Below are 57,671 nucleotides of genomic sequence, written 5' to 3'. Positions count from 1 at the left end.
GAGGAGAAAGGATCTGGTAATCGTCCAGCGTTGCGCACATTTCATTACCGATTGATCCCTGGTCTGATTGACCTTCGACCGTCGTTGTCATGAATTCAGTATCAGTTGGGTTCTTGTAATTCCAGCTGAAGCGCGACACGCGGCCCGGCTGCAATGTGCGGACCGAGCACCAGGACGTGATGCTGTCCCGCTCCTCAGTAGCCGCATCGCGGTGGTATCGAACAACGCCGGCAGCATTCAGTGGCAGGGTGTCGGCGTTATCGAACAAGACCATCGCATGCGACGGCCAGTTTGATTCATCCGCGCGGAAATGCCATGCAATGCCACGTCGTTTTAGAAGACGGCGAATAAAGGCAGCATCCGATTCGTTGTACTGCATGGTGAACTCGCGCCGAGGGTACGCATCGCCCCTGAATGACTCGTCCATCTCGTAGCGGAAGCAGGTGCCGATGACGGGATTGGTCTGCCTCCATTCACCCAGGATAACCTGCACGATCTCCACTTCATTCTTGTTGCGGAATACACGGGTGTTGTTGCGCTTTTCCATGATGGACAAAGCATCGCGCAGCACCAGCTGGTAGCTTGCCAGGCCACCATCGCTGTCTCCGGAACGCGCCTCGGTGACAATGCCGCACACACTTCGCAAATCGCCACGGTCGGTCACGATATCCACTGCGACCGGCAATGCAATCAGTTCTTTGAGTGGGATGAATGCATCCAGCGAAACGCATAGGATGCGGTATTCAATGCCGCCGCAGATAGACTCGCGTCCTTGCACCCGCTGCGGCAGAAGCACATCCTCCAGCATTTGCGTGGGGTGAGCCAATCGGAGGCGCAACGGACGATTCTCGGTGACCAGATCCTTGTGTTGCTGGAAGAAGCTGAGCAAGGCGCTATCCACGGCGGGCTCCGTTCATCTGGTTGACGCGAAGGCCCATGGTGGCACGCGAGAATATTGCCGGCCTTGATCTTTGGCAAAGATGCAGTTCGCGCTAGTGTCCACCCGGTTTCGGTAGGCACAGAATCAGGCGCGCGATCCTACCCGCGCAATACCACTGCCAGTGTTGATTCAATGTATGCGCTGTTGCGTGGATTTTCTGGCAGCGCGGCGGTCAGCCGGAATTTGACTTCCTCGCTCGACATGCCCGTCGCCTTGCAGGCGTTGGCAGCCGCCAGCCAGGCGGAAAAGACTTCTGCGCCTGTTATCTCATAACCATAGCCTTGGGCAATGTAGGAAATCGCTGCGAGGCTGGCAGCCAAGGCGAATTCCGGCTGTCGCTGCGCAAAATCTTCGCCGGCACGAATCAGCGTGCGCGGATCGGTCGGGCTTTGCTGTACCAGTTCGATTGCCAGGTCGTACAAGCCGGCATACTTGGCCGCAGCGAACCACTTGCCTTCTTGTCCCGGCTTGCTGGCTGCCAGGTCGCGCAGGATGCGCTCACTGTCCATTGCCGGGTACTTCTTGCGGATGGAGCGGAAAATGGCAAGATTGGTCGTGCCGCTTGCAGCCGCCATGGCGTAGCGCGCGTAGGCTTCCTCAACGTGGCCGCTGTCCAGCAAGATGGTTTCGCAAAACGCCGGAATGGCGGATGCATCCAGGCTGTCGGTCTTGGTTGCTTCTGCATATTCAATTGCTTTGGCCGGCTCGCCTTTGGCCAGCCAGGCCTTCGCTCCCCAGCGTCTGTCGTACCACCACTTCAGGCTCGACATTTCCAGAAGTTCCAGCAGTTCATCGTATCGCTTGGCGGCGTAGAGACAGCTCAGGCACGGAGTGCATCCTTTATAGTAGCTGTATGTCTCTTTGGGGGCAGTCCAGTTTTCTTTCAGCCCGGGCAAGAACTTGTCTGCCCATTGCGATGCCATGTCTGGCGAAGCGCATAGTTCACCCCAGTGGTCGGCCAGGCGGTCGAGGTAACCCATACCTGCTTCATCCAGCGTCTTCCACAAGCATTCCAGCCAGCGCTGGCGGGTTTGCTTGCTTACCTTCGGCTTGGCGATAAGCGGGACCAGGACGTCGATGGCACGGCTCACGGCACTGCCCATGCCACCGGACGAACTATCTACCTGGCTCAGGGCCGGTTCGAGCTTTTCGAATAGCAGGATTCCCCCCTCCGCGGCGAGTTCCGGCTCTGCACGGGCCATCTGCTTGATTTCTGCGAGCGCCTCTTTCAGCCGGGTGATCGGCTTGTCGGAGTTCCAGCCGAAGGCATTGCGTCGAAAGCTTTTGGCGAATTGCCATGTGTGAGGTGGGGTCGGCATAAGCTGTTCCGATAACAAATGGGGGCAAACATACCCGACAGCCACTCCAGTCCAGTGGCCCTCGGACTAGGTATAATCTCCGGCCGCACTCGCACTACCTCATAAAAACATACAAAGCCGCCTCGCTTAACCTCTCAATCCACCAATCATGCTCTTCACAGCCCGCACTTTAACGGCGGCATGGCTGCTTGCCGCCACGTCCGCATTTGCTGCAACGACCTACCCTCCTTCCGCCTTCAAGGACGGAGCGATCAAGTGCCAGCAGGTGCGCGATTTCGCTTGCGCCGAAAAGAACTGGAGCCAATACCTCAAGATGCGTCCTACCGATACGCATGCCATGGCCAGTCTGGCCATCATCTATAACTGGACCGACAAGCCGGAGGCGTCCATCGTGCAGGCGGAAAAGGCTATCGAGATGGGCCAGGGCACTTACGACCTGTTCGCGGCCTATGCGGAAAGCCTGGGAAAGGTGGGTCGCATCGACGAGGCGATCGACTGGTCCTATAAAACGCTGGCGATCATGCCAAGCCTGGTCAATGTGCGCGGCGACCTGGCCAGATGGCTGGTGATGAAGAAACGGGAATATGAGGCGCTGGGCCTGCTGGCGGCGTTTGACGCCACGCTCGAAGAGAAGGGGCACGGCCACTACTTTGACGGCCAGCGCATCGCCATCGAGTCGACGATTGAAAGACGGGGCCAGACCTTGGTCGACGCCCAGAAGACCTTGCGCCTGTCCAAGACCGGCGACCATTTCTATGCGCCGATAAAACTCGGGGATACGCGCGCAATGGCATTCGTGGTGGATACCGGCGCCTCCAAGACCACCCTCAGCGATGCGCTGCTTGCGGCTTCCAAGGCGAGTTACAAAGTCATCCAGCCAAAGTACATCATCGAGCTCGCCGACGGCCGTCGTGTCGCCGCGCGTCTGATCGCGCTCGAGACGGTGATGGTTGGGCCGTTTGAACTGCATAAGGTCTCGGCCATTGTCTGTCCGACCTGTGCTCCGCTACTGGGCCAGGCAACGCTCTCGCAATTCAATATGGCCTCGGCTAAAAAGCAGGGTGTGGAATTCTTGACGCTGGAGCCAAGATCTGTGCGGTAAGCTTTGTCAAGAGCAGCGTCTGAGTTATTGTCATGCCATGAAACTCCGTGCGGCTCCGACGCTGAGAAGGAAGTCTAGAACGATCCCGTATTAACAGCCGCGATTTTGTCGGTCTATGTTGCTGGTCAAAGAACCCATCACCAAGACTCAACCAGTCCCGCAGAATTTCCTCGCATGATTACGAAGCCCCTTACTAATCCGTTTAAATCCTCTCTCGTCCTGATTGGAGCGCTGTTCATCTTGGTCCCGCTGTATGCCAGTGGCCAGCAAGACCTCGCCTTCACCTCCGACGAAATTCGCTTCCTGAACGCCTTACGCGAATATCAGCAAGAATCAAAAGACATGCCATTGAGTGATGCGCAATTTGTGCTGGCCAGCGAGCATGAGTATCGCGGCAATCTGAACGAAGACAGGGATCGCGCCGAAAAGCTTTACCGCCTTGCAGCCAATGCCGGCCATTCCGGAGCGCAGCAACATCTGATCGAAGCCCCCGGCAGCAAGTTAGATAGCAAACGGGCGGCGCTGTGGAAAGCACAGGCAGCGAAAAGTGAGAAAGCGTTTCGTGCAGATTTTCTAGAACGGGCGAAAGGTAACGATCCAGCTGCCCAATTTGCCGCATCGCTGATCTTGTCGGATGTCTCGCAACAGCAGCAATCATTCGCACTCCTTCGCCAGTCTGCGGAGTCCGGCCATTTGGAGGCCCAACTCAGGCTGGCACACAAATATGCACGCGGCATGGACGGCATCGAGAGGAGTGCGGCCAAGAGCAAGCATTGGTTCCTGAAAGCGGCGGAGCAGCTCAGGCCAATGGCGGAAGGCGGCAATCCTTTGGCCGCGCGCATGCTCGGTGATATGTCCAGCCGCGGTGAAGGCGTTCCATACGATCGCGAATTGGCTGCAGTGCTCTTCATGGTCGCGGGAAAACAGTCGCCCTGGTTTACGGAAGAATCTGAAGAACTGCATAAGGTCAAACTGGAACTCTCTCCGGACCGCCTTGCCCGCGCCGAAGGCGTTGCGGCGAAATGGCAACCGGGCCAGGTGCTGCCGCGCGACATGCGGCAGGCTACCTGCACCTCGACCGACTTCGTGCAGCCAAACTTTGACCGCCAGCGCGCGCAGGCGGAATTCGCGAATTTCCAGACCCGCATGCGACAGGCAGTCGACAGCATAACCGGCCTCGATATCTCTGCGGCCAATGAAACGGTTGCGCTCGAGGCCATCCACCAGGCTTTCGCGCCGGTGATCGCTTCCGGCGAGAAGGGCGAGTCATTGTTGATGGCCATCGTTCAACCGGCACCGCGTGGGATCGTTTCGCCAACGGGTGTGATGATCGAAGACATCATGGGTAAAGCCTGCCCGGTTGGATTCGGCGGCACGTTCACGGATGATGGCTATGCCGTTGAAGTTTGGTATGTTGATTTTGATCCGGAGGATCGTGGTGCGTTGAAGGCATTCAAGTCGCCAGAGCTGCCGGCGCATGGAAGTCTGGTGCGAGGAAAATTCCCTGCGCTTGTCTTCACGAGGACCAAGGAAGGACAGCTGCAGCTATACGGTATGTCGCAGGAAATGTCTCGGATCTTGAGTTATTGGTGGGGCGCGCAGCTGATGTAATTGCGGGAAAGTCGAAATGATGACCACTCGCAGCTCTTGGATGCCCAACGCGAGCGCGCTCAATCCGACACCGAGTGAAATTGGCATTGCACTCTTGACTGAGCCATGGTGGATGCCGTTAGTGGACTGCCGGCGTTAGTGCGCCCTTTCCGCGCCAACGTATAATGCCCGCAGCTAGAGTTATCAACGACCCACGAACCATGAGCGCATCGTCAACTACAAATTCAGATCAGCAGCCGGGCAACCTGGCACAGACGCTGGCAGCGGCAAGGGCATCGGGCATCAAGGCGCCATCATTCAAACATCAGCCGTCCTGGCAGGAGCTCGAACTGGACGGCCACTTGAAGCGCCTTGGATGGGGTTTGTTGATCTATATTCTCGCGCTGGCGGCGTTCTGGCTGTTCTTCCTCGGTCGCACTCCAGCGTCGCCCCAGGTTTGGCTAGCCAGTCTCGCCATGCTCGTCCTGAGTTATGTCTTCATGTCGCTGAATGCATACCTCATACAGTCCAAGCTCAATGCATATGAGCTGAGCCAAAGCGGCGCCTGGCAGACGTGGGCCGCTTCATTATTCCTGAACCCGGCCGTTCTCGGCGGGCTTGTTGCGCTTATCATGTTCTTCCGGGCACGCGATATAAAGCGTAAACTGGAAACCAGGCGCTAAGACAACGGACGGATCGGCTTACCGATAATGAAGCAGCTTTCTTGCCTTTTTCTCGCCATTACGCTGGGTCTTGGGACTGCAGTTGCGCAGCCGCTGGATAGCGACATCCCGAAGCTCCTGGAAGAGAAGAACTACGCGGCTGCGGAACGGAAGCTCGCCACCGCTGCAGATTCCGGGAACCTCTACGCCAAGTACCTTCTGGGCGTGGCGCTCATGCAGGGAAAGTACTTTCCGCATGACGGCGCACGGGCGATAGCCTACCTGCGCGACGCTTCCGCGAAAGGCGACGGGCAGGCGACTTACTTCCTCGCACAACTCGCCGCCCAGTCGGACTTGCAATCGCCGGAAGTTCACAGGCTGGTTGAACTCGCGGCTGCACAGCGCCATCCGCTGGCAATGCATATTCATGCCCACTTGAATGACAAGAAGCTGCTCCTTACTTTCCCGTACGCTGATTTCGAGATGATCATTCCGATGAAGGCGCCGCCAATGCCAAGCGACTGGTCGGCCTCCATCCAGAATGGGGAAATCAACTACAAAGGCAGCTGCGTAGCCTGCCATGAGCTGGGCGTTGCGAACGCCCCCAAACTGACCGATCGCAAGCGCTGGGTAAAGATCCGCAAAAAGGGCGTGGAGAAGCTGGTCCAGAATGCCATCGAGGGCTTCAATATCCACCCGCCAAGGGGCGGCGATTATTCGCTATCCGCGGAAGACCTGCGTGATGCGGTCATCTACATGCTGGATACGGCTTCCCGCAAATAGCGCGCAAAGCCTGGCTCACATCCTCGGTGTTGACGGCTTTGAGGCTGCGGCTACTTAACTCGCCAGTATGGCGGCCAAGGCGAAGAGCCTGCGAGGTGATCATCTTTTCGAACAGGTTGCGCGCGTACCGCCCATTGGAGAATTGGGCGCCCTGCCTCCTCAGTTCCTCGCTGAAGTGCGCCTGCAGCAAGGGCATGGCCTTGTCTTCCAGCTCATAGTCGGAATCGGCAGCCAGCTTTTTCAGGATGCTGCAAAGTTCTGACGCCGTGTAGTTGTCGAAGTGAAGAAAGCTGTTGAAGCGCGATTCCAGGCCAGGGTTCGACCGGATGAAGCGGGTCATTTCGTCCGGGTAGCCGGCAACGATCACGCACAGGTCGCCACGGTGGTCTTCCATGGCCTTTAGCAGCGTATCGATCGCCTCCTTCCCGAAGCCGTTGCCCTGTTCATGCAGGCTGTAGGCCTCGTCGATAAACAGGATTCCGCCCATAGCCTCCGTAATGCGCTCCGTGGTCTTGAGCGCCGTCTGGCCGACATAAGCGGCAACCATTCCCGCCCGGTCTGTTTCAACGACCTTGGGCAGCCGGGTCAGGCCGATGCGGTGATAAATCTCTCCAATGATGCGGGCCACCGTTGTCTTGCCGGTACCAGGGGCGCCCGTAAACACCAGATGCTTCGAAACATTTGCGTTGCCCAGCCCCGCCTTCGTGCGTGCCTGCTGGATGAGGCAAAGCTGGGTAAGTTCCATTACCTGCGTCTTTACATTGCGCAGGCCGATTTGCGCGTCGAGCTGCGCCAGGATGGGGGCGAGATTGACGGGGAGCTTGGGCGGTTCAGCCTTCGGAGCGCTGGCAGCCTTGCTTGGTAGGCGGAAGCCTTCGCGTACTTCGCCGGTATCCAATACGCGATTGCTGCCCAACTGGCGATACAGACGGCCGCAAGCACCGCAGGGAAAGCTCGCGTGCTTCCCTAGCGGCCAGACATTAAAGTGATGGCAATGCGCGCAGACATGCTCGACAGTGGTTTTCGATGTCATTGCCGGCTTCCATCGTGGGATCTTCCAATACTAGAGCAAATTCGATGCTGAAATTTCACCCATTGTCACGCGGGTTTCGGGCACATGTTGCATATTCCCCTCTCCTGTTGACAGTTGATTAATGATGTTCGGCCTTTGTGATAGGCTGTGTTGATGTCCTCAACAATGACTATCGGCCGATCCTATAGTTTCCAGCGCGAGCCTTGGCGGTTGAGCACCGCCGTGGTGATCTCAGGCATCATCCATGCATTGCTGTTGAGTATTACCTTGGGGGGACACACATTCGGTCTTCCCTCCCTTAAATTCCCCTGGCAGGAGCGGCGCCTGGGCGCCGATGATTTACAGGTTCTGCTGTTACCGGCCCGGCCTGCGGCGCCCGTCGACATCCCGCCGCCAATCAAGGCACGCGCCGCGCTGCCATCGATCGACAAACCCGCAAGCGCAGGCAGCGTCGCACCAGCGGCTATGCCGGTACCGGTCGCTCCCACACACCCAACGCCGATGCCATCCCCGGCCCCTGTGCCCGCTTCAGAACCTGCTATGCCGGCGGCGAAGAAGCCCGACATTCCCTTGCCAACCGCACCTGCCGCGCCGCCCATCGTCCTGCCTACCATGGTGGAGGTCAAGAAGAAGCAGCCCGAAGAGGAAGCCCTTGAACGGGCACGCGAGCAAGCCAGGCTTGAGCAGGAAAAGCTGGCCGCAGAAAAACTGCGCCAGTCCGAACTGATCGCGGAGGCCCAGCGGGAAGCCACGCGCCAGGAGCAAGTCAAGCAGAAAGCCGCCCGCACGGAGCAAGCAGCCCGAATCGAAACCGCGCGAATCGAAGCGGAACGTCAGGAGCTGGCGCGCCAAGAAACCCTGCGCAAGGAGCAAGCAAAACAGGAAGAGATGACACGGCAGGAACAACTCCGGCAAGAAGCCGCCCGCGCGGAGCAAGCCGCCAGGGCCGACGCGGCGCGCAAGGAGGCAGAACGCAACGAGCTAGCGCGCCAGGAAAACCTGCGACGCGAAGCAATTCGGCAGGAGCAGGCAAGGCAAGAGGAAAAGTCGCGCCAGGAAGCCGCTCACCAGGAAGCCGAACGCAAGGAAGCGGCACGCCAGGAACAAGTGCGGCAGGCGCAGCAGGATGCCGCGCGTCAGGATGCGGCCAAACAAGAGGCGGCACGATTGGAGCAGGCGCGAAAGGAGCAAGCACAGCTCGAGAAGGCCAAGCAAGAAGCGGAACGCGAAGAGCGCCTACGTGCGATCGGGCGCCAGCTCAATGAAGAAGCGGCTCAACGCGATGCGGCATTGAAGAATCCATCACGCTCGCTGCTCCCCACTGTCAGCGGTCTGCGTCGGGGCTGGCTATTTGGCCGCGCCGATCCGAATGCCGACCTGGTTCAATATGCGGAAGCCATGAGCAAGAAGTTCGAGTTGAACATGGCGTTCGATATGCTGCGCGAGCTGGTGAAGCAGCGCCACGTTCCGCCAATGGTGACAGTCGCAATTCGCGCCGATGGCTCGGTCGAGAAGGTGACGTTCGTGGTTTCGAGCGGCGTACCGGCTATTGACGAGGCGATTCGAAAAGTCATCGCCACATATGCTCCATTCGGCGCGTTCCCGCCAGCCCTGTCGCGTCAGTACGATGTGATAGAGGTCCGCCGCACCTGGGTATTCGATACTGCCATCCGACTTCAATAGAAGTTCCCATTGATGGAAGCAAAGGCCGCGTGCTAGTCTCGGTCTCGCGTCAGTCGAACCTGAAATGAATCGAATGAATAAATCCTCCAGCGTAGAACTTCGCAAACTGCGCGAATCCGAACAGCGCCGCAAGGACATCATCAAGGCCGTCCGCGCCTTGATAAAAGCTGGCGGCGCGCGCGAAATCACCCTCCGCAAGGTTGCGGAGAAGGCCGGCTTTTCAACCACGGTGGTCTATAACCTATTCCACAACAAGGCCACGCTGATCACCCAGGCAATGGATAGCGATCTGCTCGACCTGGTCAAGGCAATGCGCAACGCCATGGATGCGAACCTACCGCTGCTCGAGAACATTCGCCGGGTAGGCCGCGCCTATGTCACCTTCGGCATGCGTCACCCGGACCAGTACGCGCTGGTGTTTATGGAGCGCCGGCCGCATGCGCCAGTCGAAAGTTCGCTGGTTGAACATGGCAACCAGACGCAAGACCCCTATGCCTTTGCATGCCAACTTTTTATCGACCTTGCCGCCAGCGGGCAGATCGCGACAGACCAGGCAGAAGCCGTTGCCCAGATATTCTGGGAGGGCATACACGGCATGGTCTCGTTACGCCTGGTGTTTGGCGAGAAAGAAGAGTGGTTCGAACATGATGAGTTCAACCGCCATCTGGATGCGCTGATCGATGTTTTGCTCGCCGGGATACTGCACCGCTTCCGCCCAAACGCCTGAAACGCGCTGATTCTCTGCTGGACACTGTGGCTTTTTCATCAATGCTTTCGCTTCGCCCGGAGAAAAACGTTGTTTTTCCCTAAGCTCGCCGTTATTCTCATTCGACGTTGTTCCACTTGAAGAAGGGGAGTCGATGCGAGCATTGTTGGGCGTGGCGATGGTGCTGGCAGGCCTGTGTGCCTGTTCTGCAGCCAAGCAGGAGCCGGAAGCGGCAGACCTGAGGTGGGCCGAAACATCCCGGCCTGTAGACGCGCGGCTGGCGGAGCGCTATGAGCGTGCGTGCATGGCGTGTCATGCGCAAGGCGGCAGCGGAGCTCCCCTGGCTGGCTTTACGCCGCATTGGAAGCCCCGCCTGCGCCATGGCATCGACCAACTGGTGCGCCACGCGAGCGACGGCTTCAACGCCATGCCGGCCATGGGCCAATGCAACGACTGCAGCGCGGACGATCTGCGCGCCCTTACCCTCTTCATGGCAAGGAGCGGAACATGAAGCAACGGCGCCTTTTCCTCAAAGCCGGCGCCATGGCCGCAGCAGCGGGCCTGCTTGCTGGCCGCGTCCAGGCGGTACCGGCACAACCGCTTCCCTTCCGCTGGAAGAACTGGTCCGAAGTACAGCAGTGCCAGGCAAGATCGCTGGCCACGCCTGCCGACGAGGAAGCGCTGGCCGACCTTCTGCGCAATGCCGCCGGCACGGTGCGCTGCGTCGGCGCTGGCCATTCTTTCACGCCTCTGGTGCCGACCAACGATACGATCGTTTGCCTTGAGCGCCTGAACGGCGTGCTCTCGCACGACAAAGCCGCCATGACAGCCACGCTGCGCGGGGGGACGCGCCTTTCGATGGTGTCGCGTCAGCTCGATTCCCTGGGCGTGGCCCTGCGCAATCTGCCGGACATCGATATGCAGTCTCTGGCCGGCGCCATCAGCACAGGCACGCACGGCACCGGCGCCAACATCCAGGCCATGCACGCGGAGGTAACGGCGCTGCGCCTGCTCACGCCACAGGGAGAGGTCGTGGACTGGGACCAGGAACGCCACCCGGAGCAGATGGCGGCGGCGCGGGTATCCCTCGGCAGCCTTGGCGTGATCACGCAGGCGACCATGCGGGTTGTGCCCTCCTTCAGCCTGCATCGCAAGGTGTGGCTGCGGCCAGTGGGCGAAATACTGGAGCAGGCGGGCGAGCTATCGGCCAAGCACCGGCACTTCGAGTTCTACTACCTGCCCTTTACCGGCTATGCCGCAGCAATTGCGCACGACGAATACAAGGGCAGCGAAGTGCTGGTACCGCATTCGCAGGATGAAGAGATGCTGAGCGACTTGCGCAAGCTGCGCGATTGGCTGGGCAGGTTCCCCGATTTGCGGCGCTGGACAGCGGGAAAGCTGATCGACCCAAATCTGACCGAAGAGGCGAAGAATCGCTCGTGGAAACTCCTTTCCACAGTGCGCCCGACGCGCTTCAACGAAACGGAATATCACGTGCCGCGCGAGGCGGGCATCGCATGCGTGCGGGAGGTAATCGCGGCGCTGGAGAAGCGCAACGAAGTCTTCTTCCCAATGGAGTTCCGCTTTGTGAAGGGAGACGACGCCTGGCTCAGCCCCTTCTACAAGCGTGACAGCTGTTCCATCGCCGTGCATGCGGCCCATGGTGAGGATTACGATTACCTGCTGTCCGACCTGGGTCCAATCTTCCGAAAGCACGGTGGACGGCCACACTGGGGCAAGCTGCATAACCTCGGCGCGAAAGAGCTGGCAGCCCTTTACCCGCGCTGGAACGATTTCCTGGCATTGCGGCAGCAAATGGACCCGAAGGGCCGAATGCTCAACAGGCATTTGCGTTCACTGTTCGGGGTGGCATGATGGTGGCGCTGAAACGACGCGCGGTGATCACGGCAATTGGCGCGGGTCTCGTTGGTGCGGCCGCGCTGGCGGTGCGGCCGCGCAATAAGGGCGCTCCGCATTCGGAATATTTTGCACGGGCTTCGAAGGCGCTGCGTGCGGCAGGCATTGCGACGCCAGCCCTGATCATCGACCGCGAGCGATTGCTGGCAAATGCCAACAAGGTGGTGAGCAATGTTGCAGGCCGCTTGCCTGTACGGTTGGTCGCCAAATCCTTGCCCTGCCTGCCGTTGATCGACCAGCTGATGCAAGCGATGCAGACGCGCCGGCTCATGGTGTTCAATCTGCCCTACCTGCAGGAGCTGGCAGCGCAGCGCGGAGATGTCGACCTGTTGCTTGGCAAGCCGTTGCCGGTGGCAGTGGCGGCAGAGTTCTATCGCAGCCTCAAAGGCGGGCAATTCCAGCCGGGACGCCAATTGCAATGGCTGGTGGATACGCCTCAGCGGCTGGCCCAATACCGCGACCTGGCACGCGGCCAACAGCTGGATATGCGCGTCAGCCTGGAAATTGACGTTGGCCTGCATCGCGGCGGCATCGACAGCCCGCAGGTGATGCAGCAGATGCTGGACATCCTCAAGTCGGAACCGCGCCTGCAGTGGGCCGGCATGATGGGATACGACGCGCACGTCTCCAAGCTGCCGCTGGCGAGCCTGCGTGAGAAGGCGCTGGTCGACGCGAAGGCAATCTACCACGACTATGCGGCGCAGGCCACGCAGGCCCTGCGGCCAGGCGGCGGCGCGGAGGGGCTGGTATTCAATGCAGGCGGCTCGCCCACTTATCTACTACACGACGGCAGCGGCACGGCCAATGAAGTCGCGCTGGGGTCGGCGCTGGTCAAGCCCAGCGACTTTGATACGGAGGGGCTGAAGGACCTGGCGCCTGCTGCCTACATCGCCACGCCGGTGCTGAAGGCCGGGCGGCACTTCCAGATGCCGCGCGGTGTCGAAGCGCTGGGAGATGCTGTGCGGGCATGGGACGTGAACCAGGAGCAGGTCTACTTCATCTACGGCGGCAATTGGATGGCGGATGCCGTGTCGCCGGTGGGGCTGGCGCCCAGCGGCTTGTACGGGAACTCATCCAACCAACAAGCCTTGCTGGGCTCGGGAGCGCAGCAGCTACTGGTGGATGACTTTGTATTCTTCCGGCCGCGGCAGAGTGAGTCGGTGCTGCAGCAATTTGGCGATATCGTTGTGATGGAAGGCGGCAATGTCACCGAGCGTTGGCCGGTCATGCCGCCTATGCCATAGTCATTTTTCAGTATCTGGGATGGCTTGGGGGCGATCACGGATGGATGAAGAAATTTTGTTCCAAAGTGCCAAGGCTTCAGTCTTCGACAATGATGAATTGACTGGCTTCCCTGGCCGCCCCTTTCCCGTATCGAACTCCAGCAATATACGCGGCCGCCTGACACTATTGTTCTCCATGGCGGACTCCCACTGGAAGCTAAATCCAGTGGTGCCGTTGAACTCCGAGACTTCGTCCGCAGTTTGCCCTCCGCTTATGCCATTAATCATTCGATGACCGGTGCCGAGGTCTTTAAAGCGACTCGCGTACGCTTGCTTAACGGTGTTATTCCTGTCACGTTCAAGTAAAGGAGCCTCAAGTTGAATATTGGCCCACGTGCTAATAGCAATAGCAAGGTCTGGATGCGACTCGATGCCAATGAACATCATGACATATTCGTTGCCATCAATTGGTAGTGGCTCCGTCACAAAGGCATCGCCGAAACAGAAGCCTGGCTTTGTTGGCAATTGATTGAATGACCAGCGTTCAAACTGACTCGCCACCTTCACGTGGGGCGGCAAATCTTCTTCAGTTCGATAGTCTGCCGATAGTTCAAAGCTTCGTCCTGATGAATGAATCATTGACTCAAAAGATACAGACTGCGAGTCGACACGCCGCCCATCTTGAAAATAATGGTCCTGCGTCCGCCCAAACATAAAAGCCTTGCCAAGAACCTGTTCCGTCGCTATGGTTTTAGTGGTCTCCAAGCTAGTTTGATCTTGCTGATTCTTTTGATTCCGAAGTTCATGTTCTCGATCGACAAGGCGTTTTTCAAACTCGTCACCAGATTCGCTGATTGGCCTGGATACCTCCCATCCACCGATTCGCCCGCTACCGAATGAAATCTCGGCCGCTACCGGAATATCCATCAAGAATCTTCCGACGCAAACCGTCTTCATTGGCATTTTCACGATATCGTTCTTCATGGCTTTTCCTCTGCTCGTCCATCCAACGAAAAGAATAATAACCACGGCCGATGCCAAAAGCCGCCAAAGCGGAAAGCGAATATTCATATTTTCCTCAGGCTGTCACCAGACGAACAATTAAATGCAATGTCAGCTTTAACATTGATTCTGCGTTGTAACTCCCTTGGTGATCAAAACCGCGTACTCGAAACAAATATTTCACTTTTGCTTCCGGTCCAGACCCGGACGCTGCAGGCACTGTCCCGTCTCCTGCGGCATCCTGCAATCCAATCTTTAAAGCTGCGGTTCTCCCATCAGCGAACTCAATCGTACGTACTCCGGTCAGTCCTTGCTCAAGGAACCTCGCTTTACGAAAATCGGAGTTCCTCAAATTTGAGCTACTCGATATCGACAGCCATCTGCAGCTACCGTATGAAAGAAATGCTGGATCGTCACAATAGAAGGCGAACGTGTTGGGGTGGTAATAATCGCCTAGAATCTCAGTGTGAAATTTCTCAGCTATACGAATAGTAGTGGCCACACGTTGTCCTATCGCACCTCCATAACGATTAATTGGATCAGCTAGCGAAAGATCGAAAAGTCGATACCAAGAATTTACGTCTCGGTAAAGCTCGTATGGATTCCCTTCTGGCAAACCCAATAAATCCGTCCAGGAACCTTCCCCATTCCGAACTGATGCAAACAGCCAAGGCTTGGGAAAAAGATGATTTGGCAGCAATTCCAGTGGTCCAGCCGCGACCGCCATTACAGGGGTGGTTTCGGCAGCAGATGCACCCGCTATTTCAGAAATCGCCTCCGCCTTTTTATTTTCTATCGTTCCGTTGCTCGGACTAAAGCTTTCCGTTCCACATGCAATTCGTCGGTAGCATGCCGGGGCGCCCAAGGCCGGCAGAACTCCATGAATGATTCCTTTTATCATTGAGGGAGTTCTTTTGGCACATGCGCGTGCAACCAAACCTCCCATCGAATGAGTAACGAGGATAACTTGATCGCATTTGCATCCTGCTTTCCCCCAGAATCCAATAATATTTTCAATCCTCTCCTCAAGACGCTTCGCTGAAATTTCATTGGACTCAAGCCAGTTATAGCCACACGCGTAGACCGGGTAATGATACTCAGCAAATCTCGCGAGCTCTTCATCTGTTAACGGCGCCGCAACGCCGTTGCGTGTAGTACCCCACTTTGCCCGGTCAAACAAATTGACATGCGTCCAATGATCCGCCACATCACAGCGGTTATAAACGGCTCGAAAGGTGGAATTCAGGTAGATATGCAATGTGGAGAGCAGCTCTCCATAGCTGTCTGAGTGGATCTCGCCCCACCCTCGCTCCCTTGCCAAATCGACTGTAATTGCGCGCCCATCACCATCGGCCTTAATTGCAATCTCGCCAGTGTTATCGACTTCAAGCGTAGGTCCGTTAAGGATTTGCTGCCTTGCCGCACCATCCCTCGCCTTCCAAACCTTTGCCTCGCTTAGACCCGCAGATATGCCATTCGGTGGACGCCACGCTCTTTCGCCAGGTTTAAGCTTTTCGTTCCTCGGCTTTCCGTCCATTCTGGCTCGCAAATTACTTCCCATGATGCCTGGCACGACTATCACTGGGATTACCTTGGTTGGAGGCACAGCTACTCTCGCCCGCGTCGTACAAGTTTTGGGAGTGAGATAGGTGATTGCGCGGACCGTTCCTCCCTCTTCGGATCGAGATGGAATCGGCCGCGAAGGTTCATTAGATGCATTCGTTGCCATAATCGTCGCCGCCTCCTACCGATCTTCGGGATAAATTCTGACCTGTAGTTCGCCTATCACATCGGCCGTCGCCAATTCTGTTCGACCATGTTCGTCGGTTACGCCCGTGATAGACCTGCCATCCGGAAGATCAAGCTTGTACTTTCGTCCAACGACCGGGCGGCCGTTCTGGGCTTGATAGAGGATCACGCGTTCATCCGTCTCAATCTTCGTCGATGGAAGCTTCATCTCTTCCAAGGTGCCGCCTCCGCCAGTTGTGTGCACAAACTTTGATGACTTGATTACGTGGTCGCCCTTCGATTGCGCAACAATAGAGCCAGATCCAAAATTCGCTTGAGCACCATCAGCGCCAATCCTCACCATTGGCGCCAGCAATTCAATGCTCTTACCAGCTGAAATCTTCACTGCGCCTGGCGAGGCCAACTCAATGTCACCGTTATGGCTCTGGATAACAATGTTTCCGTTTGCGGCAATGAGCTTCAGACCAAGCTTATGAGCCAGAACGCTGAGTCCACTCACAGCCCGTATAAGGATTGACGATCCCGACGCGATCTTTGTATCGCCCATGCTCATGAAATCAACTTCGGCCTGGGCGCCAATTGCAACCGATTTCCCGCTGCTTAGCGCAATTCCATCTTCGCCGCTTAACGCGACCAGACTCTTTTCCGTGTCGCTGCTATCCCATTGTTGAAGGTCTTTTATCAGCTCGCGCAATTCCGAGTCATCGTCATTGTCAAGGTTGTGGGATTTGGCCAACGATGTAAGTTGTTCGCAGAGACCGCTTAACGTCTCAAGAAGTCCTGTCATTTCTTTGCGGTCCAAAGTCCTGCGGTCGCTATCCTCCCCTGTCGTTATCAAGACTCCTTTTCGTCCTCTCAGTGCGATGCTCTCTGTGCTTCTCAGCTCCGCGCCTTCGCCGCGCGGATTCGCTTTCCCATCTGCTCGCTCCCCTGTCAAGTAGCCAAGGTTCAGCTGCGCCCCCGCGTGATCCGACGCAAGTTGAACACTGATTTCGCCGGGCGTATCGTCAAGCCGGAGCCGATTGGATCGGCCTCCACCAATTTCTTTGCTTTTGATACCTGAGACCCACCGATTTCCCGGCAGGCCTGCGCCAACACTAAGCGAAGGTGGCCGGCCACACTCGTTATAGACTTGTCCGACGACTACAGGCTTGTCAGGATCACCATTTAAGAACGCCACCAAAACTTCGCTGCCGCGACGCGGAAGGCTCAGACTTCCAAATTGGCTGGCGCTTCCATGCTCACCGCCAGCCCAACTGCTGGCTACTCGCACCCATGCCGAATCCATATCACTGTTAGCGGAACCGGCACCCTGGGCATGAACATGGTCTATCGAACGCGTAAAGCGAAATCGAACCTTTACGCGGCCAAGCTCATCGCAGTAGACCTCCTCGCCCTCAGGTCCGACTACGACTGCGCTTTGCATGGGAATATTGGGGAGGTCGCCCCTTGCATCGTAAGCCGGGACGATTGGAATGCCTCGACGAACTGTAGTGAACCCGATCTTGACGTTCGTCGCTAGAGATTCGTGGCCTTGCTCATCAACCCATCGGCTGCGTGAAAGCAGGCGCCAAAATCGCTCCGTTAGCTCCTTTGGCAGATTATTCGAAGCTGAAATCTGCAAGGCCGTGATGACGAATTCTCGCTCGCCATCTGCATGTCCATCGATCTCCGGATGCCCCTCAAGCTCAAAGTACTCACCGACACAGAAATCGCGCACACTGCCTTCACCATGGAAGCATTTGGAGTCCAGGTCGTGGCGCTTCATGGCGAGCTGGCCTAACTGGCAAAGGTCATCGTGGTTGTCGCCTGCATGCGGCGAAAGGATCATGTAGTCGTCAATAGTCGCCGACATCTGATCGCCACTTTCCCCCTGATCCGCACGGCCAGCCGCCTTGGCGGTCATGAATTCCGTGTCGACGGGATTCTTGTAGTTCCAGCTGAAGCGCGATACGCTTCCCGGTTGCAGCGTGCGGACGGCGCACCAGGAAGTGATGGCGTCGCGCTCTTCGGTGGCCGCATCGCGGTGATAGCGCACCACACCTGCGGCATTGGGCGCAAGCGTGTCCGAGTTATCGAACAAGACCATCGTATGCGAGGGCCAGTTGGACTGGTCGGCGCGGAAGTACCAGGCAATACCCCGGCGCTTCAACAGTCGCCGGACAAAGGCGGCATCCGATTCGTTGTATTGCATGGTGAATTCGCGCTGTGGATAGCTGCTGATCCTGAACGATTCATCCGTCTCATAACGAAAGCAGGTTCCAATAATGGGGTTAGTCTGCCGCCATTCATCCAGGATTACCTGCACAATTTCCACTTCGTTCTTATTGCGGAACACGCGGGTGTTATTGCGCTTTTCCATGATCGAAAGCGCATCGCGCAAAACCAGCTGGTAGCTGGCCAGCCCGCCGTCGCTGTCACCGGCATGGGCTTCGGTGACAATGCCGCATACGCTGCGCAAGTCGCCGCGGTCGGTGACGAGATCAACGGCCACAGGCAACGCAATCAGCTCTTTGAGCGGGATGAATGCATCGATGGATACGCACAGGATGCGGTACTCAATGCTACCGCAGATTGATTCGCTTCCCTGAACGCGTTGCGGCAGCAGCACGTCTTCCAGCATTTTGGTCGGATGGGCAAGGCGCAGGCGCAAGGGACGGTTATCTGTGATCAGGTCCTTGTCTTGCCGGAAGAAGCTGAGCAGTGCATTGTCCACTTGAGGCTCCCATCGTCTGGTTGACGCAGGTGCCCATGGTTGCACGCGTAAGGAACGCCGACGTTGATCTCAAGCAAATCCCGGGAAGATAGGTTCGGCTTAGGCCGATGCAGTATCATCGAGCGTTGCCTTAAAAAATACTAATGACATGGAAGTCGAACAACGATACTCATTGAACCGCGCCGCTATTTTCCTGTTGCCCAAGCAGCCGGTTCTCGATTGGATTCTGCAGGTCGATCCCAATCCATTGGCGATTACGCTTGAAGGTCTACGCAAAGAACCCGAACTTTTCCTGGTTTCGCAGTCCATGGAAACGCACGAAGATGCATTACGTTGGGTCAACCAAAACTGGCGAGCATGCTTCGAGAACTATCTCATGGACTGGTTTACCGACGAGTCGATGTGGCCGCAAGGACGCAGCAGAAAACTTCTGCATGAGTGGTTTGACGTCCATTTCTCGTCCATGGTCTGGGACCTGGCGAACGAGGAATTCGAGATCGAAGACTGGGGTGCGCAGGAATAGCAGCTAACCCTCGCGGCGTCACGGATTACCGATGGCCAGTCACATCAGGCCGGCCTTGTGCAGCCGCTCAATCCAGGCCTTGCGATGCCCGTGCGTCGAAAGCAGTTTCACCAGCCCGCGCCGGAATTCAGCCTCGCGGCCAGCGGCATTGAGCGCTTGCGCCAGTTCCACCACCGACCGCTGGGCGCGTTCATAGGCGGCGCCCGAGCCGGCCTGGAGGTTGAGATCAATGTCCTTCCACACACTATTGGCCCGGCCCGCCAGCTCGGATAGCGAACGTGCGCGTTCAGCCTGGCGCCGGGCGTCGATCGCCTGCTGTTCCACGCGCTCACGCTCAACGCGCGCTTGCTCCACTGCCGGCCTGGCCGCTTCGATCTGCGCAACGGTACGCCGCACATGCTGTGGTGTACGGGCAGGGCGGCGCTCGCGCAGCCAGGCAAGGTATTGCCCGCGCAGGCTGCGCTCCACCCGTAACCCATCGCCGGCCAGCAAACTCCGCGCGGTATCGCGCAACTGGGCCGGCGGCAAGCTGGATATCCACTCGTCCATTTCGGCATCCGTCCGGCTGGTGGTCGCCGGCACCGGGCTGGCGGCCTGCGCCACCGCCAACAAATCCGGGTCCAGCAGCAGGAATTCGGCCAGCGCCAATTGGGCTGGAGTCAGATCATCCAGGCCGGGCGGCACTGGCGGCTCCAGAGCATCGTCATCCAGCTCGCAGCTGCACAGCCGGGCCAGCCAACCCAGGTAGAGCGGCCGCTGGTCGCCACGTAACAGTTCGTCTCGCAACGGCGCCAGGCGCGCCATCCACCCCGCACCGTCCGATTCCGTATAAAAGCGTTCGTCCTCGTCGCCTTCGCCGTTGAAGCTCCAGTCGAGGATCCAGTGCTTGCGGCCGGAGTGGATGGAAAATGCGTCGCCACCATATCGGCCGCGCCGTGCCGGACCACCCGCGGTAGCTGCGGCATCGCTGGCGGAGAGAGCATCCTTGGGTAAGCGGAGCATCAGGCGGCAATAGCCGAAATTGGAGGAATACACATGGGCGTCAAAGTAATCCTCCATCCACTCAAAGGGATCGGCTTTCAGGTCGCCCCAGTGATATTCGTTGACGAAGCTACCGGTGGTAATTTCTGCGCGGCTTGAGCAGGCGCGCAATTCCGCCTGCTGCGCTTTGGTCAGCGGTTGATCCAATGCGGCAAATTCGTAGTATTGGTATTCGCTCATGGGGACGCATTCCGTTCGTCTGGTCGAGTCCAGCATCCTACCATTCCCGTATTGATAGCGCGCCCCGGCGCTATAATGCGCATTACTTCAAAATGGCGCTTACTGAGCCACTACCATGAAGCCGGACAAATCCCTCGCCACATACCGGAAAATGCGCCAGCAGCCCCTATGGCGACTGCTGGCGGCGGCCAACGGTCCGACCGTTCTGGCATTGCTGCAAGCCCACCTGTACGAGGGCGAACGCAGCCTGCCGGCATCCATCCTGCACGAGCGCCTTGAGCGCGAGCTTGAGCGTCTGCGCAACCTGGGCGAGGATTGGCCGCAGACCGCGCAGCAATATGCCGCAGGCTGGCTGGCGGACGGTTATCTCGAACGCCGGTTCCCGCCCGGCTCGAAGGAGGAAGAGTACGAGCTGGCCACTTCCACGGTGGAGGCGATCCGCTTCGTCTCCGGCCTGGCCAAGCCCCACAGCGCGGCGACGGAAAGCCGTCTGGGCCTGGTGATCGACGCCCTGTCCAAACTGTCCGACGATACCGATGCCGACAAGGCCCGCCGCATCGCCAGGTTGCGCGCAGAGCAGGAGCGCATTGAGCGCGAAATCGCGGCCATCGAACATGGCAAGGTCCAGGTGCTGCCGGAAGCCGCCGCATTGGAGCGCACGCGCGAGATCATCGCCCTGGCCGATAACCTGGCCGGCGATTTCCGCCGCGTGCGCGACCAGTTCGAGCAGCTGAACCGCGAACTGCGCGAACGCATCATGGATAACGATGGCAGTCGCGGCGAAGTGCTGGACTCCCTCTTCGCGGGCATCGACCTGATCGGGGAGAGCGAGGCGGGCCGCACTTTCTCCGCCTTCTGGCGCCTGCTGACCGACCCGGTGCAATCGGCCACACTGGAAGAAGCGCTGGACCAACTGATGTCGCGCGAATTCATGGCGGCGCTGGCGCCGGCGGAACGAAAATTCCTGCTACACCTGACCCGCACCCTGCTGGAGCAAGGCGGCATCGTGCACGAGGTGCTGCAATCGTTCGCCCGCAGCCTGAAGCATTTTGTGCAAAGCCGCGAATTCATGGAACAGCGCCGCCTGACCCAATTGCTGCGCGCGGCCCAGCGCTCGGCCCTGGCGCTGAAGGAGGAAGTCAAGGCGACCGACACGCTGAATTACACCCTGGCGCTCACCAGCAGCAAACTATCGTCGCTGTCCCAATGGCAGTTGCACGACCCGGCCCTGCAAGCCTTGCCTCGCAAGATGGAGGAAGGCGCGGCGGCACCGATCGACCTGGCGTCCATCGGTGAACTGGTCGCGCAGTCGGAGATCGACTTCCGCACCCTGGCCGCCAATGTGCAGGCGGTGCTCGCCACGCACACGCAGGCCACTATTGCGGACGTGCTGGCGGCCTTCCCTGCCGCCCAGGGCCTGGGCAGCGTGATCGGCCTGCTGTCGCTGGGCAGCCGCTACGGCATGGTCGCGCCATCCAGCGAAACCGTGTCCTGGCTGGGCGGCGACAATGTGCAGCGCAAGGCTACAATACAGGCTATCTACTTCTTCAAGGACCAACAGGATGGACTTGCCAGAGCAGGCGGCGTTGCAAGCTGAGGCGGCACCTCCGCCGAGCGCGCTATTCCTCAACGATACGGGCGAGCTGCCGCTGGATACCCGGCGCGTGCTGGTGCAGCTGCTGTCCGGCCCTTCGCTGGAGGGGCGCCGCCATGCCAAGTTGTGGCCGGTGCTGCTGCGCGACGAGGCCGTACTCCAGCGCCGTCTTCACGACCTGTTCCTGGACCTGGTGATCGACCGCGACATGCAGGTCGCCTTCACGCGCCAGGTGGATGCGGGCGAACTCGACGTGCCGATCCTGCTGCGGCGCGCCCAGCTGACCTTCATCGACTCCGTCCTGCTGCTGTTCCTGCGCCAGCGCCTGACCCATGCCGAAGCACACGGCGAGCGCGCCGTCGTCGCGCGCGATGAGATCGTGGAAAATCTGGTTCTCTACGAACGGGCCGCCAGCACCGACCGCGCCGGCTTCACCAAACGCATTTCCGCTTCGATTGAAAAGATCAAGAAGCACAACATCCTGCAGAAGATACGCGCCAGCGAAGACCGTTTCGAGATTTCCCCGACGCTGAAACTGCTGTTCACCGCCGAGGAAATCGTCGCGCTGACGGCGCTGTATGACGCGATGGCCGCCGGCGAAACACCGGCACTGGATCGCCAGCCGCTGGACGATGGCGAGGAAGAGGAATGAACGACCAGTTCCGCATGGCGCGTCTGCAGGTGTACAACTGGGGCACCTTCAGCGGCCTGCACGACATCCCGATCAGCGATCGAGGTTTCCTGATCGTCGGCCCTTCCGGTGCCGGAAAATCGACCTTGCTGGACGCTTTCTCGGCGCTCTTGGTGCCGCCGCGCTGGGTCGACTTCAATGCGGCAGCGCGCGAGGCGGACCGCAAGGGACGCGACCGCAACCTGGTCAGCTACGTCCGCGGCGCCTGGTCGGCGCAAAGCGACGGCACGTCCGGCGTCACCACCACCCGCTACCTGCGCGGGGGCACCACGACCTGGTCGGCGATCGCCCTTCATTACCACCACAGTAGTGGGCAGGACGTGGTACTCGTCCAGCTGTTCTGGTTACGTGGGAACAGCAACGCCAACACCGATGTGAAGCGCATCTTCATGGTGCTGGAGCGCCCCTTCGACCTGCGCGAGCTGGAGGATTTCGGCAGCACCAACTTCGACGTGCGCAAGCTGAAGCAAGCCTACCCCGGCGCCCACATCAAGGACGACTTCGCGCCGTATTGCGAACGCTTCTGCCGCCTGCTCGGCATCGACAATGAAATGGCCTTGCGTTTGCTGCACAAGACGCAATCGGCCAAGAACGTCGGCGACCTGAATGCCTTCCTGCGCGACTTCATGCTGGAGCGGCCGGAAACCTTTGCGGTGGCGGAACGCCTGGTCAGTGAATTCGGCGAATTGAACGAGGCGCACCAATCCGTGGTGACCGCACGCAGGCAGGTGCAAACCCTGGCGCCTGCGCGCGCACGGCACCAGCAGATGGAACAGCTGCAGTTGGAACGCAATGGCTTGCGCGAGCTGGAGGCAGGACTGCATAGCTACCGGGAGCAACTACGGATCCGGCTGCTGACCGCGCATATCGCGGCATTACGCATCGAGGCCGACGGGCTATCCGGCCGCGTGCAGCAATTGCGCGGCACGCTGGATAACCGCGAACTGGCCCTGCGCGACCTGGAACAGCAGCGCAGCGCCGCCGGCGGCGAAAGGATCGAGCAGCTGGAGGTCGAACGGCGGCTGGTGGAAGAGCAGCGCATCGGCCGCATGGCAAAGCGCAAGCAGGCCGTGGATGCCTGCAATGCCCTGGATTGGAGCTTCGCCGGTTCGCCGGACGGATTTGCCGCCCTGGTTGGACAGGCGCGTCAGGAGCTGGACGATTGGCAGCAGCAAGCCGCCGGGGAAGACCGTCTGCTGGAACTGGGACGCGCCCGGGATGATGTCAAGCGCAATCGCGACGAAACCTTGCAAGAGCTTCATTCCCTGCGCCGCCAGCCAAGCAATATCCCGGCCCACATGCTGGAAATGCGGCGCCAGCTGGCCATCGCCATCGGCGTCGGGCCGGACGCGCTGCCCTTTGCGGGCGAGCTGCTGGACGTCAAGCCCGAGGATGAGGCGTGGCGCGGCGCGATCGAGCGCGTGCTGCACGGCTTTGCGCTTTCCATCCTGGTTGATGAAGAACACTACGCCGCCCTGTCCAACCACGCCAACGATGCCAGCCTCGGACAGAAGCTGGTCTACTTCCGCACCGGCCGCAGCGAACAGCAGCAGGCACGCCCCCTGCGCGCGGCCTCTTTGGTCGCCAAGCTCAATGTGAAGGGCGGCCGCTTCGCGGAATGGCTGCAGGCCGACCTGCGGCAGCGCTTCGACTACGAATGCGTGGAGTCGATGAAAGCCTTCCGCGCAGCACCGGAGCGCGCCCTGACGCGCGAGGGCCAGGTCAAGCATAACCGCTCCCGGCATGAGAAGGATGACCGGAACAACGTCAACGACCGGCGCTATTGGGTACTCGGCTTCGACAACCGCGATAAGCTGGCCATGTACGAGCAGCAGGAACAGCAGCTGCGCCAGCATCTGGAAAGCCTGGAGGCCCAGTTGGCGACGCTGGGAAAACAGCGCCGGGAAGCTGCCTTGCGCGTCCTGCAGTGCCAGACCTTGGTCAATTTACAGTGGCAGGAGATCGAAGCCGAACCGCTGGTCCAGCGCATCGGCGCTATCGACCGCCTGCTCGCATCGATCCGCGACAGCAATGCCAGCTTGCAGGCTATCGACGAGCGCCTGCGACAGCAGCGCGCCCTGGTGCAAAAGGCTGCGGATGCGTTGGAAAACGAAAAGGTCACGCTGCTGTCGCGCCAAAGGGAAATTGACGGGCACGAAAGGCAGCTGGACGCGGCGCAGCAGGATCCGTCCATCGTGCCCCTGACTCCGCACCAGCAGGCCGGGCTCGACCTGCGTTACCAGCGGCTACCGCAGGCGCCCGCACTGAAAGACGTCGACAGCACCGACCGCACCGTACGCAAGGGGATTTCAGACGATATCCTCGCCCTGAGCGAAGGAATCGGCGACTGCGTCAAGTTTGTCGAAGCGCAGTTCTCCGCCTTCATCAGCACCTGGCGCGCCGATGCCGAAGGGCTGGATGCGGCGCTGCCGTCTGCAGGCGACTTCTTCACCAAATTGGCGCGCCTGGAAACGGACGGCCTGCCGGCGCATGAACAGCGCTTCTTCGACCTGCTGCGCAACCAGAGCCACCAGAATTTGGCGGCACTCTCCAGCTACCTGAGCGACGCGCGCAAGGCCATCCTGGCGCGCATGGAGCTGGTGAACGAGAGCCTGCGACAGGTGCCCTTCAATCGCAATGAGGAACGCACCACGTTCCTGCAGATCCAGCCAAAAGACAGGCAGTTGCCGGAAGTGCGCCAGTTCAAACAGGACATCCTTGACGCCCTAAGCCATGCATGGCAGGACGATCCGCAAGCGGCGGAGGCACGTTTCATGGAGTTGCGGCGACTTGTCGAACGTCTGTCCAGCCAGGATGCGGATTTGCGGCGCTGGCGCGAAACTGTGCTGGACGTGCGCCTGCATGTCGAATTCATCGGCCGTGAGTACGACGAACATGGCGTCGAGCATGATGTGCTTGAAAGCGGTGCGGGAAAATCCGGCGGTCAACGCCAGAAGCTCGCCACCACCGTGCTTGCCGCGGCGTTACGCTACCAGCTTGGTGGCAGTGAAAGCGGGGTTCCCGTCTATGCGCCGGTGGTGCTGGACGAAGCCTTCGACAAGGCCGACAACGAATTCACCGCGCTGGCCATGAATATCTTCGCCAACTTTGGCTTCCAGATGATTGTCGCAACGCCCTTAAAGTCGGTAATGACGCTGGAGCCCTTTATTGGCGGGGCCTGTTTCGTGGCAATCCGGGACCGGCGCGAGTCCGGCGTACTGCTGATCGAATATGATGAAGCACAACAGCGGCTGAAGCTGGCTGCCGACGTGCGTGCGGAGGCTGCGCTTGAAGCTGCCGGATGACGTCCAGTTACTGCTGAAAAAGCGATTCGCCGGCAAGCACCGCGATTGGCTGGCAGCGGACAATCCATCGCAGCAATGGCCTCTGCTCATTCCTCTCGGACCGCCGAGCGAAGCGGAAGCACTGAAACAAACCGAAGCCGTGCGGGCATGGGCTGCTGCCTGGCGCGAATGGCGCGGCGAAGGTGAATTGAATTGGATTGAACGTCGTTGGCGCGTACTTGGCACACAACGCTTGCCCGAAAGCCTGCGCCTGGATGGCCCGCATGCGGTGTGCGCGTGGATCGGAGAATTGGGCCGCTGGCAGCTTGCGGAACAGCGGCACCAAGCGTTATGCGGACGCTGGCCGCAATTGGCGCCAACCTCCGCCCGTCTGTTCAACATACTGGCAGACATGGAAAGCGCCGACTTCTCGCGCTGCCTGTCCGTACTTGAGTGGCTGGAGGTTAATCCAGCTTCGGGCCTTTATCTCCGCCAGTTGCCAATCCCAGGTGTGGATACGAAATGGATCGAGACGCGCAAAGGACTGCTGGCAAAGCTGCTGACGGGCATGCGCGGCACGTCTGTCCAAGGCGACAATTTCTATGCCATGTGTGGCCTGCAAACTGCACCCGCTATGGTGCACATGCGGTTACTGGATCCTGAATTGAGGATGGCCACCCGCGGCCTGCGCGACATCTGTGCACCAGCGGCACAACTGGCCGGAATGAACCTGTCGCCGTCCACCGTGCTGGTCGTGGAGAATCAGCAGACCGGACTAGCTTTGCCTGACCTGCCGGGTGCTGTTGCCTTCATTGGCCTGGGATATGGCGTCGACGTATTGGCGCAGATCCCATGGATCCGCAACTGTCAAGGCATTTACTGGGGCGATATCGACACGCACGGCTACGCCATCCTGCATCGAGCCCGCAGCCACCTGCCGCAGCTTCAATCCTTGTTGATGGACGAGGCAACCTTATTGCAATTTTCCTCGCTTTGGACCACGGAAGGTGAGCAAAGCATTGCGGAAGGCCTGTCGCAGTTGCTACCGCCGGAAGCCACCATCTACCAGGGCCTGAAGCAGCACCGGTGGGGACATGGCGTCAGGCTTGAGCAGGAGCGGATTTCCTGGCCATTTGCCCTGCGAGCACTGCAACAAGCGATTCGATCGCCAACGTAGCGGCACGCTGCGGCTTGCCTCATGCAACTGTAGCGTTTTCGGTGGCGCCGCCTGCACACCCGCAGAAAAACATTGTTATTTTCAGAGGTCGTCGTTATTCTCACCTGACGCAGTTCCACCACGGGCGATTCCGGCCCGAGCGCCGGCCGCAATGGCCGGCGACATCCTCCATGCGATAAGCGATTCCGGTATTTGATCAACTTCGAAGGGAACGGTCATGACGAAGCATATTCGTTTCGTGCGCCTGGCTTCTCTGTTGGGCGCAATCCTGGTTTGTGGTGCAGCATACGCAGATCCTTTCCTGGTCGGGCGCGGCATGTCCGACATCACCGGCGAGGCGGCGGAAGTAGGCATGATGGGCTATGGCTCGAACACGCAGGTGACGGCCGGCATCCATATGCGGCAACGGGCACGGGCGTTTATCGTGGTGGACCAGGCGAGCGGCAAGCGCATGGTTTTCGTCAACAACGACCTGGGCATGGTGTTCCAGGGCGTGCAGCAGGCCGTGCTGCGGCAGCTGCAGGCGAAGTACGGCAACTTGTACGGCGCCGAGAACGTGATCCTCTCCGCGACACACACGCACAGCGGGCCTGGCGGGTTCTCCCACTACGCGCTGTACAACTTCACCACCTACGGTTTCAACAAGCGCACTTTCGACGCGATCGTCAGCGGCATTGTCGCGGCGATCGACAAGGCGCATCGCGACCTGAAGCCGGGAAACATCGCCATCGGCAAGGGCGAACTGACGGATGCGAGCAATAACCGCTCATTGCCGGCTTACTTGCGCAATCCGCAGGCGGAGCGCGACCGCTGGGGTCAACATATCGATCCAGAGATGACGGTACTGCGCTTCAAGCAGGGATCCATCGACGTCGGTGTGATCAGTTGGTTCTCGACCCACGGCGTTTCGATGACGCCCAATAACCGGCTGATCTCACCGGATAATAAAGGTTATGCCGAATGGCGCTGGGAACACGAGCTGAAGGGCGTGCGTTACAACGCGGACAGCGACTTCGTTGCAGCCTTCGCGCAGTCGAATGCCGGCGATATGACGCCGAACCTGAGCCTGGATGGCACCGGCCCCACGAAAAATGAGTTCGACAACACGCGCATCATCGGTGAGCGGCAGCTGCAAAAGGCTTTGTCCATCTATAACGGCGCACTGGAACCCTTGGCAGGGCCGGTGGATTACCGGCAGCGCTACATCGACTTTTCCCGCGTCACGGTGGATCCACGTTTTGCAGACGGCGTTACGCGCAACACCTGCCCTGCCGCCATCGGCACCGCCTTCGCCGCAGGCACAGAGGATGGACGCGGGCTGGATGGCTTTAATGAAGGCGATTTGTCAGGCAACCCATTCTTCCAGGCGCTGGGTGGAATCATTACACCGGCGCCGCAGTGGGTGAGGGATTGCCATGGCGTGAAGCCTGTGCTGCTTGCGACAGGTACGCAATCGCCGTTCCCATGGTCGCCGGAAGTGCTGCCAGTATCGATTGTTCGCATTGGACAGCTGGCCATCATTGCGGCGCCGGCCGAATTCACCATCATGTCTGGACGGCGCGTGCGTGAAACGGTGAAGGCCGCGCTGGGCGACAGCGTTAGGCACGTAGTCTTCGCGGGCTACTCGAATGCATATTCGGGTTATGTCGCCACGCCGGAAGAGTATGACGCGCAGCATTACGAAGGCGCATCAACCCATTTCGGAAGGTGGACGCTAGGCGCTTACCAGCAAAGCTTCCACGAGCTGGCGACGGCCATGCGGCAAGGCATCGCTGCCGGGCCCAGCGCATCGGTACGGGATTTGAGCAACAACCAGATGTCGTTCCAGACGGGCGTGGTGCTCGATAACACGCCCGTCTTCAAGAGCTTTGGCGATGTGGATCGGCAGGCCAACGCAAGCTACCTGCGCGGCCAGCATGTGGAGGTCGCCTTCTGGACCGGACATCCCAAGAATAACCTGCGCCTGAACGGCACCTTCCTTGAGGTACAGCGCTGGGATGGCGCGGCCTGGCGCACCGTGGCCGTCGATGGAGATTGGAATACCACCTATCGCTGGGAGCGCGTCGATCCGGTCTGGGGCACGTCCCGTGCAGTGATCGGCTGGGACATTCCGGCCGACGCCATGGCCGGACAGTATCGGATACGGCATTACGGCGACTACAAGAACGGCTGGAATGGCAACATCTACGGCCTGACGGGGACCAGCCGAACCTTCCAGGTCAACTGATGGCGGGCGGGGCGCGACCAGCAAATTCCGATGGTCGCGCCCAACTCATAGGCGCTGGCTAGCTCGAAGAAAACGTCTGCACTGTCGAAATCAAGGTCGCGCCGCAGCTGGTCTTATCGCCTTCGTATGCCACAGCTTTGCCGTTGATTGTGTGGTGGCTGTTGCCGCTGATGATGACGCAGTTTTGGTGGCCGATCATGGGACACATGCAGCGATCACCAACCAGGGCCACTGGTTTACCACCAACAGAAAAATAGGGGGCGCCAGTGGCAAGGACTTTTCCACCGTGGGAGGTTGGGTCTCCTACTCTGATCACGTTTGGCATTCTTAGCTCAATCGGGTGAATTTTGGGACGTAGAGGCTGGCCGGGTTCGTAGCGTCATCGTAATCCGATCCCAAAGCGCGATCGCCTCCTCATCCGTGAACGGCGTTTTTTTCGAATCGTTATTGTTATGTCCGGTGCTGAGTTCCATTGTAATCTGTGGATGGTAGATGTCCTGTTTTACAGGGGTCGACTCCCACATAAACGAATGATTGCTCCGGCCATCGTCTTCGATGACTCGCGTAAGTACTTCTTCGCCTAAATGCTCATTGATTCTCCTTGTGCCGATACGAAGGTTCTTGAAGCTGGAAGGATATTCCTTGCGAATAGAGCTAGCCGCAGTTCTTTGCAGTAAGGTGTCTGTCGCCCGCGCTCCTGCGCTGGAATCAATTACTACCGCGATATCGTTTGAGGTGGGATCGCCCGCAAAGACCGTAACGCCTTCGCTCAAAGTTGGGTTCTCGCTCCCTAAAATGATGCCTCGATCAAAGCAAAATCCGTTTTTCGACAGTACGTCTCCTGGCTCTCGAACTCTCATATTCCTTATCAGATCCTCTAACTGTCCAATCTCATTTTCATGCCGAACACCTCCCGAGATATCGAATGAGATTCCATGCCCGTGCAAGTATGCTTCGATTTTTACGATGTCCTTATGCGAAACAACGCCCCCTTCAACCACTTTTAGTGATTCGCGATCAAATTGAAATATTGTGCCTTCCAATTCACCGTTGACGGCCTTCAAAAACTCGAGGCTCCTACTCCCATACGCATTCCTAGCATTCTCCAAGTCTCTTATTCGATCTCGCAATCTGACTTCGAATTTTTCATCGGACTCGAGACTAGTATTGATGTGCCAACCCGCAAAATAGGTCATCCCATAAGTCGTTATTAAACTTGTTGGCATGTCGACCAACACTCTTCCAATACACACTACATTTGCTGGTTCCATCTCTTTTCCGGTAACCATGTCTTGCCCGCTTTCGTAATTTGCGCTTACCTGAATAGCAATGATTATCACAATTATTGCGAACGATATTCGCCTCAAAGAGGATCGAATATTATGCATGTTGGAGAGCGATTCGTGAGACAAGCAAGAGAGTTAAACAAACCATTGATGCATTGTTATAACCGCCTTGATGATCGTACCCCTTAGTACGCAAGGTTCTTCTCGCCTTTCCCTCAGGCCCTTGACCAGACTGAAATGGCACAGTGCCGTCACCAACAGAGTCTTGCGTAGACGGCGAGAATTTCAAATTTTGGTTCGACTGTATTCGAACTTGCCTAATTCCGGCCGAGTCGGTAGCGTCGAACTGTCCATCTCTCACAGCATTTTCCGCAATTCCAGAGAACTCAGCATTGGCTGTCCACGTAAAACTGCCATATGCGAGCTCCTTCTCATCGGCTCCAAAAAAAGCGTAAGTATTGGGATGGTAATAATTACCAAGTATTTCTCTATGAAAAACTTCGGCTTGTCGTAGATTTTTTCGAAACTCATCAATCGCGTTCGCACATGAGGCGGCAGGATCCAAAAAATTGGGGGCGATTAGTCGATACCAGGGTTTGACGTCGGCATAAAATTCATAGGGATTTTCAGTCGCAAGTAAAAATTTCTGAGGCTCGCCGATGCGGGGCCTAATTGATGCAAATAGCCACGGAGTGGGATAGAGATGATTAGGTAGCAATTCAAGCGCCCCAGCAGAATTACCAATCACCGGCACAGTGCGCTCAGCCGTATCTCCCATAATGACCGCAACTTTGCCCATTACGTAGTTACCTGCTATTCCTTTACTCGGACTCGACTTTTCAGTTCCGCAGGCGATTCGTCGATAGCAGGCCGGCGCGCCCAGTGCCGGCATACAACCATGTACGACGCCAGCAATCTTTTCAGGTATTTGTTTCGCGCAAGCCCTAGCGACCAGACCTCCCATGGAATGGGTAACTAGTATGACTTTGTCACACTTGCGTCCTAGGCCTTGCCATTTCTTGATGATTTGCTCAACGCGTTGTCTAAGCAACGCGGCTGAGATTGCGTTCGAATTCAACCAGTTATATCCGCACGCGTAAACTGGGTAATGGAACTCTGCCAACTTGCGTACGTCACATTCGGAAATCTCGCTCAATAATCCACTGTTCTCGCTCCAATCACAACGACTTATGTTTACGTTCAATCCAACCCATTCGTTGGAAATCCCATCTCCACCTGCACCAGTTAGCTGCGGACTGACGAAAGTATGGAATTGACGACGCAAGGCATAAAGAATGCCTTGGTAGCTGTCCGAATGAACCTCACCCCACCCGTTCTCTTTTGCTTCTTCTGCGCTGAGGCCGATTGTTTCATGTTGAGGATCCAGGATCGTCGAGGCGTCACGGTCTAAGGTAACCGTGGCTCCGTTTAAGATTTTCTGCCGAGTCCCAGGCGAACGTTGCTCCCACCGCGACACCTCATTCTTTGCCTCAAGGGCTCCATTTGGTGGACGCCACGCAGTTTCGCCCGGATTTAGCGCCTTATTGCCTGTCGTGGCCTTTAGATTACTTCCCATGATCCCTGGAACAAAAACGATAGGCATCACTCTGTCGGGTGGCACCGAAATCCTTGCTCGAGTTTTGCAAGCTGTCGGGGTAAGTAAAGTCTTGGCCTGCAACGTACCATCGCTGCTCGCCTGCGCAGCGATTTGGCGAGTAGGTTCTTTTTGATCGCTCATTGGACGCCCCTTCCTTGTTGCTCCCCCGCATAATCAGTTCCGCGAAAACGCCATCAACACAGCGCTTAATCCACTCAGATTTGTGGCCGAACCGGGCGCGTCCTGATCGACTTGGTCAATTTATCCCACAGTGCTATGGCCTCCTCGTCCGTAATACTTGGAGGAACGCCTCCCCTTTCTAGAACTCCTCTCTTCGCACTGTCGAAAGGACCTGCGGCAATTAGAATGCCGGCTTCGCCACGTATGGCCGCAGCCGATTCTGTTGCCAGCTCCGAACCTTCACCCCGCTTTTCAGCAGCACCTTCCACGCGTTCGTGAGTGATGAATCCCAGATTCAATTGAGCAGAAGTATGGTCGCAAGCCAATTGCGCACTGACCTCTCCATTAGAGTCATCGAAACGCAGTTGGTTTGTCTTCGACCCGCGTACCTCGCGGCTCTTTATGCCGGAGAGGTATCGATTGCTTGGCAAACCATCCGCTTTGCTCAGCGCAGGAGGCAGATTCTGTTGATTAAATGCCTGGCCGACGATAATTGGTTTATCAGGATCCCCGGCAAGAAACGCAACTACAACCTCGTTTTCGACCCGAGGAAGATGAAGGCTCCCGCACTGGTTCATCCTTCCTTGCCCATTGCCAGCCCAATTGCTAGCGACACGTACCCACGCAGAATCCATATCACTGTCTGCCGCGCCGGCACCTTGAGCGTGCTCATGGTCTCGTGAGCGAGTAGTGCGAAATCGAATCTTCACACGGCCATATTCATAGCAATATACGTCCTCACCATCAGGACCGACGACGATTGCGCTCTGCATTGGAACATTCGGGAGTTCAACGCGCGCATCATATGCAGGAACGATGGGTATGCCGCGACGGACTGCCGTGAATCCAACCTTGATGCGTGCGTTCTTCCATCGACTTCGGGAAAACAGCCTACCTACACGCTCGCTTAACTCCTTCGACAAATTGTTCGACGCAGAAATCTTCAAGGCCGTGATAACGAACTCTCGTTCGCGACCGGTATGCCCCTCGATTTCCGGATGTCCCTCAAGCTCAAAGTACTCGCCGACGCAGAAGTCGCGCACGCTGCCTTCGCCATGGAAGCACTTGGAATCGAGGTCGTGACGGTTCATCGCCAGCTGGCCAAGCCGGCAAAGATCGTCGTGGTTATCGCCGGCGTGCGGCGGCAGGATCAGGTAATCATCCAGGGTGGCAGACATTTCGTTTCCGTTCCCACCCTGGTCCGAACGACCAGCGGCCTTTGTGGTCATGAATTCGGTATCGGTGGGATTCTTATAGTTCCAGCTGAAGCGAGAGACGCTGCCCGGTTGCAGGGTACGGACTGCGCACCAGGAAGTGATGGTGTCGCGCTCCTCAGTGGCAGCATCGCGGTGGTATCGCACCACACCCGCTGCATTGGGCGGCAGGGTGTCCGAGTTATCGAACAACACCATCGTGTGCGATGGCCTGTCGGACTGGTCGGCGCGGAAGTACCAGGCAATGCCGCGGCGCTTCAACAGGCGGCGGATAAAGGCCGCATCCGATTCGTTGTACTGCATGGTGAATTCACGCTGTGGATAGCAGCCAGTCCTGAACGATTCATCCGTTTCATAGCGGAAGCAGGTTCCGATAATAGGGTTCGTCTGCCGCCATTCGTCCAGGATTACCTGAACGATCTCCACTTCGTTCTTGTTGCGGAACACGCGGGTGTTATTGCGCTTTTCCATAATGGATAGCGCATCGCGCAGCACCAACTGGTAGCTGGCCAGCCCTCCGTCGCTGTCCCCGGCATGGGCTTCGGTGACGATGCCGCAGACGCTTCTCAAGTCGCCTCGGTCGGTCACGATATCGACCGCCACTGGCAACGCTATCAGTTCTTTGAGTGGGATGAATGCATCGAGGGATACGCACAGGATGCGGTACTCAATGCTGCCGCAGATTGATTCGCTTCCCTGAACGCGTTGCGGCAGCAGCACGTCTTCCAGCATTTTGGTCGGATGGGCCAGGCGCAGGCGCAAGGGACGGCTTTCTGTGATCAGGTCCCTGTCTTGCCGGAAGAAGCTGAGCAGTGCATTGTCCACTTGAGGCTCCCATCGTCTGGTTGACGCTGATGCCTATGTTTGCACGCGTAAAGATTGTCGACGTTGATCTCGGACAAATATTGGCGTCAGACGATTCCTTGCCCACCCACCCTTGGTTCTCCGCGATAGATGGGCTTTCCGCCGTTCTGTAGAAGGCGGAGCTGGATGAATCGGTTTTCCCTGGTCTTTGATGCGAGAAGATGTTCCATGACTTCGGCCAGTACGGCCAGGCTACGTTCGCGCAACATATTTTCATCGACGGTCAAGGAATAGGCGGTTCCGAGCATATGCACACGGCCTATCGGAAGATCCATCCATGCCGCTGCAGCTTCGCTATCCAGCCGCTCGAATGCATCGACTTCCTTAAATTGATGTAGATGGAATAGCGTGCGCAGGGATTCAAGCGATATAGCGGATAACAGCATCGACTCCAGTAAGGCGCTTGCATCGCCGCATGGCGTTGTCTTCCTTGGCATCAACAGGAAGCGGACCGGAAATCCACCCGTTCCCATTTCCGTTTTCAAAGCATCATCCACTTGAATCGATTCGCTGCCGGTGCAGGTGATTTCTACAAGCGCTGTTCCGTGTTCCAGCTTTGCGGGTCCCTGCTCCCGATCTACCAGCGCGATTGCGCATCCTTCCTGCTCGTCCAGCTTCCAGCACATTCCGTCCGCATCGTGGTTCGTGCCATGGAATGGCAGGACCGCCGCCCCTCCCGTTCGATCCGTCAAGGAGACGCTATCAACGCTGTAGATCTCGCAGCCTGGCATTCCTGTCGCCAAAGGATAGGCATCTTTTCGCCCGTCCAGGCGAACCTGCAAGGCCGGACCGCAAAATAGATTGATCGACGGCGTGCAGGATAGCTGGAAGTTCGTAGCACAGACGTTCCGCATGATCGCTACGGAATCCGGCAGAACAATGTGAAGGTTAACTCGCCTGGATCCTGGGCGGCACGAAGCCGCAAGCTGCGTCAAATCGATATCGAAGAAATCAAACTTCTCAGGCAGGTGCAGGTACTCGCTCAGTATGCGGAAGGCCTGTTCTCCTGCCATTGCGGGAAGGAGCGCTTCGCACCTGTCGAAACCGGCCTTGCTGAAAAGGCGGCCTTCCAGCACTTTCCAAATTCCCCCAACCTCCACACAGACGCACAAACAGCGCAAGAGCACCGCGTCGACCAGGGCTGCACGTAGCGCAGCTTCGCCTGTAATGCAAATACGTAGCTTTGGCAGAAAAGGCCGTTCGAACGACATGCTGTCCGATTTAGCTTCGAGCGTGACACACAGAGATGAAATGGCATCAGACGGAAGCCGCAGTGTTGCCGGAACATTGATCGTTGGGCGGAATTTTGCGTGCGGAATAGCGACAGGTGCAATACAGACTTCATAGGCCGTCGTGAACTTGGACGCGCCGGAGGTCATGGCGCTACCGCGCGGGATGCGGGCGACTGAATTGATGCCGTTGTAGTTTGCGGAGGATGTATCCACCTGGACGATGCAGGAAGCAGGGACGGCGCGCAGGTAATGCGGCTGTAGCGTTTGCAGCAAGGCCTGGTGGAATTCGCTGCGGCCTTGCTCGATCATCTGCTGCATGCTGGCGTTGAGCACGGCGACGGATTGCAGCAGGCGTTCCACTTCCGGATCGGTGCTGGCGTCTGGGCCCAGCTCCAGCGCTTCAGCGGTTCCGGGATGGGCTTGCGCGTATTCGCGCGCAGCCTGGCGCAAGCGTCCCAGCTCTTGCTCGTAATGGTGCAGGAGCTTGTCCATGTTTACAGGCCATAGCGAAGATTGACGACGACCTTGATGCCGGACTCGCGTTCGAAACGGGCCAGCCGATAGATCCAGAGGTAGGCATGCACCGCCATCCGCGAGAAGGTATGCATCGCCATCGGCGTGGTGACAAGGGCACAAATGGCCAGGCTGCTGCTGGACTTGTCGTAGGAGATATCCGCGCTGAGTATAGGTACGCCGGCCATGACGGCCGCGATCATCGTCCAGCCGTCGATCCGCGTCGGGCCAATGGAGTGGCGGCCGATGCGGGTCAACAGTGTGCTGATGGAATCGGCTGTGATCACATTGTCCTTCAAACCGCTGGATAGCGCGGGCTCGAATCGGCGGCCGATCTCATTGCTTCTGGCGGTCGTCCAGATGCGCAAGCATGCCAGCATGACCGCCGCGCATAACAGGATCGCCGCTACCACTTTCCACACGGGCGACGGCGTGGCGTAGGCCGCCAGCACGATCACGGGGGCGGTGAGCATGCACAGGGGAACCAGGTACACGAGGAGCAGCGTGACGAGGGCGGTATCCATCAACCGTTCCGGATTGCCGCGCCTGGCCCCTAGGCGCCACAGGTAGATCAGTCCGGCGGCATGCACCAGCAGCAGGCCAATCTGCATGCGGGCGCCGGTCTGGCTGAAGGAGATCGGCATGGCGAACAGGGATAGCAGCAGGTGGGATATGCCCCAGACCAGCGCCGAGAAGTGCCAGAGGTTGGGCCGCACGGGGAATGGGAGGAGGGGTTTGAACATGGCGTCACCTTGGTCGTGGATAGCCTGCCAATGGTGGCACTCAAGAGTTCGCCGACCTTTGAGGTGGAACAAAGATGCGGCGTGCGTCCGCACAACAAATGTCCATCTTTGTTCCTGACCCCGGCTTGGACATTTGTTTAATTTTGACCTAGGTCAAAGATTTTATTGCGTCGCATCAATAGACTTTCACTGTCCGAATATCAATGACCACATGAAAGAGGTAGTGAAATGAAGAAAGCGATTTTGGCAGTCATCCTGGGTGGCCTGGCAGTCAATGCAATGGCGCAGGAATCGCCTTGGCTGGTGCGCGCGCGTGCGGTCCACATCAATCCTGCGGATAAGTCCGACCCGGTTGGCGGTGTGGGCGCTTCGGACCGCCTTTCCATCAGCGGCAAGACTATCCCGGAAGTGGATATCTCTTATTTCGTGACGCCGAATATTGCCGCTGAGCTGGTGCTGACTTATCCGCAGAAGCATGACGTCTACCTGGATGGCCAGTCCATCGGCACCTTCCAGCACTTGCCGCCTTCGCTGATGGCGCAGTACCACTTCACGCCGTCTTCCCAGTTCAGCCCCTACGTGGGCCTGGGGGTGAACTGGACTACCTTCTCCAACAACCAGATCCTGAACGGCGCCGGCAGCCTGGAGCATGACAGCTTCGGCCTGGCCCTGCAGGCGGGCGTCGACTATAAGTTCGATAAGAACTGGTCGCTCAACCTGGATATCAAAAAAGTGCAGATCCGCAGCGATGTGATGGTCGCCGGCGCCAAGGTCAGCAAGGTGAAAGTGGATCCGGTGCTGCTGGGCGTGGGCGTAGGCTACCGCTTCTAATTACTGAACATGCCACCCTGCACTTCCGCACGCAGCTCGAGGGCCAGCGTGCGGCGGCGCGGCTCGGTGGCGAAGTAGCCGATGTCGACGGCGACGCCTTTCGATTCGAGGTGGATCAGGTCGCGGGGGCGGGTGGGCATCTGCAGCCGCAGGAAGTAGAGTTCCAGCTGGGTCACGCTCATTTTGCCGCCAGAGCACTTCTCTACCAGCAGCTTGCCATTGGCAAGCACGATGTGTTCATAGTCCGTCGCATGGCGGGCGAAGTAGAGGAAGGCTGCCGCCACGGCTGTCATTTCCAGCATGGTGAAGATCAAGATCTGCCACATACCTACCATCACGAAGCCTGTTGCGACAGAGAACGAGAACAGGCACATCAATCCATACGCCATGCCCATTTGCTGGGGTGACAATGAGCAATTTCGCCGCAGCAGCCACTCCCGGCGTTCACTGAGCAAGTCTCGTTTCATGGAGACATTTTAGGCACAACTGGCTGGCAAAGGCAAAGTGTCCCTCGTGGGGTCAGGAACAAATGTGGACATTTTCCTTGGAAATGTCCACATTCCTTCCTGACCCCACGGGGGACATTTCTTGCTCGGGACGGGGTAGGGTGAGGATGAAGGTGGAGCCTTCGCCGGGTTTGCTGCGCACGGCCAGCGTGCCGCCGTGCGCTTCGGCCAACTGGCGCGAGATGTACAGGCCCAGCCCCAGGCCTGCGGATACCGTGTCCATCTTGCCGCGCTCGAACGGTTCGAAGATTTTCGGCAGGACTTCTTCCGGAATGCCGGGGCCCTGGTCGCTGACTTCGATGCGGGCGTTCTGGCTGTCGGCGTGCAGGCGCACCTCGACCGGTTTGCTGTCGCCGTAGCGCAACGCGTTGGTGATCAGGTTGACGATCACCTGCTCCAGCCGGAATTCGTCCCAACAGCCGGCGACCCGCTGCACGATGCTCAGCCGCAGTTCGGTGTGCATGTCGGTCGCCTGGTGCGTCAGGTCGCCGACAATGCGCTGCAGCAGCGCTTCCAGGTCGACCCGGCCGGGACGGATGGAGAGCTTGCCGCTGCGGATGCGCGAGACGTCGAGCATATCGTCGATCAGCCGCACCATGGCGTGGATCTGGCGCATGTCGCGCGCCACCATGCGCTCCAGCTGCTGCGGGGCGAAGTGGTCCATATTGCCGCGCTCAAGCTGCAGCTTGCGCATCTGCGCTTCGAGGTAGAGGGTGTTGAGCGGCGTGCGCAGTTCGTGCGCGACCATGGACATGAACTGGTCGCGCATTTCCAGTGCGCGTTCCAGTTCCTGCTGTACGGCGTTGAGTTCCTGCACCGTGGCGTCGCGCTGGGCGACGGTCTGCCGCACTTCCTGTTTTTGCTTGTACAGGTCGACGAAGACGTTCACCTTGCTTTTCACGGCGTCGGCGTCCAGCGGTTTGTAGAGGAAGTCCACGGCGCCCGCTTCATAGCCTTTGAAGGCGTAGTTCAGCTCCTTGCCGGCGGCGCTGACGAAGACGATAGGAATGTGGCGCGTCTTGCCGGTGCCGCGCATCAGTTCGGCCAGCTCGAAGCCGTCCATGCCGGGCATTTGTACGTCGACGATGGCGAGTGCGAATTCGTGTTCCAGCAAGAGGGCCAGGGCTTCTTCGCCGTTGCGCGCCTGATAGATCACGCGGTCGTCGGCGCGCACCAGGGCGCCCAGGGCACGCAGGTTTTCCGGCAGGTCGTCTACCAGCAGGACATTGGTCGGTTCCATCAGTGCGTCTCCAACATCAGCAATAGTTGCTTGATCTTTTCCAGCGGTAGCACCAGGTCGGGCGCGCGCAGGCGGATCGCCGCCAGCGGCATCACGTCGACATTGGCTTCTTCCGGGTCCTGCACCGCTGTCATGCCGCCGGCCTTACCGATGGCGGCCATGCCGGCCGCGCCGTCGTCATTGGCGCCCGTCAGCAGGATGCCCAGCAGGTTTGCGCCATACACGTCGGCCGCCGTCTCCATCGTTACGTCGATGGCGGGACGGGCGAAGTGCAGCGGTGCGTCGCAGCTCAGCGAGAAACTGCGCTCATTCTCGATCAGCAGGTGGTAACCGGCTGGTGCAAAGTACAGGGTACCCGGAATAACATCGTCCTTGTCGCCCGCTTCGCGCACCGGTAGCACGACCCTTTGCTGGAATACCTCCACCAGCTGGTTGTGGCGACCGCTTTTCACATGCAGCACGACGACTATCGGTATCCGGTAGCCGCGCGGCAGGGCGGGCAGCATTTGCATCAGCGCATTCACGCCGCCGGCCGAGGCGCCGATCACCACGGCGTCGATGGTGCGGCCGCGCGCCGCCATTTCCAGTGTGGGGTCGGTCGGCATTATTTTTTCCTGAACAGGCGGTCGCGCTTGGCGAGCACTTCGAACTTCGGACCGTAGGCGGAGAAGTCGATGCTTTCCTTGGTGCCCAGGCCTAGAAAGCCGCGGTGGCATAGCGATTCATGGAACAGGCCGAGCGCCCTTTCCTGCAGCCGCCGGTTGAAGTAGATCAGCACATTACGGCAGCTGATGAACTGGGTCTCGGCGAACACCGAATCGGTAGCCAGGCTGTGGTCGGCGAAGGTGACGTTTTCGCATAGCGAGCGGTCGAACAGGGCGGCGTTGTAGGCGGCCGTGTAGTAGTCGGAGAAGGCGCGCTTGCCGCCGGCCGCTTGGTAGTTGGCGGTGTAGGTGCGCATACTCTCCAGCGGGAAGACGCCTTTCTTGGCCTTCTCCAGCGATTGCGGGTTGATGTCGGTGGCGTAGATGATGCTCCGTTCCAGCAGCCCTTCCTCCTTCAGCAAGATGGCCAGCGAGTACACTTCTTCCCCGGTGCTGCAGCCGGCCACCCAGATCTTCAGCGAAGGGTAGGTTCCCAGCACCGGCATGACATGCTCGCGCAGCGCGGTGTAGTAGCTCGGGTCGCGGAACATTTCCGTGACGGGGATGGTGAGGTATTGCAGCAGCTGGCTGAAGGCCGCCGCTTCGTGCAGGACGCGCGACTGCAGCTGCGATACCGTGGTGCAGCCCATTTCGCTCATCGCATGCAGCACGCGGCGCTTTTGCGAGGCGCCGGTATAGTCGCGGAAGTCGTAGCTGTACTTCAGGAAGATGGCTTCCATCAGCATGCGCAGCTCGATTTCGATGCTGCTGATTGCGGCGCCGTCGTGCATCACACGGTGTCCATGGCTGGCATCCACACCCGCAGCAATGAGTACAAGCGGGACAGGTCAATCGGCTTGGCCAGGTAGTCGTTGGCGCCGGCCGCCAGGCATTGCTCCTGGTCGTCCTTCATTGCCTTGGCGGTGATGGCGATGACGGGCAGGCGGAGGAAGCGGGGGTCGCCGCGCAGGCGGCGCGTCGCTTCCAGGCCGTCCATGCCGGGCATCATGATGTCCATCAGCACCAGGTCGATGTCGGGCACGGCGTCGAGCTTGTCCAGCGCTTCCTGTCCGTTACGGGCGATTTCCACCATGGCGCCTTTCTGCTCGATGGCGCTGGTCAGGGCGAAGATGTTGCGCACGTCGTCGTCCACCAGCAGGATACGGCGGCCTTCGAATACGCGGTCGCGGCTGCGTACGGCTTTCAGCATGGTTTGCCGCTCGCTGGAGAGCTGGGATTCAACCTTGTGCAGGAACAGGGTCACTTCGTCCAGCAGGCGCTCCGGCGAGCGCGCGCCCTTGATGATGATGGAGCGCGAATATTTCGACAGCTCGGCTTCTTCGGCGCGCGTCATGCTGCGTCCAGTATAGACGATCACCGGCGGGAAGCTGGCGATCTCCTGCTGGGACATGCGCTGCAGCAGCTCGCTGCCCTGCATATCGGGCAGCTTCAGGTCCATGATCATGCAGTCGAAGATGGTGCTGCGCAGCTGTTCCAGCGCTTCCGCGCCGCTGGCCACGGGGGAGATGGCAATGTCCTCGTCTTCGATCAGCTTGACCATGCTTTCACGCTGCAGGGCGTCGTCTTCCACCAGCAGGATATGCTTGATCTTTTGCGTAAAGCGGCGTTCCAGCCGGTCGAAGACAGCCAGCAGGTCTGCGCGCGCGGCCGGCTTCCGGGCGTAGCCGATGGCGCCCATGTGCAGCGCCGCTTCGCCGTTGTCGGATGCGCTGATCACGTGCACGGGAATGTGGCGGGTCTGCGGGTTGTCCTTGAGCATCTGCAGCACCGACAGGCCGGAGCGGTCGGGCAGGCGGATATCGAGCAGCACGGCCTGCGGCTGGTGCTGTTCCGCCAGCTGCAGGCCTTCTTCGGCAGTGAAGGCGGCCAGCGCCCGGTAGTTCGATTCGTGCGCCAGGTCGAACAGGATGCGTGCGAAGGCGTAGTCGTCCTCGATGATCAGCACCACGCGCTCCGGCGGCGGCGGGATTTCGCGATCATCGCTGAAGGGGCGGGCCGGCGGGCCGCTTTCCGCCGCCGGCGGGCCGGCAGGAGGCGGGACGGGCGGCGCCGGCGCGGCGGCGGGCGGCGGCAGTGTGAGCAGCACCGGCACATCTGCCGGCGCTGCGACAGCCCATTGCGTCGGCAGCATCAGCGTGAAGGTGCTGCCCTGCCCTTCGACGCTGGACATTTCCACTTCGCCGCCCAGCAGGCGCGCCAGGTCGCGCGAGATCGACAGGCCCAGACCCGTGCCGCCAAAGCGCCGGCTGGCCGTGCCGTCGCCCTGTTGGAAGGCGTCGAAGATGGCGTCCTGCTGCTCCTGCCGCACGCCGACGCCGGTGTCGATCACGGCGAAGCGCAGCAGGCCGGCCGCGCCGGGCGACACCCGCAGGATGACCTTGCCGCGGTCGGTAAACTTGATCGCGTTCGACAACAGGTTCTTGAGGATCTGCTCCAGCCGCTGCCGGTCGGTATAAATTTTTTCCGGCAAACCTGGCAACAAGTCGACCAGGAACGCCAGCTGCTTTTCCAGCGCCAGCGGCGCAAAGATCGCTTCCAGGGCGCCGATGACTGCTTTCAGCGGCACGTCCTCCGGCGCCAGTTCCAGCTTGCCCGCTTCCACCTTGGAGATGTCGAGGATGTCGTTGATCAGCGCCAGCAGGTCGTTGCCGGCCGTGTAAATCGTTTGTGCGAAGCGCACCTGCTCTTCATTCAAGTTGCCCTGCGCGTTGTCGGCCAACAGCTTGGCCAGGATCAGGGTGCTGTTCAGCGGCGTGCGCAGCTCGTGCGACATATTGGCCAGGAATTGCGACTTGTAGGCGCTGGCTTTTTCCAGGTCGCGCGCCCGCGCTTCCACTTCCATGCGGGCCGAGGCCAGCGCCGTATTGCGCTGGTCCAGCATGGCCGTTTGCGCCGCCAGCTTCTCGTTGCTTTGCTCCAGCTCCAGCTTTTGCGTTTCAAGGCTGACCTGCGAGCGCTCCAGCACGCGCGATTGCTCTTCCAGTTCTTCGTTCGCGGTGCGCAGCTCTTCCTGCTGCACCTGCAATTCCTCATTCAGCGACTGCGTTTCGGATAGCGCTTCGGACAAGCGCTGGCGCGCAATGGTCGCCTCGATCGCGGTGCCGATATTGCCCGCCACCAGCTCAAGGAAGTCCAGCTCGCGCCGTCCCGCCTCGCGCAGGAAGCCCAGCTCCACCACGCCATTGATGCCGCGGTCCCCATGCACCGGAAGCAGCACCAGCTGCTGCGGCATGCCCTCGCCCAGCGACGACGCCACCTTGATATAGCCAGGCGGCAGCTGCGCCAGGTGCATGACGCGCCGGGTACGCGCCGCCTGCCCCACCAGGCCTTCGCCCGGCAGCAGTTCGCGCCCTTTCGCTTCGTCTTCGCTGCTGAAGCCGTAGGTCGCCGTGCGCTCCAGCGAAGCGTCGGCGCGCACCACGTAGAAGGAGGCCACCGCCACGTCCAGGTAGCGCGCCATGAATTGCAGCAGCGTGGATGACAGCAGCGGCAGCGCCATCTGCCCGATGCCCTGCTCCGCCAGCTGGAGTTGCCCTTCGCGCAGCCAGGCCTGGTGCTGCAGCTGGTAGGCGTGCGTGTGCTGCTCCTGCAGCGCGTCGCGGTAGACGTTGGATAATTGCAGCAGGTCGCGCCGCCCGAGCCAGGCCAGCAGGCCGCTGACGGAGAGGCTGACGGCGAGGAAGATCGCCACCGTCCAGAAGCCCACCAAGCGCAGGGTTTCATTGCGGGTGGCGCGCTGGCGCTCCTCGTGCAAGATGAAATCGCGGAACTGTTCGCGCAATTCGTCGGACGGCACCTTGCCGACGCCCGCTTTGACCATGGCCAGGTAATCGCCCTGCTTGCGGCGCGCCTCGATCATCTGGTCGGCGGCGTTCAGCCATACCTTGTGCTGGCTGCGGATATGGCGCAGGCGTTCGACCTGGGTCATGTCGTCCACCACAATCTCGGACAATAGTTCGGCGGAGGTATCGAAGCGCGGACGCGCCGCGACAAAGGGCGTGAGGAAGGCGTCGTCGCCGGTGAGCAGGAAGCCGCGCATGCCGGTTTCCATGTCGACTGCCAGCTTGCGCAATTCCTGCGCCTTGCCGATGGCGCGCTCGGTGGATTCGACCGCGCTCCAGGCGCTCATCAGGTAGGCGAAGAGCACGACGAAAATACCGGCGGCGGCGATGCCGCCAAGCAGCGGCACCCGCACGTTGCGGTGCAGGATACGGCGGAATCCCTGGTCATCGACGGTCGCACTACGCAGCATGGTCATGGTCGAACAGTCATCGGGAGTTCCAGTGTACCCCTACGGCGGAGCTTGCGCGGCAATCGTGCGCGGGGGCTATAATTGCCTGCAAACCCATCACCGCCTATCGCACATGCGCAAGATCCTGACCGTAGTGCCGTTGCTCCTGCTGGCCGGTTGCGTTAATGATTCCGCAACCTTCTATGCCGATGGAACGCGCGACCATACGCTGACTGTGCGGCGGCAGCAGGCGTATTTCTGGAAGGAAGACGCGCAGTACACCCTGATGGCCGCGCGCCTGCCGGAATGCCAGCGCGCGATTCCACTCGGCGAAATGCCGCTGGAAGACCTGGAATTCGAGTTGTTCGCCAGCGGCGAGAATATCTGGAGCCTGCGCGCCGGAAAATACGTCTGGCAGATCGAGACCCAGGGTTGCACCCTGGTCGCCGAAGGCGGCACCACCACCGCCACCGGCAGCAAGCTGGGGACCTATGTGGTGGAGGGGAAAAAGACGCGGATGCGCTTCGACGCCGACGCGGCACCGGCAAGCGGCGCCGCGCCAGCCGGCAAATAGGCCTGCACTCAGGCGGCCCTCTCGCTATCGAGGTGCGACAGCTGGTAGTCGTTGTAGCGACCGCCCGCAGCGGCGCCCTGGGGCGCGATCAGTTCCAGCGCTTCCAGGTCGGACTGCAGCAGCAGCGCGTCGAGCGCGCCCAGGGCTTCCTGCAAGCGCGGGCGGCTACGGGCGCCCACCAGCGGCACGATATCCACGCCCTGCGCCATCACCCAGGCAATCGCCAGCTGCGCCATGCTGATGCCCCTGGCCTGCGCCACGGCCCGCATGCGCTCCACCAGTTCCAAATTGTGTTTCAGGTTCTCGCCCTGGAAACGCGGGCTGTACTGGCCGCGGAAATCGTGCTCGCCTTCGCGCTGCGCCGTCCAGTGGCCGCTGATCAAACCGCGCGACAGCACGCCGTAGGCCGTAATGCCGACGCCCAGCTCGCGCGCCGCCTGCAGCAAGCCATTCTCGATGCCGCGCGAGATCATCGAATACTCGATCTGCACGTCCGTGACCGGGTGCACGGCATGGGCGCGGCGCAGCGTATCGGCATTGACTTCCGACAGGCCGATATGGCGTACATGGCCCTTGCGCACCAGCGCCGCGATGGCGCCCACGGTGTCTTCGATCGGGGTAAGCGGGTCGAGGCGCGCCGGGCGGTAGATGTCGATGTATTCGGTGCCCAGGCGGCGCAGCGAATAGGCGGCGAAATTGGCCACCGCCTGCGGACGCGAATCGTAGCCGATAAAGCCGCCGTCCGGATCGCGCAGGGCGCCGAACTTCACGCTGATCTGCACCTGGCTGCGGTCGCGGCCGCGCAGCGCTTCGCCCAGCAGCATTTCATTGTGGCCCATGCCGTAAAAATCGCCCGTGTCGAGCAGGGTGACGCCGGCATCCAGTGCGGCATGGATGGTGGCGATGCTTTCGGCACGGTCGGCCGGGCCATACAGGTCGGACATGCCCATCAGACCGAGGCCGATCGGGGAGGTTTGCGGGCCGGTGCTGCCAAGTTTGCGGGTTTCCATCTTCAGTTCTCCAGGAGGGGGTTCGATGGAGACCATTGTGCTATTATCGAATTCAACAATAAATACGCCATTTACTACATCTTTATTCGGCATTCAATAACAATGGACCAGCTGAAATCGATGCAGGTCTTCCTGGCGGTGGCCGACAGCAGGAGCTTCACCCAGGCCGCCGAACAACTGGACCTGCCCCGCCCCACCGTCACCAATGCCGTCCAGGCCATCGAGCAGCAGCTGGGCGTACGCCTGCTCCAGCGCACCACGCGCAAGGTCAGCCTGACCGTCGAAGGCCAGCTGTATGTGGAACGCTGCCGCGCCCTGCTCAATGAACTGGAGGATATCAACGCCCTGTTCCTTTCCAGCGGGCGCAAGCCGTCCGGCACCATCCGGGTCGACCTGCCGGAACGCATTGCGCGTTTGAGCGTGATTCCCGCGCTGCCGGACTTTTTCCAGCGCTACCCGGATATCAAGATCCGCGTCGGCGCCAACGACCGCATGGCGGACCTGGTCGGCGAAGGCATCGACTGCGCCGTGCGGGCGGGCGTGCTGCGCGATTCCACCCTGGTGGCCAAGCCGCTGGGCGCCATGGAGCAGGTGAATGTGGCGGCGCCGTCCTATCTTGCGGCGCACGGGACGCCGCACACGCTGGAGGATCTGCGCGAGCACTGGGCGGTAAATTATTTCTCCAGCCAGACCGGGCGCGATCTCCCTTGGGAGTATGTGGTGGATGGAGAGCTGCGGACGATGTCCGTGCGCAGCAAGGTATCGGTGGGGAGTTCGGAGGCTTACCTCGGCGCTTGCCTGGCGGGGATCGGGCTGGCGCAGATTCCGCTGCCGGGCATCGAGGCGCTGCTGGCGCGCGGGGAACTGGTGCAGGTATTGCCTGCGTGGCGGCCGGCGCCGCTGCCGGTGTCCATCATTTATTCGCACAACCGCAACCTGTCGCCCAGGGTGCGGGTATTTGTCGATTGGCTGGCGGAGGTGTTGCAGCTAGGCGGAAAAACCGGGCCAGCGGCCGCCGCGTAACAGGTGTCTGACCCAGCGGGTCAGACACCGATTTACCTGTCTTGAATGCCAGCGCCCAGGGCAGCCGCCAACGGCAATCCGTCCGGCAGCTTGGCCAGCAGCTTCTGCGCCTGCGTCAGATTGCGCTGCTTGAACCCGTCCTGTGCATGCGCAAAATCCAGCGCCAGCGCGGAGGCCGCAGCCTCAATCCGCCCACTATCCCCGGGCGTCGTATCAATCAGCGCCGCCAGGTAGGTCGCGCCCCACTGTAACCGGGTAGCCGAACCCACGGACGCACGCCAAGCCTTCTCATACCAGTCCAGCATGCCCGGCAGATCGCCGCGCCGCTTGGCCGCCGCAGCAAGGCTCAGTTTGAAGTAGTACGGCGCATGCGATTCGGTCAGCTCACGCTGCAGCAAGGCCTCAGCCTCCGCATGCAAGCCCGCATCATTCAGCGCGCTCACCGCGGTGTTGACCAGGGTATGCCGGCCATACTTGTCGTCCACCATCGCCAGCGCCTGCTCGACGCGGGTGCGCACCAGCTGCGGCAGATCCTGGCCCGCATAGCCCATGCGCGCCATGCGCATTTGCAGACGCACCGCGGTCAACCGGTCCGGCGCCGACAGCCACATATCTTCCGCCCACACGTGCGCCGCATTGCCCATGGCGGTCGCCAGTTCGGCATGGCGGGACGGCGCGGCGCGCACCAGCTGGTGGCCGCTATTGCCGAAGATGTCCATATTGGCGCGCGCCAGGCGTGCGTCGGCCAGTACCTTCAACAGGAATTCAGGCGCGGCGGCATCGGCCATGCGGCCCGCTTGCGCCACCAGCGCATGCAGGCGCAGGCGCACGGCGGCGTCTTCCACCTGGCGCGCGGCGGCTTGCGCTTCGCCGGTCACTGCGGCGGCAGCCAGCTGCGACAAGGTGCCAAGCGTCACGCCCAGGTCGCGGCCTTGCAGCAGCACGCCTTCGTCGGTATCCCACGAATAGTTCGACAGCAGCGTCCATTCCGCCGGCGACAGGGCGCGCTTGCCGTCCAAGGCCGCGGCCATCGAATCGCCGGCGGTATGGCCGGCGAAGCGCGCGGCCATCAGGGCTTCGCCAAACAGTTCGCCATCGAGTTCGCACGGCAGGCGCGTGATTTCGCTGCCGTCCGGGCCGTACATCACCATGGTCGGGTAGCTGCGCAGCTTCAGGCGCTCGGCCATGGCCTGCGCGTTCGGGCTGTCGCCATCGAGCTGGATCGCCACCATGCTTTGCAGCTTGGCGGGGAATTCTTCGCGGCCGAAGATTTCGTATTTGACGCGGTTGCATGGCGGGCACCAGCCGGCGCCCCAGTACAGGAACAGCGGGCGGCCCGCAGCGCGGGCCGCTTCCAGTGCGGCGTCGAAGCCGCCTTCGAACCACTCGATAGCGTCAGCCATGGATCAGGACTCTCGTGCCAGTGCCAGGAATTCGGTGCGCATTGCCAGGTTGGGCTGCAGTTCGCCCAGCATGGCGGAAGTGACGGTCTCTTCGCCGGCCGTACGGATGCCGCGCGACTCCATGCACAGGTGGCGGCACTTGACCACCACGCCCACGGCCTTCGGCTCCAGCACGGTCATCAGCGCTTCGGCGATCTGCATGGTCATGCGTTCCTGCACCTGCAGGCGCTTGGAGAACACGTCCACCAGGCGGGTCAGCTTGGACAATCCGACAATCTTGCCATTTGGGACATAGCCCACGGTGGCCTTGCCGAAGAACGGCGCCAGGTGGTGTTCGCAATGGCTGTACACCGGGATGTTCTTCACGACGATCAGTTCGTTGTACTGCTCGGCGCCATCCTCGAAGGCTTTCAGCACTTCCGCCGGATCCTGGCCGTAGCCGGACACCCAGTGCTTCCAGGCTTTGTGGACGCGGTGCGGGGTCTCGATCAGGCCTGGACGGTTCGGGTCTTCGCCCAGGTGCTCCAGCAGGCGGCGCCAATCGTCTTCGGTGAATACTTCTTTAGTCATGATTGCAGGAACCGTGAAATGTGGAATCTAATCCACCAGTATACAGCGTTCAGGGGCGGTTCGCTGCCAGCAGCTCGCTGGCGATGGAAACCTGCGCCAGCTCCGGCCACTCGTCTTCCGGGCCGAACCAGCGCGCGTCGCTGATCTCCTTCGGGTCGGTGACAATGTCGCCGTCCAGGTATTCGGCGGTGAAGGCGATCATCAGGGAATGCGGGAAGGGCCAGGACTGGCTGCCAAAGTATTCCAGCTTGTGCACGCGCAGCCCGACCTCCTCGAACACCTCGCGGTGCACCGCGTCTTCCACCGATTCGCCCGCCTCCAGGAAGCCGGCCAGCGCGGTATAGCGCGTGTAGGGTGCGTTGGCATGCGCGGCCAGCAGGCGCTGCTTGCCCTTGCGGATCAGGACCATCATGGCCGGCGAAATACGCGGGTAGGCCAGGTGCCCGCAAGACGTGCAGCGCATGGCACGCTCGCCGGGCGCCAGCGCCATCGGCGATGCGCAGGCGCCGCAGAAGCGGTGGGTGCGCGCCCACTCGGCGATCTGGTAGCCGCGCCCGGCCACACCCAGCAGGCCGTGATCGAGCTCCCCGAACAGGGCGCGCAGGCCGAAATAGGCGTGGCCCGCCAGCGGCGGCGTGGCGTCGGCGGCCTGGGCCACCTGCCAGTAGCGTCCTTCCCAGCTGCCGAGCGGCAGGGCGCCCTCCAGCGCAAGGCCGGCGGCTGCCAGCGCCGCATGGGAAGGCAGCGCGAAGCCGTCTTCGCGCAGCAACAGGCGGTCGCGGTGGAAGACCAGCGTTTGGGTATCGGCGACGGCGCCGGGGCTGATCATGGGCTGGAAAGCGGCAGGCGTATGGAGCATGGCAAGTGTATAAGTCCTGGCAACACCCCAGATGATACGTTAACGCGCACTTTGAAGTATTTCAGCGGCTTTGAGCTTGCCGCCGATCTTGTGCCCGGCTTTCCGGAAGTCGCGCAAGGCCTGCTCGATTTCCGCCTCGCTCGGCTTCAATGGCGCCAACGCCTTCGCCAGCGGCGGCAGGATTTCCTTGCGCATGAAGCGCTGGCCCGCCGCGATGAATTGCCAGATGATCAGGGCCAGGCCCAGACCCATGCCAATGACCATGGCCGGACCGGCGCCCTCCGTCGAAATGGCCGCGCCCACGGCGGGACAGACGATCATCAGGCCGATGGCGCCCGCAATCGCCCCCACCACGCCGCCATCCAGGTTCGTCGATGCGAAGCGCTTTTCCACCTTGGGCGACAGCAGGTTGAAGGGAGACCGGATCAGGCCCAGGCGCTCATTCGGGGAAAGCAGGTGCGGCGCGGTTTTGACGCGTTCGTCCAGGGCGCGGCGTTCCGCCATTGCCGCATCCAGGCCGGGGCAGGTTTCCTGCTTCAGCGTTTCCAGCGGCAGGGCGGTCTTGGCGATCTTGCGGTAATCGGACACCGCGGCAGGCGAAAACGTCCCGCAGCTCATGCATGTGCGCTCATAGCCGACCAGCTTGCCCTCGCCAACGCTAATGTAATAGACATGGCCGACCGATCCCAGGCGCGAGAGCCGGAAGCGCTTCGGCTCGCGGCAGATGCCGCAGTAGTCCGCCACAAAGCCCGCCGGACGGCGAGTGATTTTACGACCCCAGACGATGAACATTTTATTTTCCCTTCAGCAATTATTATTGAAGCATGAAGGGTTATTTATTTTATGTCAACTGCGTTTGGAGAGAACCAACGGCAGGCCGATCAGGATGGCCAGCGAGGGATAGCGGGCGATGAGATGGGCGCAGGCCAGTACCAACAAGCTCAATGCTGCGCAGGCAATGGCTGTGGCAACGCGGTTTGTCCATTTCACCTTGGTGGGCGACCGTGTTTCGACAGGCGGCGCTGTCGGCTCCGCGCCTTCCACGGGCTGGCGCGGCGGCGGCGGCGCCTGCAAGCGCTGGAACGGCGAACTCCCATTGGCGACGGCGGCTCCACGACAATCGTTCGCGGCGCGCATGTGCACCTCGCCTATCCAGCTATTCAGCCGTTCGCCCCAGTGGTCCATGGCCGCCGCCTCCTCGGCACCCAAGCGATGGTAATGGCTGTTTTCGTTCTTGCAGTGCGTGTCGTTAGCGAATTTCGCCTGTTCGCGGTACAGCGTCGACAATATGTGATGCGCCAGCGGCGGCGCAACAAACAGCGGCATCTTCGCCCACGCTTCGCTTCCGCGCGGTTCAACATAGCAGGAGCCGGCGGGCACCAGGCTGGATGGCACTGCGATGTCGAGGTCGGCGCCGATTGCGCCAGCCAGTGCCTTCCAATCGGTATGGGGTACCGCGAAAGCGCCAGGAGTCTCGCCCATACACCAGTAGCAATCGACATTGCCGGCGTAGTCGCTCGCGCGCGGAATGTACCAGTGGCGATCGTCTCCGGACAGCGACGGGTGGTCGCGCCACTCGGCCCGTTCTTCGACGACAGACCAGGTTTGATAGCGGTCCGGGTAATGGACCATCACCACGTTGCTGCCGTTTTCCCCCGCCGAATGCAGCGACAGCCGCAGGGCGCCGGCCCGCGCCAGGATTTCCAGCCAGAGGGTGAAATCATCGGCCAGCAAGGCCTTGGTTTCGGGTGCCCGGAACTGGAACCGCGCGTCCCAGAACACTCCGTGGCGGTACCAATCGTCCAGCGCGGTCTGCTTGCCCAGGAATTTGCTGCCATAACTTACCAGGGCCACTTGCCGCTGGATCGCTTCGTGTTGCAAGGCCGCTCCATCACTTACCAAAAGGACCATGCTACCGTATCCGCGGCGCAAAGGGAGCCGGGAAGACGCCAAGCCGATTCGAAACCATTGCTTTCGAGTGAAGCAAGCATTTCGCCGTTTATCAATCCGCGTGTACGAATGACAATCTGCTCTTTCATTCCCTGGACGACTGTAATGCCACTGCGATTTCCTGCCGCATGCGCCGCGCTGGCGCTGGTACTTGCCGCCGCCTCGGCGGCCACCTGCGCCGCCGCGCCGGCATCCGCATCATCGCTGCCATTCGACTGGTATCCGGAAAGCGTGGCTGCCGCTCCCGATGGCACCTTGTATGTCGGCAGTTGGCGCCAAGGGGCGGTTGCGCGCCTGCGTCCCGGCGCTCTTGAAGCAGAAATCCTGGTCCCACCCGGATCCAATGGGCTGGCCAACACGCAAGGGGTACTGGTGGATGCCGATGCCGGCCTGCTATGGGTCTGCTCCGGCTCAATGGGCTTCACGACGGTGCCCACCACCCCGAGTGCACTCAAGTCCTACGATCTGGCAACGGGAGCGCCGCGCGCCAGCTATCCGATGCCGGAGGCAGGCTATTGCAACGACCTGGTGCAGGACAAGGCGGGCAACCTGTATGTCACCGATAGCCTGCATCCGCGCATCCTGCGCCTGGCGCCGGGCGCCTCTGCGCTATCGGTCTGGAAAGAAGACCCGGCGTTTTCCACCGGAGACCAGTACTTCCTCAACGGGATTGCACTCGACGGCGCCAACCGCCTGTATGTGAGCGCGGTCATGGCGGTGGATTATCTGCTGCGTGTCGATATCGGTCCATCCGGACAAGCCGGTCCCGTTGCACGCATCGCCGCACCGCGCAAAATGAAAAACGTGGACGCGATTCGTTCCGCCGGTCCGGGTCGACTCGTGCTCTTTGAGAGCAATGCATTCGGCAACGAGCAGTATGGCGGCGCCGTTACCATCGCCCAGATCGACGGCACGCGCGTGGCATCGCTGGCGCCTCTGGTCGCGGGCTTGAACGATCCCTCCTCAGGCGCGGTGTTCGGCGATCGTGTCTATTTCATTGAGTCGAAATACAGCCTGCTGTTCAAGCATAAGGACGACGATGCGGCAGTCCCGCGCTCCGTCCCGTTTGCCGTCGCGTCGCGGGCCCTGCCCCATCCGGATTAACGCGTCCAGTTCAAGTCCGAGATAAGCGACTTAGGCCAAGCAACATTCGAAGTCTGGAGTAAAAAGGCCCGCAGTCCTCGAAAGGATGCGGGCCTTTGCCTTACTTCTCGTATTGGCGCTCGTTGGAACGGTTATGCATTGAACTCTATGTGCACAACCGATCTGCTTTCGCGTTGAGCGGCAAGCCGCGTTTTACTTCGTCCAGTGAATCACGCCCCGCTGCGCAGCGACGTTGCCTTCGCAGTGCTGCTCAAAGCGCAGATCGATTGCGGTCAACTGCCCCATCGAATAGCTCACACTGTCCACCACAAACCAGCCTCTGAGCGTATTGCAGCCACGGCCATTACCGGACCAGTTCAAGCCGCCTTTGGTTGCGTCATGGAACGGATAACGCTGCAAATCGCCGTAGTAGCCGGGCTGCAGTTGCGACAGACCGGTCATGCCGACAAAGTTACCGTTCCATCCCCCCACATTGACGCCCAGCGCTGCAGTCAGGTTGGTGTTCACGTTCAGCGTGCTGTTATTCGGCGTGAACAGCTCGGTACGGCCGGCGCCGATGTAGTCGCCGGCGTCGCTGACCAGATACACATAGTTCCCGTTTGGCGGCACAAAGCTGCTGGACGGCTTCCACAGGCCAGCTGGTGGAGGATTGACCGGTCCCGGCTTATTGCCCGCAGTCCAGTGAATCACGCCGCGCTGCGCAGCGACATTGCCTTCGCAGTGCTGTTCAAAGCGCAGATCGATTGCGGTCAACTGCCCCAGCGAATAGCTCACACTGTCCACCACAAACCAGCCTTTGAGCGTATTGCAGCCACGGCCATTGCCGGACCAGTTCAAGCCACCCTTGGCCGGGTCATGGAACGGGTAACGCTGCAAATCGCCGTAGTAGCCAGGCTGCAGTTGCGACAGGCCGGTCATGCCGACAAAGTCGCCGTTCCATCCGCCGACACTGATGCCCAGCGCTGCAGTCCGGTTGGTGGTCACGTTAAGCGTGCTGTTATTCGGGGTGAACAGCTCGGTACGGCCTGCACCGATGTAGTCACCCGCGTCGCTGACCAGATACACATAGTTCCCGCTTGGCGGCACGAAGCTGCTGGACGGCTTCCACAGGCCAGCTGGCGGAGGATTGACTGGTCCCGGCTTTTCGCCCGAAGTCCAGTGCAACTGCCCGCGCAGCGCACTACTTCCGCCTTCACAGTGCTGCTCGAAGCGCAGGTACAGCTCGGTCAGCGTAGTGCCATTGTAGGTGGCTTTGTCAACGACGAACCAGCCGCTGAGCGTGTTGCAGCCGCGTCCCTCGCCTGACCAGCTCAGCCCGCCAAGCATAGGATTGTTGAATGGATAGCGGCTCAGCCCGCCGTAATAGCCGACGCCGAGTCGCGTCATGCCGTTCATGGCTTTGAAGTCTCCGCTCCAATTCTGATTGCCCGCGATGGACACGCCCAGATATTCGGCCGAAGGATTGAGCTTGATCGTCGAGTTCGCTGGGGTATAGCTATAGGTGCGGCCTGCGCCGATATAGTCGCCAGGCGTGCTTTCCAGATACATGTAGTTGCCTGTCGCAGGCACGGTGCCCGCGCCTGCACGCCACAGGTCAGCAGGAATCGGTGCCGGTCCCGTTGGCTGGCCTGCCGTCGCATCTGCCTTGTTCCAGTGGATCTGGCCATGCAGCGCAGCTGTGCCGCCTTCGCAGTGCTGTTCGAAACGCAGATCGAGCGATTCCAGTGCGCCGTTCACCTGCACGACCTTGTCGATCACGACCCAGCCCTTGATCGTATTGCAGCCGCGGCCTTCGCCGCTCCACTCGACGCCGCCCACGGCAGGATCCGCAAATGGGGTGCGCGTCAGATCCGTGAAATAGCCCGCCTGCAAGGTGCCGGCCGCTTTCGGGAGCAGGAAGCCACCGCTCCAGCGCTGGTTGCCATTCACCGTCGCATTGATCGTCAGGCCGCTGGACGACATGGCGATCTGCGTGTCGGCATTGGTGTAGACATTGGTGCGGCCGCCGCCGATATAGTCACCGCTGTCGCTCTGCAGGTAAACATAATTGCCGCTGACGGGCGTGGCGTCTGAGGGTGCCGACCACAGATTCGATGGGATCGGGTAGGCCAGCGTCTGCCCGTCGGTCGCAGACGATGCGACAACCTGACTCGACGAAGACGTCTGGCTACCACCGGTACTGGTTCCGCCGCCGCCGCAAGCCGCCAGTATTGAGCACATCAGCAAGGCGACTAGAGGCCGCGCCGCTAAAAACCGTTTCATTTTCATAGTCTAAAAAATAGTTTTGTACGAAAAACAATATTGTAGTTAGCTTTTTTATAATTGTCTACGCGGAAATTTTTTGCAAGCGACAATGAAAAAAGCCCGTTGGTCTCGCGACGAACGGGCTCAATCAGCAAGAAGTATTTAGCGGATCACCAAGGAATGGCGACCGTGGCTATAACCGGATTGGAAACAGAGAAGTTGGAGTTATTTAAGAAGCCGGTGTAGGTCATATTGTGGGAACCATCGGCAGCAAACGTATTGGCCGAATTTGCAAAGACACCATAGGACGCATTTCCGCTTGCCAGGCTCCAGGTCCATCGAACTGCGCCCGTAGGTCCCAACGGCGGCTGTGGTCGCTCGTTGAGCCGCCATAATTGCGTGCCCACAGAACCTCACCTGTAGGGCCAAGCTTGGCGACAAACGCATCTTGCGGGCCAATGGCTGATCAGGTGAATGCGCCCATGACCATGCTTCCGCCGAGCCGGCTGAAATTTCCGGTCACCGAGGTGCTGCCGTACCTATCAGTGCTAGAGGCCGTCGCACCTGTGGAATAACCTGATCCTTCAGCGTTCTTGGCAAATACGTCGGTGAATGTTCCAGCTTGAGCCGGAGACACTCCAAGCAGCGGCAAGATAGCTAGCGAGAAGAGAAGCCCATCGCTCCGAAGTGAGTGTGTCAGTAAAAATACAAAAGGAACGCTCAAAATTGCCTAGTGGGAACGCAATTTAGATAACTATTTTGCAATCACTATTGCAACTGCAACGATAATTTTTCACTGAGTCAACGTCGGGTAAAGCGATCGCGATGTGACGAAAATCGGGGCCGATAAGGGCAAAAAAGGCCTGCCCCTATAGAGGAGCAGGCCCTTCTTTGACAAACGAATGAATCTTACTTTTAAAAGGGTTATGCACGGAATTTTGTGTAAACAAGCGCCGCCATTCAATAGACACGCGGCAAGAGGCGAAGCCAGGTCTTAGATCGTCAACAAATCCCCGAAAAAAAAGCGATTGTTTACACTTGGTGGTAAGCAAGAATTTCTTAAGTGCTAGGGAGCACCCATCCAGACGAATGTGTGATGGGTTTGTGCTGAACGCTATGCCGCGGGCCGACGCGCCGATACTAACAGTCTTCCACTCCTCTTGCAATGATGCAAAGATGGCATTAAAATTGCCATGCTGGCACTTAGTGAGCTTACGGCGACCAAAGAGGACGCCGTCCGCCCGCCATGCACTCCTACGGTTCAGTATCAACAGCAGCAGAAGCACACCCAAGTCCATCACTCGGGCCCCAAGCAGAGCACCAAATCGACGCAATATAGCGTAAATCTCACTGCTAACGGAGGACTCGATATGAACCTGAAAAAACTGAAAAACCCGAGCTTCAAGCTCAAGAAATTTGCAGTTGGTGTAACCCTTGCAGCAAGCACCGTAACGAGTGGGGCGCCGTAAGCTTATTCACAACCAAGCCTCTAACTCTGTCGAGTTAGAGCCGCCTCCCAAATTTTCTGCCTGTTACGGCCAGCAATCCGCATTGATGGCTGCAAGCACATTCTCGCTGCATCAGGCCCCGCTACGCGGGCCGTGAGTGCTTCGGGGGTATTTTCCCAGTTTGGTCAGTAGTCGTTTGTGAGTGCGCCATGCATGGACGCAATCTTTTCGGCCACGTCTTTTACGGCGTATTCAAGTGCCACTTTTTTAAACGTCCCCATGTGAATGCCGCGATAAACTACCTCGACCAATCGAGTGTCGTCAGGCAGTCCTTTCACCGCGCAAGAAAGGCAGGATGAAACAGATCGTTCGCCTACGTCGTTTTCAAACGCCTCCTGGCCGACCATCACGGTCCATTCATAGAGGCCTTGGCTGTGCTTGGCAATGTATATGAGCGGAGTGATCACGCTTTTACGTACTAATATTTATATTCAGGATGAATGCCCGATGGGAGCGCCAAGATAAAGCGGACTTCTTCGGCCGACCCCGGTTTGAGATGAACTTGAGTAATTCGTCGGTGCCCGAGCTTAGACTCTTGGCAGTTCACCCCTTGCCCAGCAGCCTGAATAATCGCATCTCGCACCTTAACTCGCGCACCAGGAGCGGCACCAAAGGTGGCATCAGGAACGGAAGCGCCCGACGGAAATCTAAATCTCATAGTAATTGTCCTTTCAGCCGGGCTCGTCAAGGCGTTCATCTTCTACGGCATGTTCGTTTGCTCGCAGAATTGACCCACTCTAGTTGACCCACCTTCCACTGCCTGGCAAACGCTGCCACGCGGTCATATGATCCTTCATACCCCAGCTCCTTAAGGTCCAAGTGGATCTGCTTCAGATTCCGCCGTTGCTTGCGGGGTTTGCTCGCCTCGGCCTTGAGCCAGGCTGAAAGCTGCACCGAATATTTGTCTAAGACGCTTGATGATCGCCGTTCCGCATAGGAGGGCTCTGTGGTCTCCGACCGTAGGTATCGCCGGACGGTATTGCGGGAGATGCCGAGTCGTCTTGCGATCTCCCGGAGGGGAATCTGGTCACGTAGGTGCCAGCGTCGAATTATGCCTAGTAAAGCCACGTCGATCACTCCGATCTCCTGCCGAAAGGACAGGGGAAATTGTGCTATGAACGTGGGTCAGATTTCGTTGCAAATTCGTGGGGAAGCTGGGTCAATTTTCAGTGCAAATTAACA

45 protein-coding genes and 1 pseudogene (1 of these 46 running past the window's edge) are annotated in these 57,671 nt (G+C 59.6%); 19 read left to right on the top strand and 27 right to left on the bottom strand.

Annotated features, from left to right (window positions below):
- Both H597_RS30970 and H597_RS0114775 read right to left on the bottom strand, forming a co-directional pair.
- On the bottom strand, window positions 1-901 hold the 5' end (the start) of the coding sequence (locus H597_RS30970; protein ID WP_051293803.1) for a type VI secretion system Vgr family protein. Its footprint begins 1,694 nt before the window's first position; 901 of the gene's 2,595 nt are visible here — the first part of the coding sequence; it begins with the start codon at window positions 899-901; the stop codon falls past the left edge of the window.
- Window positions 902-1,038: 137 nt separating this feature from the next.
- Window positions 1,039-2,259 (bottom strand): hypothetical protein, encoded by a 1,221-nt coding sequence (locus H597_RS0114775; RefSeq protein ID WP_028102836.1) that lies wholly within the window; start codon window positions 2,257-2,259, stop codon window positions 1,039-1,041.
- Window positions 2,260-2,407: 148 nt separating this feature from the next.
- Here H597_RS0114775 and H597_RS0114770 point away from each other — a divergent pair, with 148 nt between their 5' ends.
- The 4 genes from H597_RS0114770 (at window position 2,408) to H597_RS33335 (ending at window position 6,396) form a co-directional block, all read left to right on the top strand.
- Window positions 2,408-3,361, top strand: a complete 954-nt coding sequence (locus tag H597_RS0114770; RefSeq protein ID WP_028102835.1) for a retroviral-like aspartic protease family protein — start codon at window positions 2,408-2,410, stop codon at window positions 3,359-3,361.
- Window positions 3,362-3,535: 174 nt separating this feature from the next.
- Entirely contained in the window at window positions 3,536-4,972 is a 1,437-nt protein-coding gene (locus H597_RS33340; RefSeq protein WP_028102834.1) for a tetratricopeptide repeat protein, read from the top strand.
- 200 nt (window positions 4,973-5,172) lie between these two features.
- Complete coding sequence (locus H597_RS0114760) at window positions 5,173-5,634, top strand: hypothetical protein (protein ID WP_028102833.1); 462 nt, start codon at window positions 5,173-5,175, stop codon at window positions 5,632-5,634.
- Window positions 5,635-5,661: 27 nt separating this feature from the next.
- Window positions 5,662-6,396, top strand: a complete 735-nt coding sequence (locus H597_RS33335) for a c-type cytochrome (RefSeq protein WP_051293802.1) — start codon at window positions 5,662-5,664, stop codon at window positions 6,394-6,396.
- On the opposite strand, the gene H597_RS30955 is transcribed toward H597_RS33335, so the two are convergent.
- Complete coding sequence (locus H597_RS30955; protein WP_083941107.1) at window positions 6,362-7,429, bottom strand: AAA family ATPase; 1,068 nt, start codon at window positions 7,427-7,429, stop codon at window positions 6,362-6,364. The genes H597_RS33335 and H597_RS30955 overlap by 35 nt on opposite strands.
- Before the next feature lie 165 nt (window positions 7,430-7,594).
- Here H597_RS30955 and H597_RS33330 point away from each other — a divergent pair, with 165 nt between their 5' ends.
- From H597_RS33330 to H597_RS0114725, 5 genes are all read left to right on the top strand, one after another.
- Entirely contained in the window at window positions 7,595-9,112 is a 1,518-nt protein-coding gene (locus H597_RS33330; RefSeq protein WP_154668116.1) for an energy transducer TonB family protein, read from the top strand.
- Window positions 9,113-9,185: 73 nt separating this feature from the next.
- A complete protein-coding gene (locus H597_RS0114740; protein ID WP_028102831.1) occupies window positions 9,186-9,839 on the top strand; it encodes a TetR/AcrR family transcriptional regulator in 654 nt (217 codons plus the stop codon).
- A 133-nt stretch (window positions 9,840-9,972) separates the two neighbouring features.
- Window positions 9,973-10,329 carry a c-type cytochrome gene (locus tag H597_RS30945; protein WP_051293800.1) on the top strand — a complete coding sequence of 119 codons (357 nt, stop codon included), beginning with the start codon at window positions 9,973-9,975 and terminating at the stop codon, window positions 10,327-10,329.
- A complete protein-coding gene (locus tag H597_RS0114730; protein ID WP_028102830.1) occupies window positions 10,326-11,693 on the top strand; it encodes a D-arabinono-1,4-lactone oxidase in 1,368 nt (455 codons plus the stop codon). The genes H597_RS30945 and H597_RS0114730 overlap by 4 nt, the downstream gene beginning before the upstream one ends.
- Window positions 11,690-12,979, top strand: coding sequence for an alanine racemase (locus tag H597_RS0114725; RefSeq protein WP_229632175.1), 1,290 nt, complete (start codon window positions 11,690-11,692; stop codon window positions 12,977-12,979). Before H597_RS0114730 ends, H597_RS0114725 begins: the two co-directional genes overlap by 4 nt.
- On the opposite strand, the gene H597_RS0114720 is transcribed toward H597_RS0114725, so the two are convergent.
- The 3 genes from H597_RS0114720 to H597_RS0114715 form a co-directional block, all read right to left on the bottom strand.
- Entirely contained in the window at window positions 12,980-13,942 is a 963-nt protein-coding gene (locus H597_RS0114720) for a T6SS immunity protein Tli4 family protein (RefSeq protein ID WP_028102828.1), read from the bottom strand.
- Window positions 13,943-14,036: 94 nt separating this feature from the next.
- Window positions 14,037-15,497, bottom strand: coding sequence for an esterase/lipase family protein (locus tag H597_RS34120; RefSeq protein WP_211232052.1), 1,461 nt, complete (start codon window positions 15,495-15,497; stop codon window positions 14,037-14,039).
- A gap of 207 nt (window positions 15,498-15,704) precedes the next feature.
- Window positions 15,705-18,425, bottom strand: a complete 2,721-nt coding sequence (locus H597_RS0114715; protein ID WP_028102827.1) for a type VI secretion system Vgr family protein — start codon at window positions 18,423-18,425, stop codon at window positions 15,705-15,707.
- 148 nt (window positions 18,426-18,573) lie between these two features.
- Between H597_RS0114715 and H597_RS0114710 the strand changes: the two genes are divergently transcribed.
- Complete coding sequence (locus H597_RS0114710; protein ID WP_028102826.1) at window positions 18,574-18,948, top strand: hypothetical protein; 375 nt, start codon at window positions 18,574-18,576, stop codon at window positions 18,946-18,948.
- A 39-nt stretch (window positions 18,949-18,987) separates the two neighbouring features.
- Here H597_RS0114710 and H597_RS0114705 read toward each other — a convergent pair whose 3' ends face one another.
- Window positions 18,988-20,169 (bottom strand): efflux RND transporter periplasmic adaptor subunit, encoded by a 1,182-nt coding sequence (locus H597_RS0114705; RefSeq protein WP_028102825.1) that lies wholly within the window; start codon window positions 20,167-20,169, stop codon window positions 18,988-18,990.
- Window positions 20,170-20,284: 115 nt separating this feature from the next.
- Between H597_RS0114705 and H597_RS0114700 the strand changes: the two genes are divergently transcribed.
- The 5 genes from H597_RS0114700 (at window position 20,285) to H597_RS0114680 (ending at window position 29,142) form a co-directional block, all read left to right on the top strand.
- On the top strand, window positions 20,285-21,766 hold the full coding sequence (locus H597_RS0114700) for a DUF3375 domain-containing protein (protein WP_028102824.1): 1,482 nt from the start codon (window positions 20,285-20,287) through the stop codon (window positions 21,764-21,766).
- Window positions 21,732-22,415 (top strand): DUF4194 domain-containing protein, encoded by a 684-nt coding sequence (locus H597_RS0114695; protein WP_028102823.1) that lies wholly within the window; start codon window positions 21,732-21,734, stop codon window positions 22,413-22,415. The genes H597_RS0114700 and H597_RS0114695 overlap by 35 nt, the downstream gene beginning before the upstream one ends.
- On the top strand, window positions 22,412-25,759 hold the full coding sequence (locus tag H597_RS0114690; RefSeq protein ID WP_028102822.1) for an ATP-binding protein: 3,348 nt from the start codon (window positions 22,412-22,414) through the stop codon (window positions 25,757-25,759). Before H597_RS0114695 ends, H597_RS0114690 begins: the two co-directional genes overlap by 4 nt.
- Window positions 25,743-26,915 (top strand): DUF3322 domain-containing protein, encoded by a 1,173-nt coding sequence (locus H597_RS0114685; RefSeq protein WP_028102821.1) that lies wholly within the window; start codon window positions 25,743-25,745, stop codon window positions 26,913-26,915. The genes H597_RS0114690 and H597_RS0114685 overlap by 17 nt, the downstream gene beginning before the upstream one ends.
- Before the next feature lie 217 nt (window positions 26,916-27,132).
- Complete coding sequence (locus H597_RS0114680) at window positions 27,133-29,142, top strand: neutral/alkaline ceramidase (protein ID WP_028102820.1); 2,010 nt, start codon at window positions 27,133-27,135, stop codon at window positions 29,140-29,142.
- A gap of 58 nt (window positions 29,143-29,200) precedes the next feature.
- On the opposite strand, the gene H597_RS0114675 is transcribed toward H597_RS0114680, so the two are convergent.
- From H597_RS0114675 to H597_RS0114650, 6 genes are all read right to left on the bottom strand, one after another.
- Complete coding sequence (locus H597_RS0114675; RefSeq protein ID WP_028102819.1) at window positions 29,201-29,467, bottom strand: PAAR domain-containing protein; 267 nt, start codon at window positions 29,465-29,467, stop codon at window positions 29,201-29,203.
- Window positions 29,468-29,474: 7 nt separating this feature from the next.
- Entirely contained in the window at window positions 29,475-30,413 is a 939-nt protein-coding gene (locus H597_RS0114670) for a T6SS immunity protein Tli4 family protein (protein ID WP_161630610.1), read from the bottom strand.
- 109 nt (window positions 30,414-30,522) lie between these two features.
- Window positions 30,523-32,166: an esterase/lipase family protein gene (locus H597_RS34835; protein WP_154668113.1), complete on the bottom strand. Its 1,644-nt coding sequence runs from the start codon at window positions 32,164-32,166 to the stop codon at window positions 30,523-30,525.
- 74 nt (window positions 32,167-32,240) lie between these two features.
- Complete coding sequence (locus H597_RS30940; RefSeq protein ID WP_051293799.1) at window positions 32,241-34,244, bottom strand: type VI secretion system Vgr family protein; 2,004 nt, start codon at window positions 34,242-34,244, stop codon at window positions 32,241-32,243.
- An 86-nt stretch (window positions 34,245-34,330) separates the two neighbouring features.
- A complete protein-coding gene (gene tssF / locus H597_RS0114655; RefSeq protein WP_028102817.1) occupies window positions 34,331-36,007 on the bottom strand; it encodes a type VI secretion system baseplate subunit TssF in 1,677 nt (558 codons plus the stop codon).
- A 2-nt stretch (window positions 36,008-36,009) separates the two neighbouring features.
- Window positions 36,010-36,771 carry a hypothetical protein gene (locus H597_RS0114650; RefSeq protein ID WP_028102816.1) on the bottom strand — a complete coding sequence of 254 codons (762 nt, stop codon included), beginning with the start codon at window positions 36,769-36,771 and terminating at the stop codon, window positions 36,010-36,012.
- A 228-nt stretch (window positions 36,772-36,999) separates the two neighbouring features.
- On the opposite strand from H597_RS0114650, the gene H597_RS0114645 reads away from it, so the two are divergent.
- A complete protein-coding gene (locus H597_RS0114645) occupies window positions 37,000-37,602 on the top strand; it encodes an OmpW/AlkL family protein (protein ID WP_028102815.1) in 603 nt (200 codons plus the stop codon).
- Here the strand turns inward: H597_RS0114645 and H597_RS0114640 are convergent.
- From H597_RS0114640 to H597_RS0114620, 5 genes are read right to left on the bottom strand one after another with little or no spacing between them, the layout of a single operon-like run.
- A complete protein-coding gene (locus H597_RS0114640) occupies window positions 37,599-38,069 on the bottom strand; it encodes a DUF2244 domain-containing protein (protein ID WP_028102814.1) in 471 nt (156 codons plus the stop codon). The two genes, H597_RS0114645 and H597_RS0114640, sit on opposite strands and share 4 nt — an antisense overlap.
- Window positions 38,070-38,121: 52 nt before the next feature.
- A complete protein-coding gene (locus tag H597_RS30935) occupies window positions 38,122-39,348 on the bottom strand; it encodes a hybrid sensor histidine kinase/response regulator (RefSeq protein WP_051293797.1) in 1,227 nt (408 codons plus the stop codon).
- Window positions 39,348-39,953 carry a chemotaxis protein CheB gene (locus H597_RS0114630; protein WP_211232051.1) on the bottom strand — a complete coding sequence of 202 codons (606 nt, stop codon included), beginning with the start codon at window positions 39,951-39,953 and terminating at the stop codon, window positions 39,348-39,350. The genes H597_RS30935 and H597_RS0114630 overlap by 1 nt, the downstream gene beginning before the upstream one ends.
- Window positions 39,953-40,783, bottom strand: coding sequence for a CheR family methyltransferase (locus H597_RS0114625; protein ID WP_028102812.1), 831 nt, complete (start codon window positions 40,781-40,783; stop codon window positions 39,953-39,955). Before H597_RS0114625 ends, H597_RS0114630 begins: the two co-directional genes overlap by 1 nt.
- Entirely contained in the window at window positions 40,783-44,271 is a 3,489-nt protein-coding gene (locus H597_RS0114620) for a response regulator (RefSeq protein WP_229632174.1), read from the bottom strand. The genes H597_RS0114625 and H597_RS0114620 overlap by 1 nt, the downstream gene beginning before the upstream one ends.
- A 106-nt stretch (window positions 44,272-44,377) precedes the next feature.
- Between H597_RS0114620 and H597_RS0114615 the strand changes: the two genes are divergently transcribed.
- The gene (locus H597_RS0114615) at window positions 44,378-44,818 is read left to right on the top strand and encodes a hypothetical protein (RefSeq protein ID WP_028102810.1); all 441 of its coding nucleotides are present in this window, start codon (window positions 44,378-44,380) and stop codon (window positions 44,816-44,818) included.
- An 8-nt stretch (window positions 44,819-44,826) separates the two neighbouring features.
- Here the strand turns inward: H597_RS0114615 and H597_RS0114610 are convergent, their stop codons facing one another.
- Window positions 44,827-45,828 (bottom strand): aldo/keto reductase, encoded by a 1,002-nt coding sequence (locus tag H597_RS0114610; protein WP_035374281.1) that lies wholly within the window; start codon window positions 45,826-45,828, stop codon window positions 44,827-44,829.
- A gap of 102 nt (window positions 45,829-45,930) precedes the next feature.
- Between H597_RS0114610 and H597_RS0114605 the strand changes: the two genes are divergently transcribed.
- Complete coding sequence (locus H597_RS0114605; protein ID WP_028102808.1) at window positions 45,931-46,851, top strand: LysR family transcriptional regulator; 921 nt, start codon at window positions 45,931-45,933, stop codon at window positions 46,849-46,851.
- 32 nt (window positions 46,852-46,883) lie between these two features.
- Here the strand turns inward: H597_RS0114605 and H597_RS30930 are convergent, their stop codons facing one another.
- The 5 genes from H597_RS30930 to H597_RS0114580 are packed head-to-tail and all read right to left on the bottom strand — an operon-like array spanning window position 46,884 to window position 51,564.
- Window positions 46,884-48,254 (bottom strand): thioredoxin fold domain-containing protein, encoded by a 1,371-nt coding sequence (locus H597_RS30930; protein ID WP_051293796.1) that lies wholly within the window; start codon window positions 48,252-48,254, stop codon window positions 46,884-46,886.
- Between the two features lie 3 nt (window positions 48,255-48,257).
- Complete coding sequence (folE, locus tag H597_RS0114595; protein ID WP_028102807.1) at window positions 48,258-48,824, bottom strand: GTP cyclohydrolase I FolE; 567 nt, start codon at window positions 48,822-48,824, stop codon at window positions 48,258-48,260.
- Between the two features lie 49 nt (window positions 48,825-48,873).
- The gene (gene nudC / locus H597_RS0114590; RefSeq protein WP_028102806.1) at window positions 48,874-49,683 is read right to left on the bottom strand and encodes an NAD(+) diphosphatase; all 810 of its coding nucleotides are present in this window, start codon (window positions 49,681-49,683) and stop codon (window positions 48,874-48,876) included.
- Between the two features lie 39 nt (window positions 49,684-49,722).
- Window positions 49,723-50,475 (bottom strand): hypothetical protein, encoded by a 753-nt coding sequence (locus H597_RS0114585; RefSeq protein ID WP_028102805.1) that lies wholly within the window; start codon window positions 50,473-50,475, stop codon window positions 49,723-49,725.
- A 54-nt stretch (window positions 50,476-50,529) separates the two neighbouring features.
- Entirely contained in the window at window positions 50,530-51,564 is a 1,035-nt protein-coding gene (locus H597_RS0114580) for a hypothetical protein (RefSeq protein ID WP_028102804.1), read from the bottom strand.
- 174 nt (window positions 51,565-51,738) lie between these two features.
- Between H597_RS0114580 and H597_RS0114575 the strand changes: the two genes are divergently transcribed.
- Window positions 51,739-52,737 carry an SMP-30/gluconolactonase/LRE family protein gene (locus H597_RS0114575; RefSeq protein WP_035374279.1) on the top strand — a complete coding sequence of 333 codons (999 nt, stop codon included), beginning with the start codon at window positions 51,739-51,741 and terminating at the stop codon, window positions 52,735-52,737.
- 192 nt (window positions 52,738-52,929) lie between these two features.
- Here the strand turns inward: H597_RS0114575 and H597_RS33325 are convergent, their stop codons facing one another.
- The 3 genes and pseudogenes from H597_RS33325 to H597_RS34115 all read right to left on the bottom strand — a co-directional run.
- Window positions 52,930-54,999 (bottom strand): hypothetical protein, encoded by a 2,070-nt coding sequence (locus H597_RS33325; RefSeq protein ID WP_154668112.1) that lies wholly within the window; start codon window positions 54,997-54,999, stop codon window positions 52,930-52,932.
- Window positions 55,000-56,614: 1,615 nt separating this feature from the next.
- Complete coding sequence (locus H597_RS0114560) at window positions 56,615-56,896, bottom strand: hypothetical protein (RefSeq protein WP_028102801.1); 282 nt, start codon at window positions 56,894-56,896, stop codon at window positions 56,615-56,617.
- Between the two features lie 343 nt (window positions 56,897-57,239).
- Window positions 57,240-57,566, bottom strand: a pseudogene (locus tag H597_RS34115) (helix-turn-helix domain-containing protein); the annotation flags it as partial.
- Between the last annotated feature and the right edge of the window lie 105 nt (window positions 57,567-57,671).

This window comes from Pseudoduganella violaceinigra DSM 15887, from assembly GCF_000425385.1.
Lineage (GTDB): Bacteria > Pseudomonadota > Gammaproteobacteria > Burkholderiales > Burkholderiaceae_D > Rugamonas > Rugamonas violaceinigra.
The sequence above is the reverse complement of the archived record's forward strand: the minus strand, read 5'-3'. Positions and strand labels throughout refer to the sequence as shown.

Coding starts and splice junctions, on each gene's coding strand:
- H597_RS0114725 (WP_229632175.1), top strand. CDS start 11,690: ATGATGGTGGCGCTGAAACGACGCGCGGTGATCACGGCAATTGGCGCG.
- H597_RS0114775 (WP_028102836.1), bottom strand. CDS start 2,259: ATGCCGACCCCACCTCACACATGGCAATTCGCCAAAAGCTTTCGACGC.
- H597_RS0114705 (WP_028102825.1), bottom strand. CDS start 20,169: ATGAGCGAATACCAATACTACGAATTTGCCGCATTGGATCAACCGCTG.
- H597_RS0114710 (WP_028102826.1), top strand. CDS start 18,574: ATGGAAGTCGAACAACGATACTCATTGAACCGCGCCGCTATTTTCCTG.
- H597_RS0114610 (WP_035374281.1), bottom strand. CDS start 45,828: ATGGAAACCCGCAAACTTGGCAGCACCGGCCCGCAAACCTCCCCGATC.
- H597_RS34120 (WP_211232052.1), bottom strand. CDS start 15,497: ATGGACGGAAAGCCGAGGAACGAAAAGCTTAAACCTGGCGAAAGAGCG.
- H597_RS0114670 (WP_161630610.1), bottom strand. CDS start 30,413: ATGGAACCAGCAAATGTAGTGTGTATTGGAAGAGTGTTGGTCGACATG.
- H597_RS33335 (WP_051293802.1), top strand. CDS start 5,662: ATGAAGCAGCTTTCTTGCCTTTTTCTCGCCATTACGCTGGGTCTTGGG.
- H597_RS0114695 (WP_028102823.1), top strand. CDS start 21,732: ATGGACTTGCCAGAGCAGGCGGCGTTGCAAGCTGAGGCGGCACCTCCG.
- H597_RS0114585 (WP_028102805.1), bottom strand. CDS start 50,475: ATGTTCATCGTCTGGGGTCGTAAAATCACTCGCCGTCCGGCGGGCTTT.
- H597_RS0114575 (WP_035374279.1), top strand. CDS start 51,739: ATGCCACTGCGATTTCCTGCCGCATGCGCCGCGCTGGCGCTGGTACTT.
- nudC (WP_028102806.1), bottom strand. CDS start 49,683: ATGCTCCATACGCCTGCCGCTTTCCAGCCCATGATCAGCCCCGGCGCC.
- H597_RS34835 (WP_154668113.1), bottom strand. CDS start 32,166: ATGAGCGATCAAAAAGAACCTACTCGCCAAATCGCTGCGCAGGCGAGC.
- H597_RS0114605 (WP_028102808.1), top strand. CDS start 45,931: ATGGACCAGCTGAAATCGATGCAGGTCTTCCTGGCGGTGGCCGACAGC.
- H597_RS0114680 (WP_028102820.1), top strand. CDS start 27,133: ATGACGAAGCATATTCGTTTCGTGCGCCTGGCTTCTCTGTTGGGCGCA.
- H597_RS0114625 (WP_028102812.1), bottom strand. CDS start 40,783: ATGCACGACGGCGCCGCAATCAGCAGCATCGAAATCGAGCTGCGCATG.
- H597_RS0114640 (WP_028102814.1), bottom strand. CDS start 38,069: ATGAAACGAGACTTGCTCAGTGAACGCCGGGAGTGGCTGCTGCGGCGA.
- H597_RS33340 (WP_028102834.1), top strand. CDS start 3,536: ATGATTACGAAGCCCCTTACTAATCCGTTTAAATCCTCTCTCGTCCTG.
- H597_RS30930 (WP_051293796.1), bottom strand. CDS start 48,254: ATGGCTGACGCTATCGAGTGGTTCGAAGGCGGCTTCGACGCCGCACTG.
- H597_RS0114645 (WP_028102815.1), top strand. CDS start 37,000: ATGAAGAAAGCGATTTTGGCAGTCATCCTGGGTGGCCTGGCAGTCAAT.
- H597_RS0114770 (WP_028102835.1), top strand. CDS start 2,408: ATGCTCTTCACAGCCCGCACTTTAACGGCGGCATGGCTGCTTGCCGCC.
- H597_RS0114675 (WP_028102819.1), bottom strand. CDS start 29,467: ATGCCAAACGTGATCAGAGTAGGAGACCCAACCTCCCACGGTGGAAAA.
- tssF (WP_028102817.1), bottom strand. CDS start 36,007: ATGGACAAGCTCCTGCACCATTACGAGCAAGAGCTGGGACGCTTGCGC.
- H597_RS0114760 (WP_028102833.1), top strand. CDS start 5,173: ATGAGCGCATCGTCAACTACAAATTCAGATCAGCAGCCGGGCAACCTG.
- H597_RS0114615 (WP_028102810.1), top strand. CDS start 44,378: ATGCGCAAGATCCTGACCGTAGTGCCGTTGCTCCTGCTGGCCGGTTGC.
- H597_RS0114630 (WP_211232051.1), bottom strand. CDS start 39,953: ATGCCGACCGACCCCACACTGGAAATGGCGGCGCGCGGCCGCACCATC.
- H597_RS0114730 (WP_028102830.1), top strand. CDS start 10,326: ATGAAGCAACGGCGCCTTTTCCTCAAAGCCGGCGCCATGGCCGCAGCA.
- H597_RS0114700 (WP_028102824.1), top strand. CDS start 20,285: ATGAAGCCGGACAAATCCCTCGCCACATACCGGAAAATGCGCCAGCAG.
- H597_RS33330 (WP_154668116.1), top strand. CDS start 7,595: ATGACTATCGGCCGATCCTATAGTTTCCAGCGCGAGCCTTGGCGGTTG.
- H597_RS33325 (WP_154668112.1), bottom strand. CDS start 54,999: ATGAAACGGTTTTTAGCGGCGCGGCCTCTAGTCGCCTTGCTGATGTGC.
- H597_RS30955 (WP_083941107.1), bottom strand. CDS start 7,429: ATGACATCGAAAACCACTGTCGAGCATGTCTGCGCGCATTGCCATCAC.
- H597_RS0114740 (WP_028102831.1), top strand. CDS start 9,186: ATGAATAAATCCTCCAGCGTAGAACTTCGCAAACTGCGCGAATCCGAA.
- H597_RS30945 (WP_051293800.1), top strand. CDS start 9,973: ATGCGAGCATTGTTGGGCGTGGCGATGGTGCTGGCAGGCCTGTGTGCC.
- H597_RS0114690 (WP_028102822.1), top strand. CDS start 22,412: ATGAACGACCAGTTCCGCATGGCGCGTCTGCAGGTGTACAACTGGGGC.
- H597_RS30935 (WP_051293797.1), bottom strand. CDS start 39,348: ATGGAACCGACCAATGTCCTGCTGGTAGACGACCTGCCGGAAAACCTG.
- folE (WP_028102807.1), bottom strand. CDS start 48,824: ATGACTAAAGAAGTATTCACCGAAGACGATTGGCGCCGCCTGCTGGAG.
- H597_RS0114720 (WP_028102828.1), bottom strand. CDS start 13,942: ATGAAGAACGATATCGTGAAAATGCCAATGAAGACGGTTTGCGTCGGA.
- H597_RS0114650 (WP_028102816.1), bottom strand. CDS start 36,771: ATGTTCAAACCCCTCCTCCCATTCCCCGTGCGGCCCAACCTCTGGCAC.
- H597_RS0114620 (WP_229632174.1), bottom strand. CDS start 44,271: ATGACCATGCTGCGTAGTGCGACCGTCGATGACCAGGGATTCCGCCGT.